Here is a 57671-nt window from a genome sequence, read left to right as displayed (position 1 = left end):
TGAGGACGGGTGTTCTAAAATTCTACTGCTAGGAGATTCTTTTGGAAATGATGCGTATATGTCGATGTCAACCATCGCTAGTCACTGGCAAGTTCGCTACATCTATTTAGACGACGAGTGTATGGCTGACTTCATTGCGGCAGATATGGAAGGTGAACTTGGCATAAAATGTAAGAATAAGGACGTAATTGCAGGTGAACTGTTAAAACAAGCTACAAATGTAGTTATCACAGCTAAGTGGCAGGAAAGTACATACCAAGCAGGGTTTGATTTGGCGCGATATATTGAGAGTTCTTATCAAAAGGAAGTTACTTTGGTGGGTTCAATTCTTTTTACTGACTTAGCATCTTTATCTATAAAAGCTTGGCGCTCTGATATGGATCTTCAGAAACTGCCAGAAATCACATATAAGTATCAACGATGGGATCGTGTGCGTATTAGTGACAAGCTTAAAAGTGCAGTGAAGCAGCAAGGAACTATCAAGTGGATAGATAAGAAGCACTTCTTCTGTGATTATCAGAAGGAAACTTGTCACTTGTTTGATGAAAAGCGAGAGCCTCTTATTTGGGATAATGCCCATCTTACATCTAGAGCGTATGCAGCCTACGGAAAATTCCTAGCTGATGGCGTACTTTAGAGGGCTTTTCGATCAAAAACGCTAGGTTTTTGTCTGGGGTTTTACTGATATTTATATGCATTGAGAAATGAATCGCTTTCCAAGCCATCCACCTTTATTGGGTGGCTTTTTTTTGAGCGTGAGGTAAGGATACCGAGCCGGGGGATGGGCTTGGATGCCAGACTAAGAAAATAATAAAACAAGAAGGAAATGGTGGAGCTAAGCAGGGTGAAAAACGCTCGAAAAAAGCACTGCTTTTTTAGTTTTGAACGCGAGGTAAGGATACCGAGCCGGGGGATGGGCTTGGATGCCAGACTATAAAAGTAATAAAAAAGAAAGGAAATGGTGGAGCTAAGCAGGGTGAAAAACGCTCGAAAAAAGCACCGCTTTTTTAGTTTTGAACGCGAGGTAGGGATACCGAGCCGGGGGATGGGCTTGGATGCCAGACTAAGAAAATAATAAAACAAGAAGGAAATGGTGGAGCTAAGCAGGGTGAAAAACGCTCGAAAAAAGTACTGCTTTTTTAGTTTTGAACGCGAGGTAAGGATACCGAGCCGGGGGATGGGCTTGGATGCCAGACTAAGAAAGTAATAAAACAAGAAGGAAATGGTGGAGCTAAGCAGGATCGAACTGCTGACCTCCTGCGTGCAAGGCAGGCGCTCTCCCAGCTGAGCTATAGCCCCACTAAAAAGTGGCTTGTCCGTTAAGGCGTTTGGTATTTTATTAATTTTACTTTCAAGGTCAAGTACCGCATCAAAAAAAATCACGCAAACCTAAACATTATCTTTATCTGATGCACGCACTAAGGTGTGGGCTGTCGCTTCGTGACAATACGCTCCCCAAAGCGCGGGGGCTTTGATACAGTAGGGAAAGTTAATAATAAGAATGTCTTTATCATGTATAAATTAATCACGGTGGCCTTGTTTTATTGCGCTTTAACGGCCTGCTCATCATCTTATGATGAACCCGAATATGAGGTGCAGTCACAGCAGTTTTACGGCAAAACCACAGAGCAAGGGCAGAAAATATTCGCCTATGTTATTACTGTCAAAGCCAGCCGCAGAGAAATGCTCGACCCGGATGAGCCCATCACTCGCCGTGAGTTTGAACGTTATGCTGAAAAAGAGTACTTCGAAGAATCGCGGGTGCTGAAGCTGCAACTTGAAGATCAAGGTGCCGCAGCCCTAAAAAAAGAGCTCGATGAGCGCCAGTATTGCCCCGGTGACTATGAAATAACACAAGTGCTATGGCGTGATTTAAGTGTGCAGTTGCGTGGTGAGTGCCTGTAATGAGTCGAGCTATTGCAGCGCTGGAGACGCTTTTTACGGCTTTGGATATCACTTGTGAGAAGCTCTCTCACCCGCCCTTAGCCACGGCACAAACGGCCGACAACATTGCCCTAGAGCGCCCCGGAGTGAGGCTAAAAAATCTATTTTTACGAGACAACTATGGCCGCCGGCATTTTTTACTGATCACCGCCCATGACGCGCAGGTGGATCTCAAAGCGCTTTCTAAAGCGCAGCAAGTATCGCGTCTTGGCTTTGCATCGAATGAACGGTTACAGCGTTATTTAGGCGTACACCCCGGGTGTGTATCAATGTTGGCATTGATGAATGACCCTGAAAATCAGGTCGAATTATGGCTAGATGAGGCCATTTGGCAGAACACTCCACCTGGTACGCTTTATCACTGCCATCCTTTTGACAATCGTTATACTTGGCTGGTGGCCAAGCAGGACTTACTGCGTCTGTTCAGGCATTGGCAGCATCAAGTGCAGGTTTTGTCGGTTCCCAAACGTTGTGGCACGGCGATGAGTAAGTAGCCACATAGACACACAAGTAGTAAACACCCTAAAAAAGCACGCTCACCGTAGGCTTGATACAACAACCCAGGAACAAACGAGCCCAGTGCGCCGCCGCTGTAGTAAAAAGACACATACACTCCATTGGTGAGGCTGGCGCTGGCGCTGCTGAGGCGGTTTACTAGCGGAGCCGCGGTGGCATGAATAATAAACATCGATGCACAAAAACAGGTAAAGGCAACGAGGAAAACCGGCAAACTATGCCAAAACATCAGCGCAATGGTGGCGCTGTAGCCTAAAAATACCGTGGCCAATAAACTGAAAATATTCGCACAGCGTTTTTGCAAATAGGGAGTAACAAAGGTCGTTAACGCTCCTAATAGGTAACCGCTATAAACTAAACCAATATTTTTGGTATTGGTCATGGCGTAGGTACTGCGCAAAATAAAGGGCAAATAATTCAACAGCGCTGCAAAACAGAAAAACATACAAAAAACACTGGCGTAAAGCGTAAGTATGCGCGTATTTAACAGTGCGCTAAGGTTACCCCGCAGTGGTGTATGGGCTTGGCGTATGGGCGCCCGATGGGCGCGAATGCATGCAGCGAGTGCCAACAATAACAGTGAATTAAGCCAAAAAAAGCTTTGCCAGCTGAGATACTCAGCGAATCCAGCTGCTAAGGCGCGACCTAAAAAGCCACCAGCAATGGTACTGCCAATATAACCACTCATTTTTTTGCTCACATCTGCGCCTTGGTAGCGTATCGCAATACTGGCCGTCATCGCGGTGAGTGCGGCGGGCAGTGCCAAACCTTGAATTAATCGCAGCGCTTGCAACTGCCAAAATTGCTCGGTGAGTGGTACCAAGGCGTTGGTTAAGGCGAGCGTGACCATCACTATTTGGAGCACCCGGTATAGGTTGCGACGGTTGAGAATGACACCATAAAGTAAAGGAGCAATGGCCAAAGGAGCCATGGTCAGGGTCATGAGCGAGCCAGCAATGGCCGGGGATACTTGATAATGCTGTGCGAACAGCGCCAAAAGGGGTTGTACGGCGTAAAGAATAAAAAAAGTAAAGACCGAGCAGGTCAGTAACAACCAATAAGACATAAACCCAAGTACATAAAATGAGTAGCTGCAGCATCAGTGTATCATAAGTTCAGGGGCAAACCTTGGCTTGCGCTTAGTCAAAGTTTCTCGCAATCACTTCTGTTACTGTCATTTCCGAAAATGATGAGTAAAATAACCTTATTCAGTTCGTATTTTACAAGTGATAGTTATGGGGTCATTACAAGATCAGCTTCTTAAAGCCGGGCTAACCAACGAGCACAAAGCTAAACTGGCCAAGTCGGAAAAGCGTAAAGCACAAAAGAAAAAGAAGAAAAAAGGCGCCACTAGCGACCAAAGTGATTTGCAAAAGCACATTGAGCAAACCAAACAAGCGCAGCAAGAAAAAGCTAATCAGCTAAATGAGCAGCGTAAACAGGAGCTTAAAGAGCGAGAGCAGGTTGCACGGGTAAAACAAATTCTTGAACATCACAATCAAGATGAGATTCGCGGTGAGCTTACTTTCAACTTCACCTACGACAATAAAATTAAAGAAATCGATGTTAATGCACAAACCCAGCAGGCGCTGGCAAAAGGGCGCTTAGCCATTTGCGTATTAGAAGGCCAGTTTTATGTGCTGCAAGATGAGCCTGCTCGTAAAATAGCCGAGGTCGATGAAAAATATATTGTTTTCCATGTGGAAAATGAGGACGACCAAAAAGACGAGGACGATCCGTACGCAGACTACGAAGTACCTGATGATCTAATCTGGTAGTCAAAGGCGACGGCACGAGTACAGTAGTCGGTGGCACTCAGTGTAGGTTAATTCTTAGTTGCTAGGTTTAAGAACATGGGTCTACACTCATTGTTAACATTTTATCTACCGTCAACATAAGAGTAACTACTATGAAAAAACTAACAAAAGTCCTTGTGGGAACTGGTGCCTTAGCATTATCGGCATTAACTATGAATGTTCATGCTGCCGATGGCAAAGCGCTCTACACCGAGAAAAACTGCCACACTTGCCACGGCGCCGATGGTAAAGCACCGATCATGCCTTTGTATCCTAAACTAGCAGGGCAGAACAAAGAGTATATGGTAGCGCAAATGAAAGATATTAAGTCTGGCAAGCGCAACAATGGCATGTCGGCGGCGATGAAAGCCATGGTAATGAACATCAGTGATGCGGAGTTTGAAGCCATTGCCGAATACCTTGCCAACGTAAAATAAGGTCATTATTTTAAAAAAGCCATCGTAGGTTTGCCTGCGGTGGCTTTTTTTATTGAATGACACCCTAGAAGTGTTTAGACTTCTATACATCTATTTTAAGTGGAGTAACTCATGAGTGTGATCCCGACATTACCCCCGTTAAGCGTACGCGATAAGGTCAGTGATCAGGAGTGGCGTTTACGCGTTGATTTGGCGGCGTGTTATCGCTTGGTTGAGCATATGCGTTGGGGCGATTTAATTTACACCCATATGTCGGCGCGTATTCCCGGCACTGATGAGTACTTGGTGAATGCATTTGGCTTGAGCTTCGATGAGGTGACTGCCTCTAATTTAGTGAAGGTGAATCTGCAAGGCGATATTCTTGACGACACGCCCCATCAAATAAACCCAGCGGGTTTTACTATTCATAGCGCCATTCACGAAGTGCGCGATGATGCCCACTGTGTAATCCACTTGCATACCAAAGAAACCATCGCTGTAGCCAGTGTTAAGGGTGGCCTGCAGCCTTACAGCCAGCACTCTATGTTCTCATTGCCATCATTGTCGTACCACGAATACGAGGGGTTGGCAGTGAATGACGAGGAAAAGCGGCGCTTACAACAAGACTTAGGCACTACTAACCATATGTTGTTAGTGAATCATGGCGGGTTAACCGTCGGGCCAACGGTGGGCGATGCCTTTATGCGTTTCTATGACTTGCAGCGGGCGTGTGAAATTCAAGTGGCCATTCAAAGTATGAATCAGCCACCTACGCCTGTGCCTCAGGCTATTATCGATAATATTTATAATCAAGCGAATGTGGTCCACAGCGGCAGCACTGGCGGGCAAAAAGCGTGGCCAGCTATGCTTCGTAAAGCATATCGTCTTGACCCTAGCTTTGCTGAATAACAAGGATAAGCCATGAAAGTAAATCGTGTAGAAATATTTGATATTCACTGCCCAGAGCGCCCAGCTTGGACACCCGTATTTGTGCGTATTCACACCGATGAGGGGATCAGTGGTGTAGGTGAAGCAGGCTTGGCTTATGACTTGGGGCACAGTGCTGCAGCAGCGATGATTAAAGAAATGGCGGATGCATTTTTAATCGGTCATGACCCATTCCAAACGGAACTGTTATGGTCGCGGATGCTGCGTGAGAGTTTTTGGGGGCTCGGTGGTGGGCCGGTGGTCTACGCCGCCATGAGTGCGATAGATACCGCGCTTTGGGATATCAAGGGTAAAGCTTTGGGCTTACCTGTATACCAATTATTGGGCGGCAAGGTGAATGATGAACTGCGTACTTATGCGTCGCAGTTACAGTTTGACTGGGACAGCGAATTTAAGGCCTTAGTACAGCCGCAAGAGTATGCTGAAGCCGCACTTAAGGCGGTGGCGCAAGGCTACGATGCTGTGAAAGTGGACCCAATTCAATACGATAAACAAGGGAACACTTACTACGATCGCACTAAGATCATCGACCGTGGCGAGATGAAACTGTACCGCGCGCGGATGCAAGCCATTCGTGAAGCGGTGGGGGACGAGGTGGATATTATTTTTGAATGTCATAGCCTGCCCGGAGCAACATCGGCAATTCAGATTGGTGAAATCGCTGAAGAATTCGATTGTATGTACTACGAAGAGCCGGTGAATTATCTCAACCATTCTTTGCATGCAAAGGTGGCAGACAAAGTCGCCGTGCCCATCGCCGGTGGTGAGCGTTTATATAACCGCTGGGGTGTACGCCCTTATCTTGAAGATCAAAGTATTGACGTACTGCAACCGGATATTGGTTTGTGCGGTGGCTTTACCGAGACTAAAAAAGTCTGTGACTATGCCGATATCTTCGATGTGCGTATTCAAGCGCATGTGTGTGGCGGGCCAGTAGCTACGGCGGCGTCCTTGCATCTAGAAAGTGCGATTCCGAACTTTTTAATTCACGAGCATCACACCTATGCCATTAAAAAGTGGAACCGCGAGCTGTGTATTCAAGACCCGCAGCCAGTGAATGGCAAGTTTAAGGTCAGTGAAGCGCCAGGCATTGGCATTGAGCTTAATGATGAAGTCGTGATGCGCTCATCAAGAGTTGAAGTGAAGTAGCTTAACTGGATACAAAAAAGGCCAGCCTATGCGCTGGCCTTTTTTGTTGTTACTGGCATTGCAGCTGTGGCGCCGCGACTAGGGTGTCGCTATTAAGGTGATGGATATAACACTGGTCTTCATCGCGCATAAGCATAAAGCGATCGGGCATGGTGATTTGTTTGCCCATGATAGGGTTGCCTTGGCTATCGACCACATTGGGATGGCTTAGTACCAATGAGCTTTGCTGAGTGAACACGCCGCCACTGAGGCGCACCTTATCAGCGTCAAGGATGCGACTGATAATCTCAGCGACTTGCTCGTCTGCGGCATTGACCAGTAGGGTTTGCTTGAGCTGCGAGTCGCTGGTGCTATTGCAACCGGTACTGGTGATAAACAGCATTGACGCCAACAGGGTTGTGATTTTTTTAAGAGTCATAGCCGTTAGTCCTTTATCACTGGCGTCATTATCCGGTTGTTTTGCAACTTGCTGTGCGTGCGGTTATCGCCGATGGCAGCTGCTCCTGAATTAGCCGCAGCATTGCTAACAGCATAACCTTTTAAGCCAGCTAAAGTGCTTGCTGCAGGGCAGTTACCGGTCGCGCGGTAGCCAAGAGCTGCACTGAGCAAGGCCTCATTACGATCGCCGAGTAAATGATTAAAGTCATCGGCTACAGCGCAGCCTTGCACAAGCACTGGCGCGCGCTCGGTATTAGTAATATTCTGCGGCGCAAAGCCATCGGCATATTCACCAAACCCTTTGTCATTGACGCCAGTAAATTGAATGGTGAAAAAGGTGGTATCGCAATTATCGGTAGGGTAAAAGCCATAAGGCTTGCCACAGGTGCCATCGCCAATGAGCACCACCTCAAAGTTACGGCTATCGGGGATACCCCGTAAGCCGTTAATTAACGCTTCGCTGGCGGAGCACGTATTGCTGGTGGTGAGCACGAATACACGGTTCAAATTAAGACTTGGCAAGGCTGTGCCCGCGCTGATCCCGGAGTCGGGATCGAAGCCAATGTATTCGTCAATAAAAGGAAAGGGGGTTAAGGGATCGCCAGTTACCGGGTTTGTGTCTGGGTTTTTATCATTAAAAATAGTTTGCTCGAATATCACCCCATTGGTGTTATTGCTACCTGCAATCATATACCCAAGTTGAGCCGCCATGGCGAGAAAGCCACCACCGTTGTAGCGCATATCAACCACCAAGTCAGAAATATTGGCGCTGGCGAGTTGATTAACCGCATCAACCAGCTGACGCTCGGCAGGTGCATTGTGATCATTAAACTGCATATAACCAACATTGCCAGTGCCGGTACTGAGTGTGCCCACCTTCATTACTGGGTCTTGGATGAATTGCGCCGAATCTAAGGTAATACGCTGTTGCTGGTTGGAGCCGCGCAGGGTGAAGGTAAACTGTGTTTCAACTCCTGTTTGCGTGGGGAATAAGGCGGCGTTAATGGCGTCGACATTGTCGCTATTGACAACATCCACGCCATTTACAGCGGCGATTTGCCAACCTCGCTCAATGCCTTGGGTGCTCGCATCAGTATTCGGCTCGCTGTAGGTCACCACGACCTCGCGCGGAGGAGTCGCCTTGACAACGCGAAAGTTAAAACCATAGCCTAACACACTGCCACTTTGCTGTTGTTGCTCCCATTCATCGGTGGGCAGGCTAAAGTGAAAGTTATCTTTGGGCGCACCGGACGCGGTGACGTCATTCGTTTTCAGTACATTGAAGTAGTCAATGACATCGGTGATGGACGCGGGATCGCGGTCTTCAATTTCATCGTACCAAAGGTAAGTTTCATTACTCCATGAGCGCAGCCAGTACTTTTGGTCTAGCGCAGCGCATTGGCCTTTAAATTGTTCGGAGTCAGCAAAAACACCGGCTACCCAACCTGTATCGGGGCTAGGGCCTGGGGATGTAGTATCGTCACTGCCACCCCCACAGCCACTTAAGGTAGCTATGATAGCGGCACATAAAGCCGTTCGAAAAGAATGTTTAATGATCATGGAGTTTCGCCTTAGTGTTAGCCTGTAAGTAACTTTATATCAAAGCGTGTAAGACTGTAAAAAGAAAGTTAACTCTTATGATTTATATCGCTTTCTTTTAGTTAAAGCAGTGCATTATACGTTGCTTTGCATTAGCATTAGCGCGATAGTTAATACCCACTACGGACGTGGCTAAGAATAAGCGTAAGGTGTAATAGGTGAGAGCAAAACAAGTCTTTGCGATGGCTATGGTTTTAGCGTTGAGCGGTTGTGCATCAACTGACGAGCAGCTAGCGGATGCAGCGAAGTACCATGACTGGCAGCTTATGTCCGTTGACGGTCAAGATGTGCGCCATCATCAAGCCTCACTCAGCTTTATTGATGCTTTGCAGCTAAATGGCTTTTCCGGTTGCAATGACTTCTTTGCCGCCAGCAATATTCGCGAGCAACGCTTAGAAGTCACTAATCTGGGAATGACCTATAAACAATGTAACACCGCATTGACAGGCACAGAGCAAGCACTATTGGCGACGTTGAAGTCAGCGCCGATTGTGCGCCTTGGCGAGCGTCAAATGACGCTGAGCGGCGAGCATGTGCTCACCTTTAAGCGCACCACACCTTAAGCGATTAGCGTTTCCAGTTCTTTGGCAACAAAAGGGCGACCTTTGGCATTCACCGCCGTCCCTATCACTTTGGCCTGTAGGGCCACTTTGTCGTCAGCACTACGATAAACATTTTGCACAAACGCAAATTTTAAGCGGCTTTCGCGCACAACCTCTACGGTAACGTAGAAATGATCCCCCGGCGTAAGCGATGCTTTGTAATCCAGCTCGCTACGCAGCACCACCAAGTTGATTTTATCTCTCGCAAGCGCAGCAAAATCAACCCCTTGAGCGAGTAAAAACTCGTGACGAGCATGCTCTAAGTAGTTGAAATAAACACTGTTGTTAACAATTCCTTGAATATCACATTCGTAATCGCGTACTTTCATATCAATACGAAAGGTCATAATCTCAATTCCTATATTTTTATTTGGCGCTGATGCTAGTATGGGGATTACAGTACATCAAGGCGTAAATGAATATGAGTGAAATCGCTATTGTAACCGGTGGTAGTAAAGGAATTGGTCTGGCCATTGTCGAAAAGTTATTAGCGCAAGGGTATCGCGTCTATAACTTGGATATTGTCACGTCGGAGCAAGGCGAGTATCGCCATTGTGATATGCGCGATGTGCCTAGCGTAAAAGCGATCATTGCAGAGATATGCGAGCGTGAGCAAGGGGTTGATGTGTTGGTATGCAATGCGGGAATTCATCGCAGCGCCACCATAGAGCAGACCGATGAAGCGCTGCTGGATGAAGTTATCGCGCTCAACATAAAAGGTGCTTATGCGGCGACCCAAGCCGTGCTGCCCAGTATGCGCAGCGCTAATAAAGGGGCGATTGTTTATATCTCTTCTGACCAAGCACTGGTGGGTAAGCGCAACTCCTTCGCCTACAGCCTATCGAAATCTGCATTGGCTTCGATGGCGAAAACCACAGCACTGGATTACGCCGAGTTTGGCATTCGGGCCAATGCGGTGTGTCCAGGTACCATAGAAACGCCGTTATTCCACAATGCCATCGACAACTACTGCCAGCGCAGTGGCGCTAACAAAGAAGAAGTGGTGGCGCAGGAGTCAGCGATGCAGCCGTTGGGGCGACTCGGGCAAGCCCATGAAGTGGCGAGCCTAGTGGCATTTTTAGCCAGCGATGAAGCTGGGTTTATCACCGGATCACTGCAGGTGATCGACGGTGGTTACACGGCCCAGTAAATGTCGCAACGCCTGTTTGACCCTCATGTGCACTTGTTTGACCTTAGCCGGGGTGACTATCACTGGTTAAGGCGCAAAGGACCGCCATTTTGGCCGCAAAAACAGGCTATTACGCGCAATTTTAAGCAACAGGATTTGCACCTTAAGGAGCCGTTGCAACACTGCGGCGCGGTGCATATTGAAGCCGGTTTTGACAATGCTGAACCCGCTCGAGAGCTACAGTGGTTGGCTGCCACGGGATTTACTGGGGCCGCCATTAGTCATGCCGGGATTGACCTGGCCCCTGCTGATTTTGCTGAGGCATTAGCTAAGTTACAACACCCCCTATTGCGTGGTATTCGTGATATCACCGAAGGCGCAGATGGAGCGCGATTACTTAACCCCCATTGCATCGACAACGCCGCGCTGTTAGCAGAGCAAGGGCTTCTTTTTGAGGCGCAATTTACACTTGCTGATAACCAATTATGTAAACGTCTTATTGAGTTGGCTACTGCTGTGCCGACTATCAACATAGTCATTAATCATTGTGGCTTAGTGAGTGTGGATGGGTGGTCATTATGGCAAGACAACCTAGCGTTATTGCGTAGCTGTGACAACATCTTGATCAAATGCAGTGGCTGGGAAATGTTGTATCCACATAAGTCAGTGCAGTGGCAGCAGCAGGTTATTAAATGTTGTATTAACGCGCTGGGCGCTGAACGGGTGATGCTCGCCAGTAACTTTCCCCTGTGTTTAATGCAGCAAAGTTACCATCAGGTGTGGCAGGGGTACGCCGATATGGTGTTGCCGCAAAAGCACAAACTTATGCACGATAATGCTTGGCAGCTTTATCGCCAGTCATAAAAAAGCCTCTCATTGAGAGGCTTTAGTCAACAAGGTAGGGGATGAGCCTACTCGTTTAGAAGCTGTATTGGGCTCCAAGATAGACAAACCGGCCGACACCACCGCCATATTCACTATCAAAGTTGCCGACGCCATGCTCGACATTATCGCCTGTGTAAGGAATAAACGGGCCTTGGTCGTCAAAAATATTATTTACCCCAGCAAATAGGCGCACGTCCTGCTCCCCTTGCAATGCGAGGTTATAAGAAAGCGAGATATCATGGGTGATATAAGAGGGGTAATATAAATATTTTGGCTGCTCTGGGTTTTCGACACAACTATCATCGCCGGCGGCACAACTTGCGGCATTCTCGGCAAAGAGTTCGCGCATGTCTTCAACGCGGTCATGGCTATCAACGATGTCGCTTTTGTACTTGGTGGTCCAACGTACTCGTAAGTCTTCATAAGACCAAGTGAGTGAAGCGCGAGCTTTGTCGGTAAAAATGCCAGAATCTAGCTCGCCATCGTAGCGATTGACCACCGTGCCGTCGTTACCTTCATAGGTAATGCTGTACTCGGTGACGTGGTTCCAATCGAGCTTTAAGCGCAGACTACCGTACTCGGGCAAGTCGTAACGGTAGTTGATGGCAATGTCATAGCCCCGAGTACGGGTTTCGCTAAGGTTAAATACACGCTGCAAAATTTGTGTGATTTGACCATCACTGTCACGGGTAATGTCACCACAGAAACTATTATTTTCACCAAAGGGCACCGAGGCTGAGGCATAACACTCTTGGAGAATATCCTCATTACCAATTTGTTCGATGGAGTCACTGATTTGGATATCATAATAATCGAACGACATGCCTAAATTAGGAGCGAAATCCGGCTGTACGGTTAACCCTAACGTGTAGGTGTCGGCGGTTTCTTCTTTGAGCAGCTCGTTACCGGTGTTAGGTGAGTAGCCGCTGTTTTCATCTTCAAACACGCCTTCGTTTGCAATCGCTTGGGCAATTCCCGCTTCTTGGCGACAGGCATCATGACCAAGCTCTGTGGAGGTTGCTGTTACGCCGTCACAGATATCGCTGAAGCTATCAAAGTCACCGCGTGGTGGCGACATTAGCTCAGTAATGTTCGGGGCTCGCTGTGCTCGAGAGTAGTTGGCACGAACCATATAACCTGAGGCTGGCACCCAGCTAAACCCTGCGCGGTAACTCGCCATGGTATCTATGCCTTCTGGGCTATAGTTGGCAATGCGTAGCGAGGTTTCTAAATCCAGAGATTTTGCTAAAGTTGCGTCTTTAAGTAAGGGGATGGAGGCCTCGGCAAAGGCTTCATAAATATCCATATCACCTGAGAAGGTCGGCACTACGTTAAAGGTTACGCCGCCATATCGCTGCTCTTTATTGGTGATCACATCTTGGGTATCGCGGCGGTACTCAAAGCCAAAAGCAGTCGCCACTGGGCCAGCTGGCATCTCGAATAGATCGCCCGTCATATAGCCTTGCACGTTTAGCTGAGTAATATCTGTGGTGATCACGGGAGTGGCCCGGATCCAATCCGCCATCTCTGGTGTAATCGAGCCAATACCGAAAATATTCAGCGGTACACAGCCCTCGGCTCGTGCATCGGCATCTTTACATTGCACCGTGCCATCAGCCAGACGCTCAGAGGCGAGGGCTTGGCGTACACGCACGGTATTTAGCTCATTAAGGCGCTTTTGTTTTTGCTCAAAGGTGCCATAGCCTATTGAGACATCCCAGTCCCACTCATCATTAAAGGCCGTGCCTTTTAAGCCTGCCCAGCTACGAATCGTTTCTCGGCTGTTATCTGTGGTCACTGGGCCGACTTCGGCAAAGCGGCGGTCCCAGTTGACACGGCCTTTCGCATTATCGCGAATTTCATCGGGCAAGAAGGGGTTATCAAGCTCAATATACCCTGGGCTAATTTCACCCGCAGCGCCCGTTAATGGGTCGAGAATGAGTGCATCTGCGCCTTCATATTCGTCCTCTGGCGATTTCACATTGCGGGAACCAGTTTTGCTGTATTGCACTTGTGCATAGCCGCGAACACTGTCATTCAAATCGTAATCAAGTTTAAAGGCGGTTGCGAAGCGATCATTGGGGACCTTAATCTTATCGAACATCTCATAGTTGATACCATCGCGCTCTTCATTCCAGCCACTTTGTAAGCCATCAGCGGTGTAATAGTAGCCTCCGTCAGCGGCATCTAACCCTTCTTCGAATACCCCGCCATAGGTACCATCGCTGCGCTCTCGCCAATCGGCTTGAGTGATGTCACGCATACATTGGTCACCATCGATGGTGTTCATGGCATTACACATTTTACTGGCGAGGTAATCATAACTGGCCTCAATCGCTGCTCGGTCACGGTCCTCCCAATTAATGCCAAATTGACGATCCCATGTGGCGCTAAAAAAGCCGTAGCCTTGGCCATCAGCAAAGGTAAAGCCATGCTCGGCATCTAGGGTAAATTCGTCGCCACCGCCTTCAGGCGTGGTGCCGCCGCGCACTTTAATTTCGCTGCCGACTTTATCTGTTTGGGTGATGATGTTAACCACCCCGGCTATGGCATCAGAGCCGTAGACGGCTGAAGCACCACCGGAAATGACTTCAACACGTTGCACCATGCCAGAAGGTATGGTGCCCAGACTGATATAGTTGCCGCTGTAGCTGTTGGAGACAACGCGACGGCCATCGATCAGGGTTAAGGTGCGGTCAGTGCCTAAGTCTCGTAGGTTTATGGTGGATAACCCGGTATTTTGTACACTAGATTGGCTGTTGGTGTTACTGAATGATTCACTGATCGCGGGTATTTGATCGACTAATATCTCAGATAATGAGCCAAGCCCAGTGTCGTTTAGTTCGTCTTTACCGACGCTGACAATGGGTGAAGGCGTGTCAAAATTGGTACGACGTAGTCGTGACCCAGTGACGATGATTTTCTCAACTTCTTCTGGCTGTTCAACGGTGGCGGGCGCGGCGTTATTTTGTCGCGCTATTTGTTGCTCGTTAGCCACTGCATAGCTGCTAAAACAGGCGCTAATTGCTGCTGCGACTAGACACTTTTTAAGTGGGGTTTTGGAGTAAGACACGATTGTTCCCTTTATTATTATATTCGAGGTGCTGCCGCAGCGTTTTAAACCAATAACTGGGGGAAATCAGTTTGCCTGCGCGGCAGCGATGGGTCTTTAATTATGTGTAATATTACAGTGGTTAATTACATGTAACCGTTGTAATTTGATTGCTGACAACTAGCAAACAAGGGAGCCTCTTTTATCAACCTTTTTTATATCTATTATATATCTATTCCTTAAAAATCATGTGCTTAATTTAATTTCTCGACCCTTTATCGCAAACGGCTTGGTTAACTAAAGTGAATCACTGTAGACTGCAAAAGTGGATATGTTGGCTTTTTGGGTTGTATAGAATTAGTGCAGTTTGGCAAGGAATTTTTAATAGGTGCGTGTCATATAGATGTAAGCCGTTGCATTATTACATGTGGGCAGAATAGTCATGCGTTGCAGCCCAAATTCATGGAATTATTATGCTATCTAGCCGAGCGCTATCCTGAGCCTGTCAGTCGCGACGAGTTAATTGCGCATATTTGGCAAGGCAACGCCTATGTAGGCAAAAAAGCACTCACTAATGCTATCTGGCACCTGCGTAGTGCCTTTAAACAATGCGATGCGCAGCATGAATACATTGAAACATTGCGCAAAACGGGTTATCGCTTGTGTATTTCTCCGCAGGCACAAGAGCCTAAGCAAGCACAGACAAAACCGCTTAAACGCTCGTTCGCTTTGATTTTCTTGGGGATTATGGCTCTGTCTGCGATCATTTTTTTCTGGTGGCCGCAACCGGCAGCTAAAATAGCGCAGCCGAGTAGCACTAAAATCACCGATGAGTTAGGGCGTGAACTCTTCCCCAGTGTATCGCCCGATGGTCAATGGCTGTTGTACTCGTGGCGCCGCCTTGGCCAACCTACCAACCTTTACAAACAAAGCTTATTAGCACCGGAGCAAAGTGCACAGGCAATTACACAAAGCCCGTATCGTGAAAGTCGTGGGGTATTTAGCGCTGATATGCATTCATTATTTTACTACCGTAAGGGTAAGGATATCGGCTGCCAAGTGGTGCAACATTCTTTGCTTAATAACAAGGTGCAGATACTGGATCAGTGTTTAAGTAAAGGCAGTGCTGATGTTGCTATCTCGAAAGATGGTCACACATTAGCGTATATCGGCTTGAGTGCCGACGGTACTACTAACATTGCTTATTTGCGTGATTTGCGCACCGGTAGCAAGCGGCCTTTGAGCTGCATCCATGAGCCTTGCCAGTTTCGTGATGAAGCATTAGCTTTATCGCCGGATGCCTCGCAGGTGGTGGTTAGCCGCAACTATGACTCAGGCCATGAAGAGTTAGTCTTGATCAATGCCACCAGCGGCGAGCAACAGCAACTTACATCAGGCTTTCTCGATGTGCGTGGTGTGGCATGGCATCCTTTATTATCTCGGCTTACATTTTCTGTTATTGAACAAGGGCGTCGTCAAGGTTATCACTTGCATTTGCCCAGTGGACAGTTACAAGCCCTCGATTTGCCTGGCTTTAGCTATCCGCATTATGGGCCAGATGGTGCCTTGTATTACCACCGTTGGCGCATTCCTAAATCGATAGTGAGATTAAGCCTAGACGCCGATGTGGCCTCAACTCCTTTCCCCTTGCTGCTAGGTGAGCACAGTGTGCGCTACCCCGCATACAGCGAACAAGCCAAAAAAATAGTGTTTGTCTCCAATGAGTCAGGCTTTGATGAGCTATGGAGTGCCGATGTCGACGGCAGCAATCGCCGCCAACTCACGCATTTGCAGATGACCGCAGAGGACCCGAGCTGGTCTCATGATGGCCGCTATATTGCCTTCAATGCTTTCAGTGAACACAGTAATCATTTGTATATCTATGATATGCACAGTGGCCGCGCTCAGCAGCTAGAAGTGTCGCTTAATTATTTTGGGCGTCCTACGTGGTCTTTAGACAACCATCACCTTTATGTTTCTGACCAGAAGCAACTTTATAGTATTGATTTGAACACCCTGAGCGTGCAGGCGCTGACTCAAGATGGCGGCGCTTATGCAATGGCGATGGATGAGCAGACCTTGATATACGCCAAACCTCAAGGTAAGCGATTGTACTTACTTAACTTAAGCGATGGCACTTCGGCACCGCTGACCGAGGAGGTGCTCTTGTCGGGCGCCTACGGATGGCATTATCACAATGAAAAGGTGTACTTCTTTAAAGTTAATCGCGCCGATTATCGTATTAGTCGCTATGATATGGCCACGAATAAGGTGACCGATGTGATCAGGGTGCAAGAGCGCGGCTTCTCTCGTAATTTGGGAATGAGCTTTGTGCCGCACAAGAACTGGCTGCTGTACAGTGCCTATAAAGACCCGCAAATTGACATTATGGTATATCGCTAACGGCCAAAGGTAAGGCGAGAATCGAATACTCGCCTCACCTGTCTTGGTCCGTATTACCCTTTACAGTATATATCTGGCTCAAGATCACGCACATCGACGCTGAGACAATCTGATTCGCGACAATAAGTGCGCAGACACTCTAATAAGTGATTGCTGAGTTGCTGTTTCTGCATGGGCGAGCGTCCCGCCATAATGTAAGCACAGATGTGAATGAAGCCTTCTTTGTTTTCGCCAAGTTGATAATGGCGATAGGCGATGGCCCGCGTCTTAATCGCATCTAATTCAAAAAGGCCACTGGAAAAGGTGGCTTGGTGTACTTTTTCTACCAGTACCTGGGGGAGTACAGGCAAATCTTCTGAGTGTTCTACAACAATGTGTGGCATGGCTGAACTCGTTAAAATCGCATACTAAATGCCAAGCTGGTATTGAATTGGTTTAGCACATCTCCATCAAAATGCCAGAGGCATTGATCATTTGGATCGTTGCTAATGGTGCAATTAAAGTCGCTGTCATTATTAATAATGGTCGCTAACCAGCGTACCTCGAACATAAGCTGAGCGTTGTCGGTGACATGATAGCCAGCGCCAGTGAATAACCCGGTGGCAAAGTAGGTATCGCTGCTTAACCATTCGGGGTCGACATTCGCGGCGCCAATTTGGGCCCCAAAGTAACCCGTTGTCGAGCTCGCTAGGGGATACTCTACGGCACTTTGAAACATATAGTGTTGAATATTTACTTGGCGCTCATTATTCCCTTGAATATCGCTCTTGTTGGCTGAGTAATAAAAGCCATAGCGAGCATCGGTAATGGTCCTATCGATACTAAAAGCAAAGTGGTTGGCATCTTCAAGGTCAATATCGGCGCCTTCTTTGGTTTCTAGGCTTTGACTAAATGATTGACCGCCATAAAGGGTCACGGCTACATCGGCGGCAGCAACGCTGCTAAATAGGGTCGTGGCTAACAACAACGAGCGTGTGATCATAAGGGCTCTCCTTGAGCGTTAGTGTGACATCGATAGCTGAGCCATATCGCTGATGGCTATCATTTTTTACCCAAGTTGATATGCTTGCAGTTAACGACATAAGTTGCAATAAAAAATTACATGTTAAGTTGGTTAAAACCCTCGCCGTTACTGACCGAGAGCGAACAGCAGTGGCTGCTTGATGCCTTTTTATGGGCCTTCGAACATTTTGATGCGGATTACTTTCGCAATCACAGTCGCTTGGTGCAGCCCAGTAATGAATTTTTCCAGGGGCAAAGTAGCAGTACAGAGCAAATGGCGGCGCAAGTGTTTGCCCAAGTCAAAGCGCACAGTGGCTTGCAAAATTGGCCTATTCAATTACTCGGTCCAGGGCAGATGCCAGAGCAGCAATTTCCGTTGATGCGTTTCAGTGGTGCTTTACGAGGCGAGCAAGCGCACTGTGTTGAGCACAGTCATGCGATCTTTGTGTCTTATAACCCGCAGCAAATTAATCAACCTCAAGACTTAATCGCCAGTTATGCACAAGCATTTGCACGCATTATGATTTATCAGCGTGGGGTATTGCCACCAGGTGGCGAAGCCATGATAGGTGCCGCTACTGAGGTAGTGGCCAGCTTCTTTGGTTTTGGCGTGATGCTTAGCAACACCGTCTATCAGTTCCGTGGCGGCTGTGGCAAGTGTTACAACCCCTACGCTAATCGCGCCAGTGAGCTTTCTGAGCAGCAACATGTGTTTTTACTGGCGTTATTTTGTTTTATCAAAGGGGAAAAGCAAGGCACCGCACACTTGAAAGGACACTTGCGCAGTTATTATAAAAAAGCGCATAAGATTATCAGCACACTGGCCAATCATAGTCCGAACCCGATGTTGCTATCCTTGCTGAGCAAGGAGCAAGTATGAGCTATTGGCCGGAATTTTTAGCGATTGCCAGTGCCCACTTCTTTGCCGTTGCCAGTCCCGGTCCTGACTTTGCCGTAGTACTGCGTCAAAGTGTGCGTTTTGGTCGCGATAATGCACTTATTACCAGCGCTGGGGTGGGCGCGGGTATTCTCGTACACATTATTTACTGCCTCGTAGGTGTGGCATTACTTATCTCGCAGGCACCTGATTTATTTAATTTGCTTAAATTCATGGCAGCCGCTTATTTGGCATACATGGGTATTCAGGCTTTACGTCATGCGAAACCGGGGCAAGTTGAGCAAGTCCACCCTACTACCACGCAGCCTGCAGAGTCATTTATAGTGGCCTTTCGCCGTGGTTTTTTAACCAATGCGTTAAACCCCAAGGCAACGCTGTTTTTTTTATCGTTATTTACCCTAGTGATCTCAATCGACACGCCCAAATGGGTGCAACTTGGCTACGGGCTCTATATGGCACTGGCGACTTGGGCGTGGTTTTCTTTTTTATCCATTATGCTGACACGAGCACGAGTGCGCACATTCTTCCTTGCTAAGGGGTTTTGGTTTGACCGTGCCATCGGCGTAGTACTTCTACTATTAGCGACACAAGTGGTGCTTTTATGACACAGTTTTATTTTGCCTTTGGCTCAAATATGTCACTTCACCGTATTCGCGCTCGCCTGCCAGCGGCTGAGCGCATTGGCGTAGCAGAACTCAAAGGCCACCGTCTTGACTTTGATATGCTCAGTCTGGATGGTTCTGGAAAATGTACGATTCATCCCAGTGACGATGAATCCGTGTATGGGGTTGTGTGGCAATTAAGTGATCACGAACAAGGTATTTTGCACGATATCGAAGGGCCGCGTTATGACATTGAAACTCGCACGGTCACTCTTATCGACAGCAATGAACACGTGCAGGTGTTTTGTTACATTGCCAATACCTTAGATAAAGTTGCGCTGCCGTTTGATTGGTATGTTCAGCATGTGTATTACGGCGCCCGTGAAGCTCAGCTACCGGAGCATTATGTGAACGCTATTAAAACTAGGGCCAGCGTAGAGGATTTAAATCGCGAACGGCATTTACGGGAAACACAGATGTATAACAAGGAACAAAAATGAAACTGAAAACATTGTTAGCTTCGAGTGCGCTATTCGCCGCTCTGCACTTACCTAATTCGGCCTCGGCAGCACTTGATAAAGATAAAATAACCGCCGCTATTGAGCACTCTATGGCCCGATTTGATGTGCCGGGTATGGCTGTGGCCGTCGTCGAAGATGGCGAAGTGGTGTATGCCCAGGGTTTTGGTGTGCGTCATATTCAAAGCCAAGAGCCAGTGACTAGTGAGACCTTGTTTGGCATTGCCTCCAATACCAAAGCTTTTACCAGTGCGGCGCTCGCAATGCTGGTAGATGAAGGCAAGTTGGACTGGGATGATAAGGTGCAGACACATCTGCCGGAGTTTCGTTTGCACGATCCGTATGCATCGGCGCATATGACTATTCGCGACCTGTTGAGTCACCGTAGCGGGTTGGGGCTTGGGCAAGGCGACTTAATGATTTGGCCAGACACCAATAAATCGGTGGCGGATATTCTCGCCGGGCTAAAGCATTTAAAACCAAAGTCGAGCTTTCGTAGTCAATATGCCTACAACAACTTAATGTTCGTGACCGCCGGTGAAGTGGTGGCGCGAGTCAGTGGTATGAGTTGGCAAGATTATATTGAACAGAAGATTCTCACACCGCTTGAGATGACCCGCTCACGCGCCGGGTTCTCGCGTATTGCACCAGATAATACTAACTATGCTACCGGGCATATTCCTTTAGATGGCAAGCTGCACCCATTTTTCGTCAACTACCTTGAAGACTTCCGTGGTGCTGGCGCAATAGCTTCCAATGTTGAAGAGATGAGCTCGTGGTTAAATACTCAGCTCAATGGCGGCACAATGGCTAATGGCGAGCAACTTTTCAGTGAAAAGCAGCAACGTGAGATGTGGTTACCGCATATTAACCGCGCCGTGTCGAAAAAAGCCTTTGCCGACTCGCGTCGTCAATTCAGTGGGTATGGTTTAGGGTGGTCGATTGTTGACTATCACGGTTACAAGCGTGTTGGCCATGGTGGCGGTATTCTTGGCATGGTCTCTCAGGTTTCTTTGATCCCTGAAGAAAAGCTCGGTGTTGTGGTGTTATCAAACCAGCAGGCGTTTTCGGCTTTATCAGCGGTGACCGAGGAAATTTTTGAGCAAGCGCTGGAGCTAGAAGATAAAGACTGGGTCGAAATTTACGCTGAACAGCACTTTAGCCGCAAGGAAAAAGCCTATGCTTCAGCTAAACCAGCCATGGTGGAAGATTACCAACAGGCATTGCCTAATCATTATTATACCGGCACTTTGCACGATGCTTGGTACGGCGATGTGATTATCGAAGAAGTGAGCGGCACGTTGCGTATCGATTTTACCCATACTAAACGCTTAAAAGGGCAGCTCAAGCATCACAGTGGCAACACCTTTATCGTTAAGTGGGACGAGCCATTGCTTGAAGCCGATGCTTTTATCGAATTTACCATGGGTAGCGATAATACGCTAAAGTCAGCCTCTATGCGTGCGGTGGCACCACAGGTGACAGACTTTAGCTTCGACTTCCGTAATTTAGATTTACGAGCCACAGAGCAGTAAAACCGTGATAATAAGGCACCTAAGGGTGCCTTGTTCATTATAAGACTAAAGGAGAAAAGCGCATTGATGCGAGCTTGTTTACTATATAGGCTCCATGTAATTGCCTAAACCGCTTATGTCTCGAATCGCTGTTATTACTCACCCCGCATGTCGCCGTCACGAAATGGGCAGTGAACATCCTGAGTCACCGGAGCGCCTTGATGTTATCTCTGATCGTTTACTTGCTAGCAGCCTGGACTTAGAAGTGCGGCAGCTGCAAGCACGTGGGGCGCAACGTCAAGATTATCTGCGGGTTCACAGTGAGCGCTTAGTGCATGAGGTAGAGCAGCGCATACCTGATATTGGCTACGCCGATTTAGATGGTGATACGCGTCTGTGTCCACAAACCCTTCATGCTATTGAGCGAGCCGTCGGCGCTGGGCTCACGGCGGTAGACGAAATTCTCGCCGGGCATATCGATGCTGGTTTTTGTGCGGTGCGTCCACCAGGGCATCATGCCAGCGAAGATCGCAGCGCCGGGTTTTGTATTTTCAATAACCTGGCAATCGCTGTACGCTATGCGCAGTCACTGGGTATTGAACGTATAGCGGTATTGGATATTGATGTTCACCATGGTGATGGTACCCAGAGTATTTTTAGCGACGACGATTCGGTGTTGTTGTGCTCGCTGTTCCAACGCCCTTTATACCCAGACCCCGAACTCATCGCGCGCGATAACCTAGTGCAATCACCACTGCCGCCTGCCAGTGATGGCCAAGCATTGCGCGAAGTGGTTGCGCAGCAGTGGCTGCCAAGGCTGCAAGAATTTAAACCCCAGCTTATCTTCGTCTCTGCGGGCTTTGACGCGCATTTAGAAGATGATATGTCGGCGCTGAAATTTGTCGAGCAAGATTACGGCTGGTTTAGTCAATGCATTAGTGAGTTTGCACAAAGTCATGATGTGAAAGGGGTGGTGTCTTTTTTAGAAGGGGGTTATCACCTCTCTGCTTTATCTCGCAGCGTTGAGCATTATCTACGAGGCCAGCTGGGTTAATCGACGAACTTCCACACTTGGCTTTCATCACCAAGCCTTAGCTTGCTAACACAACATTCGCCTTCGCCAATCAGGTAAGCTTTTAACGCCTGCTGTAACATCGGCCACTGGCGCTCAATGCGCTGCCCGGACACATCAAAATACTGCTGGTGAGTATCAACAATAAACAGCACCTGAGCACTGTTGCAAAGGTGTGCCAGTTCGCTGGCGCTATCACAACGGGTTAGATGAGCGGCTTCAACGGCCAGTACGGGAAAGTGAAAGTTGGTCATTTTTTGTTTTATGTCAAATTGTGCAATGCAGTGATTGTCTAGTATAGCCATGTTACAACCTCCAGGAATGGCTATGCAACTGAGCACTCGTGACTACAAAGTAAAAGACGCCAAGCTATCGGCGTTGCACTTTTGTATGCCTCACCAGCCAGCCATTGCTGTTATCAAGCTCATGCGCACCCACAATGTCAGTGCGATTGCCATTCGCGATAAAAATAAGGTGATCGGGATTTGGACCGAGTCAGATTGTGTTCGTGCGCAAGCGCACAATGGTGATGTTTTGCGCCAACCCATTCGTACCTTAATGTCGACCCCAGTGCATACGATTAGTGATGATAGTGCGCTTAATGACGCCGCCAATAAATGTGCAACCTTGGCGATTCGTCACTTAATTGTGGTTGCTGACGACGATACCCCCTTAGGGCTGTTGTCATTGGCTGATATTGTCGGCAATCAGGGGTTGGATCATTACCTTAATCTAAAATTGATTGGCGATCATTTTGATCACCGTGTGCCCAAAGTGCAAGGCAGCGACAATGCTCGGGTCGTAGCCCAACACATGGCGAAGTCGAATACCCATGCGGTGCTGGTGGAGCAGCAACAACACGTGGGTATTATTACCGCCACGGATGTGCTGGAAATGATGCTCGCGGCACAGGGGCAATGCTGTTGGCCCTTTGCCAGTAAAGAGCTGGTCACTGTAAGTTGTGAAGATACCTTGCTGCATGCTTATCGGTTATTGCACCAACATGGTATTCGTCATTTGCTTGTCACAGCGAGCAAAGAGTCGCAGCGAGTAAAGGGGGTGCTCACCCTCAAGCATATCAATACCGAAATTGAGTCTGCTTATTTAAGTGAATTGGAAGCGGTATTAGCTGAGCGCGATTGTGCGTTGCAGGCCTCGCAAAAAGATTTGTATTTAGCGAATAAAATTATTGCCGCTTCCCTAGATGGCATCATGATCACCGATGCTCAGGGAACGATTCTACAAGTTAACCCTGCTTTTACTCGACTAACTGGTTACAGTGCTGAAGAAGTACTAGGCAAGACCCCGCGAATATTGAGCTCTGGCACTCATGAGCGCAGTTTTTACCAGGCGATGTGGCAGAATTTATCGCAGCAGGGGGTATGGCAAGGCGAGATTTGTAATCGCCGTAAAGACGGCGACACCTATGTCGAATGGCTCACCATCATTGAGATTAAAGATAAGCAAGACAGCGATTTAGTCTATGCGGGGATCTTTACCGATATAACTGAGCGCAAAGCGTCGGAGCGCAAAATCACAAAGCTTGCTTATTTTGATGACCTGACCGGGCTGCCGAATCGACGCTTGTTTAAAGACCGGCTCAGTGTCGCCCTCGCGCACGGTCAGCGGCAACATCAGCGCTTAGCCATTATGTTTATCGACTTAGACCACTTTAAAGGCGTTAATGACAGCCTTGGTCACAGTGTTGGCGATGAGCTGCTAAAGCAAGTGGCGAAGCGATTACAACGCTGTGTGCGCAGTGGCGATACCCTAGCACGTTTGGGGGGCGATGAGTTTACCTTACTGCTTAACGAGGTAGCGGATATCGATGAGGTGATCGCCTGTGCAGAGAAAGTGTTGGCTCAATTTAAGCCCTCCTTTTCGTTGGCAGGCCAAGCCATCACCATTACTACATCAATAGGTATTGCTATTTACCCTGATGATGGTGAGAGCATGGAAACCTTGCTAAAGCATGCTGATGTTGCGATGTACCGCTCTAAAGACTTAGGTAGAAACTCTTATCAGCTGTTTAAAGCGACTATGAATGCCCGCTCTTTGGAGCGCTTAACCATGAGCAGTCGAATTAAACAGGCGCTGGTCAATGATGAGTTTGAATTGTTTTTACAGCCTATTGTCGATTGCCAAACAACGCAGTTGTGTGGTGCTGAGGCTTTACTGCGATGGCAAGACCCGCAACTGGGCATGGTAGCACCAGGACAGTTCATTCCACTGGCCGAGGAGCTTGGATTGATCATTGATATTGATAAATGGGTGATCACTCGAAGTTGCGCGCTGCTTGCCCAGTGGCAACAGCACACACACTTTAGTGGCACTTTATCAATTAACTTGTCAGCGGCGCACTTATGTCACCATGATTTAGTCGATACCGTGACAGCGGCTATCAATGAGCATGGAGTGAGTGCCGAGCAACTGGAAATTGAAATTACCGAAAGTAGCTTCATTAGCTCATTTAGCCAAGCACGGGAAGTATTGTTAGCGCTCAAATTACTAGGAGTAAAAGTGGCTTTGGATGACTTTGGCACCGGCTATTCGGCGCTTAGTTATTTGACCAAGTTACCGATTGATAAGCTCAAGGTTGATTCTAGCTTTATTGCTAAAGTGCCGGATGAATACGGCAATAGCGAAATTGTCAGTGCCATTATTGCCATGGCCTCTAGTCTGAACTTGTTGGTGGTTGCCGAAGGGGTGGAGAAGCCTTGCCAACACCAGTTTTTACAAGGCTTAGCCTGTGATTACGTGCAAGGTTTTTTACTTGGCGAACCTTGCAGTATCACAGACTTTAATAATCGCTATGTTTATCCGTGCGCTACTTCTACTTCGTAAGCGCCAAATTTGCGAATATTAATTACACCCGTATCTAAAATTAAGTACTGGCCTTTAATTCCTTGTAGTACACCACTGACCTGCGGGTTCTTATCAAAATTAAAGGAACTGACTTTGCTCGGATAATCTTGTACTGGGTAGTTAATTTCTACCACTTCTTCGTCGAGCAGTTCCACTGCGGTGGCTCCAAAGAGCTCAGCCAGCTCATCTAACTTGTGCTGAATTTGCGGCACTAACTCATCGCGCGCCGCTTTCAAGTCAACATCGACGCTCGTGCCCTTTAGCATATTGCGCCAATTAGTTTTATCGGCAATAAAATCAGCGAGAGCAACCTCGACTAAGCCAGACTGTAGACGGGTTTGCACCTTAAAAATAGGCAGCGCAGCGGTCGCACCTTGATCTATCCAGCGAGTGGGGATTTGTGTATGGCGAGTAATACCCACTTTAAGGCCTGAGGTGTTAGCCAAGTAGACATAGTGCGGGATCATACAGTTTTCCTCACCCCACTGTGGCTCGCGGCAGGTGCCTTGGTCATAGTGGCAGGTTTCCGGCTTCATAATACACATATCGCAGCTAGCGAGCTTGCGCATACATACGAAGCAGTGACCTTGTGAGTAGCTCTTCTTGGTTTTTTTGCCGCAGTTTTTACAAAAGATATTGCCGGTGTGAGTTAAGGTAATGGGCTGACCCATTAACTCATTCAATGACAGCAGTTCGTCACCGACGGGTAGCTGGTAATGTACGCCGTCGCTATCACTTAGCGCGGCTTTCATTTTATTTAGTGTGCCTAGCATTTAACGCCCCAATGTTAAAAGTCAGCGCGTATGGTAGCAAACCTAGGCTAGACTGTCGTTGCTCCATTGCTTGTGCTGCTGCAGCCATGCATTGTAATCGGCAATATTCATGGGTTTAGCATACAAATAGCCTTGTGCCGTATCCGCACCATAATGGCGTAGCAAGTGAGCGATTTCTTGCGTTTCAACGCCCTCAGCAGTGACCTTTAAGCCAAGGTTATGGGCCATCATAATAGTCGTGTTTACAATCGCTTGGTGGTGTTGAGAATGCGCCAATGACATAACAAAGTATTTATCAATTTTAAGCTCCGCGAAGGCGTATTTAACGAGATACTCGAGCGATGAGTAGCCAGTACCATAGTCGTCTAACACGACGTGGACCCCCAACTCAGCAAGCCTAGCAATAAGGGCTTTAAGCGCTTCTGGGTCATCAACAAGGGCTGACTCTGTCAGTTCCAGTTTCAGCTGTGTAGGAGCCACCCCATGCTTATTAAGGATGTCAGCAAGCTTGTGGGTAAAATCTGCAATATGTATGTCTCGGGCACTGAGGTTGACAGATATACGCTGCCCTTGCCACAGCACTCCTTGCGCAGCGATATCTCTGCAAGCGCAATTAAGAATCCACAGGGTCAGCTGATTGATCAACCCCGTTTGCTCTGCCAAATGAATAATATCTTCAACGGTAAAATCACGGCTTTGTTGTTGGGGCCAGCGCAGCAGCGCTTCAGCGCCGCATACTTGCAGAGTTTGCAGATTAAGCTGCGGCTGGTAATAAAGGCACAATTCATTGTTGTGCATGGCTTGCTGCAGTGCAGTGGCCCGTTGTAACTGGCTGACATCGTTGTTGTCATCCACTGAGAATATACGATGCCGGCCAGCAGGGGCTTTTTGTACGCACTGGCAAGCTTGCTCTATTAGCTGTTTAAAAGGCTGCGAGCTTTGCTCAGCAGCGACAGTAGCAAGAATGTAACTAGGCTTAAGGCGTAAATCGGCCACACTCAACTCGGCCTGTAACTGGCTAAGCAAGTGCGGCAGTCGCTGACGCTCGAGTGTTGCCGCAGGCTCTGCGCTGAGCACTGCTAAGCAGCCGTTGTTAAGCTCAGCCACGGTTTCTTTGCTGCTTGAGTGAATGCGATAACAGCGAAGCGCCTTAGCGTGTTCACTGAGCGTTGCTGCAATACTTTTGAGCAGTTGCGAGCTACTTTCGATGCCAATGGTCTTCTGTAGGTTTTGAAAGTTCGCCATATGCACGATGCACAGTGTGAAACTGCGACGTTGATTTTGTAGTTGCGCAATCCGGCGCATCAAGGTGGTGTAGGTTAGTAAGCCACTGTGGCTATTATGAATGGCGTAATACAGTGATTTCTTACGTTGATAGCGTACTCTATCGGCCAGTGCTAGGGCCATCAGGGTAATTTCAATTAAGCTGCCAAATAAAAAAGCATGACGGGTTAGATAGCTGTATTCAATAACACCGGTCAATTCTAACGGCTGGATGGCGGCGGCACATAACAACGGAAACCACGAAAGTACGTAATATTTAGCCCACCGAAAACCACTGATAAGCTTTTTGAAAATTAGCCAGAAGCAAATGATGTACAGCCCCGGCATGGTCATAAAAAATATCGGTGCGCTATAAAATTCCGGTAAAAACAGGCTGAGCACGCACAACAACAGCAAAAGCTGCAAATAACCTAGCGCCACGCGATACGGCTTGCCTCGGTCTTTGTGATAACGCAAAAACATAACGCAAAACCCCAGCGTGGTAATGGCGATGGCGTAGTTAAATAAAATGACTTGGTGGTGAAACCATTGCTGCCATGACGTGGGCCATAAATAAAAGCCATAGCCGAGCACGATGCCGAGCAAGGTCATCACCGCAAGAATATAGCCCACATAGAGCAAATACACGCGATCGCGAATGCTGAAGTATAAAATCAAGTTATACAGCGCGGTCATTAATAACACGCCAACATATACGCTCCACAACGAGAAAGTACTGCGGCTAAGCTCAAAAAAGGTCTGTTCGGAGTAAAGGTTGACTGGGGTTTTGCTTATGCCTGTGGTGTGTATACCAATAACCAGAGTATGTTGTTGTTGCGCCTGCAGAGTAAATGCATAGTGGGGCAGGGCATATTCAAGCTGGCTTAAATCGCGGTGGTGGTCGCCCAATTGCACGCTATGTTGCACTTGGCCTGCTTCATCAAGGTGATACACTAGCAAATTATCGACCATGGGGTTATCAAAGCGGGCAATAAGCGATCTTGGCTCAGTTTGGTTATTGGTAATAGTTAAACGTAGCCAATATTGCTGTGTACCAAATTGCCAAGGAACCTGTTGCCATGACCCTGCAGTGAAGTCATCAAAATGCTTTTCATGAAGCGCTGAAAATGTGACCGCTTGCGGGAGCACCATAAAACTTGGCTCCACTGTTAACCCTGGTTCATTGCCCAGACTGTGGGGTGAAGACTGAGTAATATTGGCGGCTAACACACCGGCGATAAGCACTAGAGTGGCGAGCAAACAAGCAGCAAGTACGTTAAATAAATCCAGCCGTGGCAACAAAATGCAATACTTTCTTCTAGTTTAGATGGTCAAAGTGTAGCAAAGCACAGAAAAATGGACGGATTAACGCCCAGTTACTTTGCGGTACCAGGAGTTTAGCTAGATGCAAAGGTAGAGGTGTTTACACTGGGCTACGATAACGCTTGATACTAGTTACAGTGAAGTAAGTGAATAGGGAAGCGCCTAGTGAGGAGACAATCAAACTGGCGAAGAACGAGCGCAAGTCGAGCATTTTGTGTCCATTTCTTAGGACTTCATAAAAAAGCGAGGCATTTAGCCTCGCTTGATATGTACGGTTATTAGCTCTTAACCCTGTTTTGAACGAAGGTTCTCGGAACGAAGGTTCTCGTGGGGGTTAAGTACGCTCGCGACGAATGGCGTGGTGAGCGATATCGGTGCGGTATTCAACACCGTCCCAGTTAATCTCTTTCACCAACTCATACGCACGTTGTTGCGCCGCTGTTACGGTATCGCCTAGCGCTGTCGCACACAGCACCCGGCCCCCGGCAGTGACGATGTCTTCACCTTGCTGCTTGGTGCCTGCATGGAAGACTTTTTCGCCCTGTGGGTAATTTACCTTTAGACCGGAGATAGCATCACCTTTAGGGTAAGAACCTGGATACCCTTTCGCTGCCAGCACCACGCCAACGGCGGCGCGTGGGTCGAAGTTAATTTCTGTGCGATCCAGTTCTTGACGATTCGCAGCTTCAATCAACGACACTAGGTCTGATTGCAGACGCAGCATAATGGGTTGCGTTTCTGGGTCGCCAAAGCGGCAGTTGTATTCAATGACCTTAGGCGTGCCATCGGCGGCAATCATCAGCCCTGCATACAAAAAGCCGGTATACGGATGACCCTCTGCTGCCATACCTGCTACGGTTGGGTTGATCACTTCATCCATAATGCGGTTGTGAATTTCTTCACTGACCACGGGGGCTGGAGAGTAGGCTCCCATGCCACCGGTGTTCGGGCCTTTATCACCATCATAGGCACGCTTATGGTCTTGGCTGGTGGCAAAAGGTAGTACGTTCTTACCGTCAACCATAACGATAAACGAGGCTTCCTCGCCTTCTAAGAACTCCTCGATAACCACGCGGCTACCCGCCTCACCAAAGGCATTGCCTGCGAGCATATCGCGCACAGCAGCCTCGGCTTCGGCTTCGGTCATCGCCACAATAACGCCTTTACCTGCGGCCAAGCCATCGGCTTTGACCACGATAGGAGCGCCTTGCTCTTTAATGTAAGCAAGCGCGGGCTCGATTTGCTCAAAAGTCTTGTAGAACGCCGTTGGGATATTGTGGCGTGCTAAAAAGTCTTTAGTGAATGACTTAGAGCCTTCCAGTTGGGCAGCGCCTTGTGTCGGCCCGAAAATAGCCAAGCCTTGTTCGCGAAAGGCATCGACCACACCAATCACTAGCGGTGCTTCAGGGCCGACAATGGTCAGTTCAACCTGGTTTTCTTTGACGAAAGCGATAAGCGCATCGATGTCTTCGACACCAATGGCGACGTTTTCTAGTTTTGGCTCCAGGGCGGTGCCAGCATTACCTGGCGCGACAAATACTTTTTCTACTTTGCTTGATTGAGCGGCCTTAAACGCAAGTGCGTGTTCGCGGCCGCCACTGCCAATGACAAGTACATTCATGGCGTAAAAATCCTATTGCGGTTTGATGAATTTCAGCGTCATCCGATCGCTTTCACCAATCGCCTCATATTTAGCGCGGTCTTCATCGCCTAGCGCTAAACGCGGTGGCAATGTCCACACGCCACGAGGATGGTCGGCAAAATCATTCGGGTTTGCATTGATTTCACTTTTCGCAGCGAGTTCAAATCCGGCCTGTTTAGCCAGCTCAATCACCCAACTTTCTTTAACATAGCCTGAGCGTTTCGCTTTACCTGCATCGCGGCTTTCGGGTAAGCGGTGATCAACTACACCAAGTACGCCACCGGGCTTTAAGGCTGCATAAAAGGCTTTAAAGGCATCTTTAACGCCTTGTTCGTCTTTTTGCATATACCAGTTGTGCAGGTTTCTGAATGTCAGCACCATGTCGGCGCTTCCTTCAGGAGCGATGCTATGATGTGTGCCAGGCGCAAACTCACTGAGTTTAACGTCGCTGTAGGCACTGTCGCTGGCAAGTTTATCTTGGAAACGGGTCAGTGAGCGTTGGTAATACTCAACATCGCTATCAGCAGGGAAGTGGGCGGCGTAAAAGGTGCCTTCACCTTTCATCGCAGGGGCGATAATATCGCTGTACCAGCCGCCACCAGGCCAGATCTCAACTACGGTCATCGACGGTTCGAAGCCAAAAAACGCCAAGGTTTCCACCGGGTGGCGATATTGGTCGCGACTTTTTGCTTGCTCGCTACGCAAATCGTTTTGCGCGGCATCGGTGAGTGCTTCGGTGCCACTGGTTGCAGCACAAGCACTTAAAGAGACAGCTAAAGCAGCGCTGAGCGCGGTTTTCAAGCCTAGTTTCATAATCTAATCCTTGCTGTTGTTTTTGGTATTTAGTGCCAACATAACAGATTGATTTGAATAGTCTACGAAAACACGCCAGTACAAATTATGCACTGGCGTGGTTAGCGGTTTTAGTGGCGGAAGTGGCGCATGCCGGTGAATACCATGGCCATGCCTGCTTCGTCTGCAGCGGCGATAACTTCTTCATCGCGCATTGAGCCACCAGGCTGAATCACGGCAGTGATACCAGCCGCTGCTGCGGCGTCGATGCCATCACGGAACGGGAAGAAGGCATCCGAGGCCATGACCGAGCCTTCAACCACAAGGTTTTCGTCAGCAGCCTTAATACCGGCGATTTTCGCCGAGTAAACGCGGCTCATTTGTCCGGCACCCACACCAATGGTCATGCCGTCTTTGGCGTATACGATGGCGTTCGATTTAACAAACTTAGCGACCTTCCAGCAGAACATTAAATCGTTTAGCTCTTGCTCGGTAGGTTGGCGCTTAGACACAACTTTTAGCTCTTCTTTGGCCACCATGCCTTGGTCGCGGTCTTGCACTAAAACACCGCCATTAACGCGCTTAATATCCACAGCGGTGGTTTTATCTTGCCACTGGCCACACTCTAGTAGGCGTACATTTTGTTTTGCCGAAACGATTTGCGCTGCTTCTTCGCTGATGCTAGGCGCAATAATCACTTCCACAAACTGGCGCGCAACGATGGCTTCTGCGGTATCACCATCAAGTTCACGGTTAAAGGCAATAATGCCGCCGAAAGCGGAAGTTGGGTCGGTTTTAAAGGCGCGGTCATAGGCGCTAAGGATGTTTTCACCGACCGATACGCCACATGGGTTGGCATGTTTGACGATCACACACGCTGGCGCATCGAATTCTTTTACGCACTCAAGGGCTGCGTCGGTATCAGCAATGTTGTTGTATGATAGCGCCTTGCCTTGTAGCTGCTTAGCGGTGGCCACAGAGGCTTCGCTAAGGTCATTTTCAACGTAAAACGCCGCATCTTGGTGCGAGTTTTCACCGTAGCGCATGTCCTGCTTCTTGGTGAATTGCATGTTGAAAGTGCGTGGAAATTTAGTCTCAGCCGCCGCTTCCTCGGTGTAATCTGGCACCATCTTACCGAAGTAGTTGGCGATCATGCCATCGTACTGAGCGGTGTGCTCAAAAGCCGCGATAGCTAAATCAAAGCGCGTGGCGTGGGTGGTTGAGCCTTGGTTGGCTTTCATTTCGTCGATCACGCGTGTGTAATCACCCGCATTCACTACGATGGTCACGTCTTTGTGATTTTTCGCTGCTGCGCGCACCATGGTTGGGCCGCCGATATCGATATTCTCAACGGCGTCTTCAAGGCTGCAATCCGCTTTAGCAACGGTTTGTGCAAAAGGATATAGGTTCACTACAACCATATCGATGGCATCGATGTTGTTGTCGCTCATCACCCCTTCATCTTGGCCGCGACGCGCTAATATGCCACCGTGGATTTTCGGGTGTAGGGTTTTTACGCGACCGTCCATAATTTCTGGATGACCGGTGTGGTCAGATACTTCAGTGACCTTAATGCCGTTGTCAGCAAGCAGCTTGCAGGTGCCACCGGTAGAAAGAATGTCAACGCCTTGAGCGGCTAATTCGCGAGCGAATTCAACGATACCCGTTTTGTCAGACACACTGATAAGTGCGCGACGAATTGGACGATGTGTATCCATGGTTGTTTTGATTACCTCAATGAGTGAAAGCTTGCCTAGGCTTACGCCTTGGGGTTAGGCAAGGGGACTTGCTTAGAATCCCTTATTTTAAACAATGATGGTGCTTTTGTATAACACCAGACCAGGTGTAGCGCTGGTCATTTTCGCGTATGGACGAAAATAAAAAAGCACCCGAAGGTGCTTTTAGGTGCAGCTTAGCGCTGCGTATTCATTAGTTCATGCCGTACTTTTTCAGCTTCTTGCGTAAAGTACCACGGTTGATACCTAGCAAGATGGCCGCACGCGTTTGGTTGCCACGTGTGTAAGTCATTACTTCTTCTAGAAGCGGTGCTTCTAGTTCAGAAAGAACAAGCTCGTATACATCTTGTACGTCCTGACCGTTAAGCTGCTTTAAGTAGTGGTGAACAGCTTTTTTAACAGCGTCGCGAAGAGGCTGTGGTTTCTCTTGTGACTGAACGTGAGCGTTAGTAATAAAAGGAGAAGTCACATTTTGTTCAAACATCGTTGTATTGTCTCTTTCTTTCTGGATTAGCAATAAGTTTCAAAGTACTCATTAAGCGCTTCCACCTGCTGTTGAGGTGTTTCTAGCGCATTGAATACTCGCCTAAACTGACCGTTTTCGTCATGAGCGTGCAAATACCATCCAACATGCTTGCGAGCAATCCGCGCCCCCATGGGCTCACCGTAAAATTGATGCAGATTAGTTAAATGCTCCATCAATATGCTGCGTACTTCGCCTAATTCAGGCGGCGCTAGCAGCGTTCCGGTTTTTAAATAATGATCGATTTCCCGGAAAATCCAGGGGCGACCTTGGGCGGCTCGGCCAACCATGATGGCATCTGCGCCCGTATACTCTAAAACCTGTTGTGCCTTATGTGGCGATGTAATATCACCATTAGCCACCACAGGAATTGACACTGAGCGTTTCACGGCTCTAATCGTGTCGTATTCAGCATTGCCTTTATACATGCACGCACGAGTGCGTCCATGGACGGCAAGTGATTGAATACCATTGTGCTCAGCAATAGCTGCAATCTCGACGCCGTTGCGATTATCCACATCCCAGCCAGTACGGATTTTCAATGTGACGGGCACATCCACCGCATTAACCACCGCTTTAACGATGGCTTCGACCAACTCTGGATATTGCAGCAACGCAGAGCCTGCAAGCTTTTTATTCACTTTTTTTGCCGGGCAGCCCATATTGATATCTATGATCTGCGCGCCATTGGAAACGTTAAATTGTGCGGCTTGCGCCATAAGTTCAGGGTCGGCACCGGCAATTTGCACGGAACGAATACCTGACTCACCACTGTGATCCATACGGCCCATGGATTTAGCTGTACGCCAAACCTTTGGGTTGGAAGACAACATCTCGGAGACCGCGAGGCCTGCACCTAATCGACGACAGAGTTGTCGAAAAGGGCGGTCGGTTATCCCAGCCATGGGAGCGACCATTAAGTTGTTTTCTAACTGGTACGGACCAATTTGCACAGCGACTCAATTCACCTCGTTTCAAGGGGCGCTAAGTTTACGGTTTTTTGCGCCAAAATCAAAGGCTATAAATTGAACAAAAGTGCTTTTTTTTTAAACTTTTCGTATTGACATTTGGTAACGAGCTGAGGGAGTGATTTTTTTGTTCGTTTTGTGAACACAGGCCCGTGAAAGCTTACTCTGCGGGGTGTTGATGATGCGTAAAAAGTGTAAAAAAGTCGCGCAGGGACAATTGTCCGCTGCGCAAATAGTGTCAGCTGTGGTTACTTTTTAACCCCGCTGATGCGCACCCAATCCCCTTCTTGTTCGATAGGGGAGAGGCTTACTTGCTGGTCATAATGACTGGCTACCGATTGCGCTTGCTCAGCCAGCACTCCGGATAGCGCGATGTCACCGCCGGATTTTAGCAAGCTGAGAATCACTTCATTAAGTTCACGCAAGGGCTGGGCAAGAATATTAGCAACCACCACATCAGCTTCAAGATGAGGTTGGTTTTGTGGCAAATACACCTCTAGCTGTTCAGCAACACCATTACGTGCGGCGTTGTCTTGACTGGCATCGAGGGCTTGCTGGTCGATATCTATACCGATAACGCGGGCAGCACCTAACTTGATGGCCGCAATACCCAAAATACCGGAACCACAGCCAAAATCGACCACAGTTTTGCCGCTTAAATCGAGGCCTTCTAACCACTTTAAGCATAGCGCGGTAGTAGCATGGGTGCCGGTGCCAAAGGCCAGACCTGGGTCGAGCATAACATTAACCGCACTGGGGTCTGGCACATCGAGCCAGCTTGGGCAAATCCATAAACGCTCGCCAAAGCGGATAGGGTGGAAGTTTTTCATCCACTCTCGTTCCCAATCTTTGTCTTCAAGTTGCTCAATTTTATAATGAAACTGCTCTTTCAGCTCAGGCTGTACTTTTAGGTAGTCAACCACGGCTTGCATATCGTGGTTGGCCTCAAACAGGCCAATCACTGTGGTTTCTGCCCAGTATTTTACTTCCCCGGGCTGGGGTTCAAAAATAGGCGTGTCTTTAGTGTCCATGAAGGTCACCGATGGACAACCGATGTCCATAAGGTGATCACTAATGGCATCAGCCGTTGACTCGGTGGCACGAATGCGGATTTGGATCCAAGCCATTGTAAATCCTCGTTAAAAAAGGCCGCTAAAAAGCGGCCTTGATGTAGTGTGTAAGACGCGGCTTATTTGCTGGCGTCTAAGAAACTCTTCAGCAGGTCAGAGCGCGATGGATGGCGTAACTTACGCAGTGCCTTCGCTTCGATTTGACGGATACGCTCGCGAGTAACGTCAAACTGCTTACCCACTTCCTCTAGGGTGTGGTCGGTATTCATGTCGATACCAAAACGCATACGTAGTACTTTTGCTTCGCGGGCTGTCAGGCCTGCCAGTACTTCGTGAGTCGCGCCTTTAAGGCTTTCCATAGTCGCTGAATCGATTGGCGAGTCAATGGTGGTATCCTCAATGAAATCACCTAAGTGCGAATCTTCATCGTCACCGATAGGCGTCTCCATTGAAATCGGCTCTTTAGCGATTTTTAATACCTTACGAATCTTATCTTCAGGCATTAGCATGCGCTCAGCCAGTTCTTCAGGGTTTGGCTCGCGGCCCATTTCCTGAAGCATCTGACGCGAGATACGATTGAGCTTATTAATGGTCTCAATCATATGTACCGGAATACGAATAGTACGCGCTTGGTCAGCAATCGAACGAGTGATTGCCTGACGGATCCACCAAGTTGCATAAGTTGAGAACTTATAACCACGGCGATATTCAAATTTATCTACTGCTTTCATCAAGCCGATGTTACCTTCTTGGATCAGATCCAAGAACTGCAGACCTCGGTTGGTGTATTTCTTGGCAATTGAAATAACCAGACGTAAGTTTGCTTCAACCATCTCTTTTTTCGCACGGCGGGCTTTCGCCTCACCAATACTCATACGACGGTTGATGTCTTTAATACGCTCAATGGATAAACCGGTGCTTTGCTCAATCTGTTTTAGCTTATTGATGCAACGTTCAATTTCCGGTTTAAGCTCGCTTAATTTCGCTGAGTAGCTCTCGCCTTTGGCGATTTCGGCATCAAGCCAAGAGGCATCGGTTTCGTTATTAGCAAAATGCTTAACGAACGTTTTCTTTGGCATTTTAGCAACTTGTACCGCTTGCTTCATGATGATGCGTTCTTGCACACGCACTTTATCCATCATTGCACGCATGTTGTTAACCATGCGATCAAATTGCTTCGGTACTAGTTTGAAGGTACGAAATAGCTCGCCGATCTCGATAATCGCGGCTTTAGCATCGGGATGCGAACGGCCTTTTTGCTCGAAAATCTCGCGTGCGCCAGTGTACAAGGCACGAAGCTTTTCAAAGTGCTCGCGCGCTTCTTCCGGATCTGGGCCGTTATCGGTTTCTTCTTCATCATCGTCATCGCTGTCAGCATCATCGTCTTCGTCATCGAGCTCTTCTTCGCTCAATTCAGAACCAATGTGTGTGGCAGAGATTTGTGTTTCGTCCTCGTTGGGATCGAAAAAGCCAGTGATGATGTCGCTCAAGCGAATTTCTTCGGCTTCGAACATGTCCCACTGTTCAAGTAGGTGCGAGATAGCCTCTGGATATTCAGCAACAGAAATCTGTACTTGGTTGATGCCTTCCTCAATACGCTTGGCGATATCAATTTCGCCCTCACGAGTAAGTAGCTCAACCGTCCCCATTTCACGCATATACATGCGCACAGGGTCCGTAGTACGACCGATCTCTTTTTCTACCGTTGCCAGGGCTGCAGCCGCAGCCTCTGCTGCGTCCTCATCCGTGGTCGTTTCAGCCATCATTAATTCATCGGCATCAGGGGCAGACTCGCTGACCTTAATACCCATGTCATTAATCATGCTGATAATGTCTTCGACCTGATCCGAGTCAATGATGTCTTGTGGAAGGTGATCGTTCACTTCCGCGAATGTAAGATAACCTTGCTCTTTACCTTTCTGAATCAGAAGTTTTAGTTGTGACTGAGGAGTTGGATCCATAGAGATTTGCTCTTCCACCCTGATAAGTTGATACAACAGGCGTCAGCTTAAGAACCTAAGCTGGGAGCCCCAAGCCGGTTTGACGCAGTGAATTGCGTATTATAACAGACCGAGTTTTTTCTGGCTAGCTTTCGAGCACTTCACTGCCTTTTAGTGCTTGCGTTAGTAGCGCGTATTCACGTCGTTCTTCAAAGCTTAAACCTTGCGTCTTGTCCTTTATTAATAAGGTCTCGAGGCGATGATTTAAACACTGATCTTCAATGAATTTGACCGTTTGTTGGAAATGAGGTTCCAAAACCTCGTCGTTTATTTGGTGTGGCCACGCCGCAAGCTTAGTAAGCGCGCCGTATTCAGGGCGTTCACGGTAACTTTCTAACAACTGTGCGGTAGTAATTTGTGGATTGTCTAAACATTGTTTTTGAATGGCTAAAAACAATTCCAAACCCGGTAAACCTAAACTGGCAAGCTCTGGCATGTACTCAACCGTAGGTGCCAATTGCGGGTGTTGCACCATAAGCGCGATGGCGGTGCGCATGGGCGTCATTTTAAATTGGCTCTCAACCCGTTTTTGTTGTTTTGGGGTTTTGAGCTTGGCATTGAGTTGTTCCCGAGTGCGGCCAATAAACCGTGCTAAACGTTCTAATAGGCTTTCTTGGTAAAACTCACTGGGAATTTTTTCAATCAGTGGTAAGGCTTCACTTAGTAACTTGGCTTTGCCTGCATCCTGAGTAAGATCTATATGTTCGCTCAAACGAGCAAAAAACACCTCGATAAAATCTTTGGCGTCACCCAAGCGTTGTTCAAAGGCTGCTTTGCCCTCTTGCTGTACCAATGAATCGGGGTCTTCGCCGTCCGGCAAAAACACGAACTTCAGAGCTTTGCCGTCCTTTAAATAGGGCAGGGCGTTTTCAAGCGCGCGCCAAGCCGCGTCGCGACCCGCGCGGTCGCCATCATAACAACAAATAACTTTGTCGGTGGCCCGCAGCAGTAATTGCATGTGTTCGGCGGTGGTCGCAGTGCCCAAGGCGGCAACGGCATATTTAATTTCATGCTCAGCCAAGGCCACCACATCCATATAGCCTTCAACAATGAGTAACTGCTCAAGCTTTTTGTGCGCTTGCTTAGCCTCATAAAAACCGTACAGCTCAAAACCTTTATGGAATACCCGGGTCTCAGGTGAGTTTAGGTATTTAGGGCCGTTATCATCGCTGCCCATGATACGTCCGCCAAAAGCAATGACCCGACCGCGACGGTCGCGGATAGGGAACATCAGTCGGTCACGGAAGAAATCAAAGGTGCGGCCATTGTCTTTTTGGGTGGCCAGTTTAAGCTCGATCAACTGCTGCTTTTGCTTGGGGTTTTTCCCTAGAGTCTGGCACAAGGCTTCCCACTCACTCGGGGCATAGCCAATTTGATAGTCTTTAACCGTTTGGCCGCTGAGGCCTCGCCCTTTAAGGTAATCAATCACCAACTGTGAGTTAGCATGATGGCGCAACTGCTGCTGATAATAGCGTGCTGCTTGTTCCATCAATTCATAGTCTGAGCGCTTTTGTTCTTGACTGACAGGGGGGCGCTCGGAATTATTATGGCCTTGCTCTCTTGGCACTTCGAGGTGCAATAAACTGGCGAGCTCCTCGATAGCATCAACAAAGTCGAGTTTATCGTATTCCATGACAAAGCTGATGGCGTTGCCATTGGCGCCACAACCAAAGCAGTGATAAAACTGTTTGTCTTGAGAGACGGTAAACGAGGGTGTTTTTTCGTTATGGAAAGGGCAACAGGCCTGATAATCTTTGCCTGCTTTTTTTAGATTAACGCGCGCGTCTATTAACTCTACAATATCGGTGCGAGCTAAAAGATCATCAATAAATTGCCGTGGGATCTTGCCTGCCATTGCTAACACCTAATTGGGAATAGAGAATCTCAGTAGTATATCAATCGCCACGAAGAAATGGAGCTGCCACAGTGACTTTATTTTTCAATCGTGCACAAACGAAGAAACCGAGCACGAGGCTCGGTTTGCTTGAATTTGCTTTCGCAATCTAGGCGCTGAGTCGCTGTTTAATAAGACCTGATAATTTGCCCATATCGGCACGGCCTTCAGCTTGACTCTTAATTACGCCCATCACTTTACCCATGTCTTGCATGCCTTGGGCACCGGTGTCGGCGATGGCGTTATCAATCAGTTGATTGATCTCATCCTCGTTCAGTGGCTTTGGAAGAAACTCCTCTAAAACCGCAATTTCAGCAGCTTCCACATCAGCGAGATCGTCACGACCGGCGTCTTTATACTGAGTATAAGAATCACGGCGTTGCTTAACGAGCTTAACGATAACCGAGGTAATCGCGGCTTCGTCTAAGGTAATGCGCTCGTCGATCTCACGCTGTTTAATGGCTGCTAATACTGAACGCACAGCACCAAGGCGCATTTTGTCCTTGGCACGCATCGCGTCTTTTTGTGCATCTTTTAAGGTATCTAAAAGACTCATGACATCAAGACCGGAAAGCGATTAGTATAAACGAACGCGACGTGCGTTTTCGCGAGAAAGCTTTTTCATGTGACGCTTAACAGCAGCCGCTTTTTTACGCTTACGCGCAGCGGTTGGCTTTTCATAGTGCTCGCGACGACGAACTTCTGAAAGGATACCTGCTTTTTCACATGAACGCTTGAAGCGGCGTAGAGCTACGTCAAACGGCTCGTTTTCTCTTACTTTAACTACTGGCATTAAAAATTCACCTACCTAACTAAATGAGCTTCACTCATCTGATCAAATTATGATCAAGTGGTTCAAAAATGGTGCGGCATTGTAATCCGACTTACCCCCGTGTGTAAAGAATAAATATCACAATACTGGTAAAATTGCAGCAACCAAGTAGAATATGCGGCCTTATCCATGCCACCTAAGCCCATGTAGGAGACTCACATTGCGCATTTTGGGAATAGAATCTTCCTGTGACGAGACCGGGATTGCTATTTATGACGATGAACAAGGTTTGCTTGCGCATCAATTATATAGCCAAGTGAAAATGCATGCCGATTATGGCGGCGTGGTGCCTGAATTAGCATCGCGCGATCATGTGCGTAAAACGTTGCCTTTAATTGAAGCTGCGTTTGCCGAAGCAAAGTGTGGCCCTGAGGATTTAGATGGTGTGGCCTATACCGCAGGCCCAGGCCTTGTCGGGGCCTTATTAGTAGGCTCATCCATTGCACGCTCCTTAGCCTATGGGTGGCAGCTCCCTACTGTGGCGGTTCACCATATGGAAGGGCATTTGCTGGCACCAATGTTGGAAGAGCGAGTACCAGAGTTTCCTTTTGTGGCTCTGTTGGTATCCGGAGGGCACACGCTGTTGGTAAAGGTTAGCAATATCGGTGAATACCAAGTGCTCGGTGAGTCGGTGGATGATGCTGCCGGTGAAGCCTTCGATAAAACCGCAAAGTTACTTGGGTTGGATTATCCTGGCGGACCCTTATTGGCGAAGTTGGCAGAGCAAGGCACGCCGGGGCGCTTTAAGTTCCCCCGACCAATGACCGACAGACCTGGCTTGGATTTTAGCTTTAGCGGGTTGAAGACCTCTGCGGCGAATACCATTCGTAATGAAGGGGACGACTCACAAACGAAGGCTGATATTGCCCATGCTTTTCAAACAGCCGTAATCGATACCTTGGCGATTAAGTGTAAGCGAGCACTTAAGCAAACCGGTATAAAACGTTTAGTGATTGCCGGTGGAGTCAGTGCCAATACTTATTTACGTGAACAGTTGGCGAAGGTAATGCAAGGCATGCAAGGTGAGGTGTACTATCCGCGCCCAGCTTTTTGTACAGATAATGGTGCGATGATCGCCTACGCCGGCATGCAGCGCCTAAAAGCAGGACAAACTGGTGATGTGAGCACGCAAGTTATGCCGCGCTGGCCAATAGATAGTTTACCGAGCATTGCTTAAAGGTCGTGTGCGCATGTTCAATCCATGCGCGCAGCCTTAGATGAGGCATTGTTAATTCATTCTTTTGTACCAGTATAAGTGCCGCTTATGCTGGTAATGTCGTAAAAAATTCACCTAACTTTCTTAAATTTGACCAAAGCTGCAAGACTTTCTAAGGTGATTGCTATAAAGTGAGCGCAATTAAATTGAACTGCTTTAAGCAACCCGTCACCGCCTTAAAGCCAATGCATTTAGGTATGTCATGAGTGATAAGCGTTTTGCCGTCGCATCAGAGCAGAGCTTGATGCGCGTCTTTACGGTGCCAGAGGCACCGGACTCAACGCTCAGTAAAATAGAAGCCGAGATTTCTAGTAATCTAGCTGGCTTTTTAAATGAGAACATTGCTGCGGTTGAAAAACCGCTGCATGAAATCGAGCGCGACTTTGAATCAGCTCAGGTTCCCGAAGAGCCGATGTTTGTCAGTGCCCATGCTCAGGACATCATGGAAAAGCTGGTAGCGCATTCCGTGCATACCGCTGCCCCGAGCTTTATTGGTCATATGACCTCGGCGTTGCCTCATTTTGTGCTGCCACTGTCCAAACTCATGGTGGGTCTTAACCAAAACCTGGTAAAGATCGAAACCTCCAAAGCTTTTACTCCGTTAGAGCGCCAAGTGGTCGGCATGCTGCATCATATGGCGTATGGTCGCGAGCAAAAGTTTTACGACAAGTGGATGCATAGCGCCAAAACCTCGCTCGGTGCGTTTTGCTCCGGGGGCACGGTGGCGAACATTACCGCCTTGTGGATAGCGCGCAACTGCTTGCTTAAGGCCGAAGGTGATTTTAAAGGCATTGGCGCCCAAGGATTGGTGTCGGCGATGTTCCACTACGGCTACAAAGGTTTGGCGGTATTGGTTTCCGAGCGAGGCCATTATTCCCTTGGTAAGGCCGCCGATGTGCTCGGTATTGGCCGCGATAACTTTATCGCGATTCCTACCGATGAAGATAATAAAGTCGATGTTGCGGCGATGCGCAAAGAGGCACGTGCCCTCGAAGCCCAAGGCATCAAAGTGATGGCCTTGGTGGGAGTCGCTGGGACCACCGAAACCGGCAATATCGACCCGTTGAATGACATGGCTGATCTGGCCGAGGAGCTAGGCTGTCACTTCCATGTCGATGCGGCTTGGGGTGGAGCCACCTTGTTATCGAATAATCACCGTCATCTGCTCAGTGGCATTGAGCGTGCAGACTCCATCACCATTGATGCGCACAAACAAATGTATGTGCCTATGGGCGCGGGAATCGTGTTATTTAAAGACCCCAGCGCGACCGACGCCATAGAGCACCACGCTGAATATATACTGCGTAAAGGTTCAAAAGATTTAGGCAGTCATACTTTAGAGGGTAGCCGCCCGGGAATGGCGATGTTGGTGCATGCCTGCTTACGTATTATCGGTCGTAAAGGCTATGAGATGCTGATCGATAAAAGCTTAGAGAAAGCGCGCTTTTTCGCTGATTTAATTAAATCGGAAGCGGATTTTGAACTGATCTCCGAGCCTGAACTGTGCTTATTAACCTACCGTTATGTTCCAGAGAAAATAAAGGCACGGTTGCAGCAGGCGGATGAGCAAACCAAGCTGGATATTTACGCCGCATTGAATCGTTTCACCGCTAGCATGCAAAAGCGCCAGCGTGAGGCGGGGCGTTCATTTGTATCGCGTACCCGGTTGACTCCGGCTGCCTACGGCTATCAGCCTACGGTGGTATTTCGTGTGGTATTGGCGAACCCACTCACATCGAAAGCGATACTTAAGGACATTCTTGCAGAGCAGCGCGAATTAGCCGCCTCAGATCCGATGTACAAAAAGTACTTGTCTAAGTACCTTTAACCCAGTCTTAAACTACAAGCCCTGACAGAAGGTGAGTAAGTCGCGAATGAGTGGCTTACGCACCGTATCATGCTCACACAAAAGCTCATGCTTAGCCCCTTGGTAGGTTTTTAATACAGCTTGGCGTTGACCATGAATAAAGTCGTTATAAGGACTTGGGTCAACCACGGTATCGCATTGTGCTGCAGCGACAAATAACGGCACAGGACATTGGCAGGTCCGTAGCTTCTTGATAGCGGCAAAAGCGGCGTTAAGCCAGGCGTAAGTCACCCCCCCTAATTGCATATCGCTGTGCTGCTCATATAATTGGCGAAAGCGCGTATACCGGGCTTCACTGTGGGTGAGTTCATTTTCTGCAAAGGGGATATTACGATAAGGGCCGTGTCCAGGGACATAACGCCCGCCTTGACCGACTAAGGTCATTAGCCATGCCCATAAGCGTGCTTGCCAAGCTTTGATATTACCGGTATCCAGTTGCAGCATCGGGGCGCTTAAAAAAGCGCCGCTGAACGAATGGCGGTGGTGACAAAGATAGTCTAAAGCGATAGCTCCCCCCATGGAGTGGCCAAGGAGTATTTTTTTCCCTTGCCAGTGACGTTCAACCACCTCGTTTACGAATTGCGCAAGGTCTTGGCTGTAATCATCAAAGTGCCCTACATACCCTTTGTGGCTATCTTCAAGATGGCGATAAGAGCGCCCTTGACCTTGATGGTCAACAATAAACACGGCAATGTTATTACGCGCAAATTCCCACAGCAGCTCTTGGTATTTCTGTGCCGCTTCAATGCGCCCTGAGCTGATCACTAACGCAAAGTCAGCTTGGTAGGGTAAATGGTAGGCGTAAAATAACTTACCTTGGCGTGTGTCCACAAAGCCCTTATGCATATCTTGCTGCCAAAATTGCGCGATGGCGTCATCATTTTTATGCAGTAGTGCTTCGCTGGAGTAGAACATTCAGTATCAGGTCGTAGGGAGTTTTATGGTCGCTACTAAACCACCTTGAGGGTTATTTTGCAATACAAGTTCCCCATTGTGGGCCGCTATAGCCTTGTTGGCAATCGCTAAGCCTAAACCGGTGCCGCCACTATCGCGGCTGCGCGCAGAGCCAACGCGGTAAAAGGGTTCCTTGAGATGAGCAAGCTCATGCTCAGCAACGCCAGGACCATCGTCGCTAATAGACAGTAGCATTATCGTGTCTATCCACTGCAAGCTCACTTCAATATGCTGATTGGCATATTTGATTGCGTTACGCAGTAAGTTATCGCAGGCACTGGCTACCACTTGGGGGTCAATGTTGAGGAAATGGCTATCACTGAGCTCAGCAAGAGAGAGCTGCTTATGCTCAGAGTCGGCCTCGAACTTGGCGTCGGCAAACACTGGAGCCAGTAACTCACGCACACTGATGCGCTGGCGCACAATACTTTGTTGACGATTTTCTAGCCGTGAGAGCATCAAAATACGGGCAATAAGAGTATCAAGCTGCTTGGCTTCTTTTTCTATGCGCTGCAGTTGTAATAAGGTTGCGCTATCGGCACTGTCTTGGGCTAATGCACAGGCGAGCGAGAGTCGCGTTAATGGCGAACGTAGCTCATGAGAAATATCACCCAACAACGAACGTTGACTATTCACAAGGGTTTCTAGACGCGCCGCCATGGCATTGAACTCGTCGGTGAGAACGCCAAGCTCATCATGGCGCACGTTACTCGGCGCACGACTTTGTAAATTACCTGCGGCGATGTCTTTCGCGGCGCTTCGCAGTGCATTGACCGGTGTGATCAAGGTACGGGTAAACAGCAAACTCAACAATAAAGAGGCACCCAAAGCCACAACTACTTTAAGCCAAGTAGGCATGAGTTTGAGCCGCAATAACCAAGGTAGCTTGCGACCGGGGCGCAGCTCATACAGCTGATATTGCCCGTCCGGTAGGGTGATCAGCAAAGGGCCTAATGCTTGAAAGTGCTCGTGGAAAATCATTTGTGGTGCCATGCTCTGGCGAAAATTAAGCTCATTGAGGCCAATGTCGTGGGGCGGGGTGAAGTTCTGTAGCGCTTTATCTTGGTCAACAGAATACAGATAAAGCTGTTTTCTTTTGGCAAAGCGGCCATGGTTGATGAGCTGCTCAGCGCTGATATCGTGTTTATTAGCACTGCGCTCAATGGCATGCCCTAAGCGCTTTAAGTAGTGCGCATCGCCACCGCGTAAAGGCTCATAAGACAGTTCACTGAAGCTCATCGAGCTTAGCCCGGCAAGCAACGCGAAGGTCGCGGCTAGGGTGAGCCAAAACCACAAGAATATTTTCACATAGAGTTTGCTAAACAATGGCCGCATTTACGCATCTCCCACCAAGACGTAACCGGCACCGCGTAGCGTGCGAATACGCTCGGCCTCAATGTGTTCGGCTATTTTCTTGCGCAAGTTACTGACATGCATGTCAATAGAGCGGTCATATGGTGCTAAGCGGCGGCCCAACACTTGTTCACTTATTTGCTCTTTACTGATCACGGTGCCCGGTTGTTGTAGTAATAAGTGCAAAATAGCAAACTCAGTGCCGGTGAGTGCCAAAGGCTGTGTATTGGCGCTGACGCTGCGGCTATGCATACACATATCCAGACCGGCAAACTGTAAGTCCTGACGAGGCTTAGTGGCATTGATATGCTCGATGCGTCGAGTAATAGCCTTGACGCGGGCGAGCAGCTCTCGGTGGTTGAAAGGCTTGGGGATATAGTCATCGGCACCGAGCTCTAGGCCAAAAATACGATCAAAATCATCGCCTTTAGCGGTCAGCATGATGACTGGCATCAGCGATTGAGCTCTGAGCCTTTTTAAGACCTCGAAGCCATCTAACTCTGGCAGCATGACATCCAGTAATAACAGGTCAAAATTGCCAGTTTCGGCAAGCTCCAAGCCTGTTTTTCCATCATGCGCACAGGTCACTTGGAAATGCTGGCTCTGTAGGTATTCGCTGAGCATTTGCGCCAGTTCAGTATCATCGTCGGTTAGTAAAATATGCATGTCATTCCCAATACGTATACAGCGACAACGCTATACTACCTTATCCCTTGCCAGCAGTGTGAATCCTTTACATAACCTTTACACCGCCCTGACAGTGCTTTGCGTTGACGGCGCTATGCTAGGCACTGTGAATTGTTTTCAATCAGGACAAACAAGGAGTCCACAATGAAACTAGGTAAGAGTATTAGCGCGACGTTGTTTTCTTTAGCCTTGGCATCCAGCGCCGTGTTTGCTGGTCAAGGCGGTCACCACAACCATGGTGAGCGTGGTATGTTTAACAAACGTATGGCCAATTATTTACAGCTTAGCGAGCAGCAACAGAGCCAAATCGACGCTATTTTAGATGCGCAAAAGCAACTGCAGCCGCAGCGAGGCCAGCGTGGTGACATGAAGCAGCAGCTAAATGCCTTAACGAACACCAATGCGAGCTTCGATGAGCAGGCTGCGCGAGCGTTGATCCAAGATCAGCAAGCTAAACAGCTTGAACGTAAGATTGCACGGTTACACACCCAGCATCAAATATGGAACTTACTCACCGAGCAGCAGCAACAAAAGTTGCAGGAACTCAAGGAAAAGCGTCAGTCGCGCGGCCATCATAAGCGTGGTCATTAAAATTTTATGTTAGTGCACGTAAACGGCCCATTGGGTCGTTTTTTTGTGCGGACATTTTCAGTGACTTGCGCTTAAGTGCTAGTAAGCAATAGCAAATTTTGCTATCAATAATAACGTTGAGCTATGACTCGATAGCTTACTAAAATGTAAATGCTTAAAGTTGATCAGGTATCTCGTGGTTTTCTCTCTCCCCTGAGTCACGGAAATAACCATTATCGATGCTGTATTGGGGTAGGGCTCAAGTTTACGGAGCGAACACAATACAGCGGCTTCGCGTATTAAAGGACTAAGTTGTTGGAAAAACAGAAGTGGTATAAAAATCCAGAAATGCTCATTGCGCTGACCGCGCTTTTTATTGGCTTAATTACGGCCTTTATCTCTATTTATTCTGCGTACATAGATCGCGCCTACGCGAAAGCCTCTGTGTGGCCAAAAGTTGAGGTTGTCAGAAGCAAAGGAAAGGATCGCTTTAGTTATCGTGTAGCTAACAGGGGTACAGGTCCGGCCATTATTAAGTATGTAAAAGTCAGTATCGGTAAGCGGTATTTGCAGCGGTGGTCGGATTTACCTGAGTTCGACTCCATTAACCAATCCCATATCAGTTCAATCACGCTTCCTGCAGGCGAAATATTAAAGCCCTTGGTATACAAAGGGGAGGATGTAGAAAATATCTTAAAGATAGATAAACGCCTCGAAATCGAGCTGTGTTACTGCTCAATTTATGACGACTGTTGGGTGGTGAGTCGCTCGCTTCAAACCCGCCCTGTAGAGCAGTGCGAGGTAAATTCTAAGCAGGCTTTTTTACAATAACGACTGATGTGTGAAAGTAGTGGAATACGGTGCTTCAGTGCACGGCACAGTTACAGTTGTCTATCTGAGTATTGCGGTGTGTTTCGTGGTAGCTGAGTATCACCACTAGGCGTGTGCGATAGGCAAAAAAATACGCGGCCGTTGAGGGCCGCGCTGACGGAATAATTTCCAGCTTCCTGCCGGGATTGGAGCAAGTCCAATGTTCCTTTACTCACCGTAGTGAGCGCTACAAATCGCTTTGTAGGTTCATCCTTGTCCACTTCCTGTATAAACCTGTGATACACATCCAAGTCAGTCGCATGTGGTTCGCATTATGACTGCTATGATTGTTTAGCTCATTCTGTACTTCCTGTGATATGTACATCCTGCACATAATCCTTAGTGGAGCTATCACTGACAAATCCTTCGCTGTCCTTATTCACATTTCCTTTGTGAGCTGCGTTCACTCGCCTGTCCTATACTCACCTTGAGTATCACGTCCGGTGTGCTCGGCATCCTGCCTATTTTTCCTTTGCTGTCCTTAAAGTAGCAACTCCTTTGCGTTATGCATCCTGCATCTGTCCATATTGGCATCTTGCCGTTTTCCCTTGACTATCCTTAGAATAACAATTCCCTTGTGTTATGCGTCCTGCACCTGTCCTTCTATGGCATCTTGCCAAATCCTACCGTCCTGTCTGCGTGTCCGTTGCGTTACGCGTCCTGCGCCTGTCCTTGAACTTCCGGTCCGTCCTTTGAGGTTGGCTTTCCTTAACTTTATCGCCCATATGCCCTTACAAGCGATGGAGACAGTATAAGGATGAATTAGGTACAGGTCAGGTAGTAGTAACAAAAACTGATTTAGTAAAATAAACGAAACAATTAAAAAAACATTATTTATCAGTGTGTTGTGTATTTTTGCGTGCTGTTCTTTATCGCAAATGACGCAATAACCTGATGCTATGTGAGATATATCTCACAATAATTCGGGCAAAGATGGAAGTTGTTCAGCTGGTGTTTATGTTGTGATGATGGTGCTGTACTTTTGCGGTGCAAAAGATATGATGCGCTTGAGAATTATTTTTATCTATTGGAGGCTTTATGAAAAAAGCATTGGCTTTGGGCTTGGCATCGTTACTCACTACGTTAACAGCCGCTCCCACCTTGGCGCAAGACAGCGTCAATATTTACTCGTTTCGTCAGCCTTTTCTTATTGAGCCCATACTAGAGAAGTTTACAGCACAAACGGGAATAGAGACCAACGTGGTGTTTGCGAAAAAAGGGCTTATTGAGCGCTTAAAGCGTGAAGGCAAGCATACTCGCGCTGATTTAGTGCTTACCTCTAATTTTAGTGCCTTAATGCAACTAGACGATATGGAGCTAACACAAAGCATTAATAGCGACGCGGTGGCCGACAATATTCCTGCTAGCTTCCGCGACCCCAATGGGCAATGGGTGGCATTAACCAAACGGGTGCGCAATGTCTACTCGTCAAAAGAACGTGTGGGCCAGTTAAGCAGCGTGCGCTATGAAGACCTGGGGAGCGAGCAATTTGCAGGTAAGGTGTGCATGCGCTCAGGCAAGCACCCTTATAACTTGGCGTTGGTCGCATCTATGATTGCCCATCATGGCGAAGCGCAAACCAAGCAGTGGTTAACAGCGTTAAAGCAAAACCTTGCCCGTAAACCGCAGGGCAACGATCGAGCGCAGGTTAAGGCCGTAAAAGAAGGGCTGTGCGATGTGGCCATCGGTAACAGCTATTACTTTGGAAAAATGATGCAAGACGAGCAACAACGTACTTGGGCTGATGCCGTTTATATTAACTTTCCTAACCAACAAGACCGAGGAGCGCACGTTAATGTCTCCGGCGTTGCCTTAACAAAGTATGCTAAAAACAAGGATAACGCCTTGAAACTGATCGAGTTTATGACCGACAATACAGCGCAAAATATGTATGCCTCTGTGAATATGGAATACCCAGTGAAAAAGGGTGTGCCATTGTCTGAGTTAGTTGCCTCTTGGGGTGACTTTAAAGAGGACTCTCTGCCTTTATCGGAAATCAGTAAACATCGTCAAACGGCGTTGAAGCTGCTCGATGAGGTAAAATTCGACCTTTAATTACTGGGTATTGATGCGCTTTAAATTCTCGCTGTCATCGTGGCAGCTTATTGCGTGGACGACAGGCTTAGGCCTGTCGTTGCCGTTAGCTTTCCTTATTTTTGAGTCCTTGCAAAGTGATCCCAACGTGTTTAACCACCTCTGGGATACGGTGCTGTGGGATTATACCCGCAATACCTTAGTGTTGATCCTCGGTGTAGCGCTACTGAGTTGCTTGATTGCGTTGCCTTTAGGGTGGCTGGTCGCCTGTTGCGACTTTCCGGGGCGAAAACACTTTGAATGGGCTTTGATGCTGCCCTTAGCCATGCCTACCTATCTTATTGCCTATGTTTATACCGACTTACTGGATTATGCTGGTCCGGTGCAAATTCAGTTACGGCACTGGTTTGGCTGGCAATCGCCGGATGATTACTGGTTTTTTGATATTCGCACGCTCGGTGGCGCAATTGTGATGATTGCGTTAGTGCTGTACCCCTACTTATTCTTAATTTTTAAAACCGCGCTGAAGGAGCAGTCTCATAAGCTGGTTCAAGCCGCACATATTATGGGACACGGCCCAGTTGCAGGCTTTTTTAAAGTCAGTCTTCCTTTAGCTCGAGGGGCGATTGTCGCCGCTATAACCTTAATTAGCATGGAGGCGATGGCGGATTTTGCCACCGTCAATTACTTTGCCGTAAGCACCCTAACGACAGCGGTGTACGATACTTGGTTTGGGTATTATTCATTAACCGCCGCTGCGAAAATCTCAGGGATCATGCTGCTCATTTTGTTTTTGGCTATCATTATTGAGCGTTATTCGCGCCGCAACCGCGCCGTATTTGAGCGCCAAACCCAGCTAAGCGGTGAGCCTCTTTATACTCTCAAAGGAGCTAAAGCGTTGGTAGCTACAGGCTTTGCCTTAGTTATTTTGGCGCTTGCTTTCGCTATTCCGACGGCGGTGCTGGTTAGCTACGCGTTTAATTATTTTGACCAAGCGTGGAATGATGAGTTTTTCCTCTATGCTTGGCAAAGCCTAAAAATTGCCACTATGGTCAGCATCCTCGCCATTACCCTAAGTATTCTTGTGGTGTACTACCAACGCTTGAGTACAGCACGATATACACTGTGGCCTGGGCGCTTAGCCAGCACTGGATACGCCTTACCTGGCACCGTTTTAGCCATTGCGGTGCTGTTACCACTGACTAGTTTAGAAGTCGGCATTAATGATTGGCTCGCCCAGTATGACTATCAACCAGGGTTATTCTTAAGCGGTACTATATTTGCCATCGTGTTTGGTTACTTGGTGCGATTTTACGCCATTGCCCATGGCGCCATAGAATCAAGCTTTAGCCGCATTAGCCCGAGCTTGGATATGGCCAGCCACTCAATGGGCCGCAATGAGCGACAAACCTTACTTGGCGTGCATATTCCCATTCTTAAACGCGGTATCTTAACCGCTGCCTTATTAGTGTTTATCGAGTGTATGAAAGAGTTGCCAGCAGCATTACTGTTGCGGCCATTTAACTTTGAAACATTGGCGACCCATGTGTTTCAGTATGTGAGCGATGAGCAATTAGAGCTGGCTTCAGTGTCGGCACTATTTATTGTATTAGTGGGGCTACTGCCCTTGTATTTTATTAACCGCTCAATGGAGCATTCTCGGTCATGACAGCGCAACTAGAATTAGACAACATTAGTTTCGAATACGCTGAGCGGGCGGTGGTCAACAATTTAAGCCTGACCTTAGCAGACGATGAGATTTTGTGTTTGCTAGGCGCCAGCGGTTGCGGCAAAACAACCACACTAAAAGCCATTGCTGGGCTTATACGTCCGCATCGAGGGGTGATCCGCTTAGGGAAAGAGGTACTGTGTAGTGACCAGCATTGCGTGCCCCCACAGCACCGCAACATGGGCATGATGTTTCAGGATTACGCGCTGTTTCCACACTTAACCGTGGCGCAAAACATAGCCTTTGGTTTAAAGGGCATGAGCAAAGCAAACAAACAGCAGCGGGTCGCCGAAATGCTCGCACTGGTGCATCTAGATGAGTGTGGAGGGCGTTATCCACACCAGCTTTCAGGCGGCCAACAGCAACGTGTTGCCATAGCTAGAGCGCTGGCATACAAACCTAGCCTATTACTGCTTGATGAGCCGTTTTCGAATATTGACCATCAGGTGCGTTTTCAATTAATTGCTGACATTCGCCGCATTATTAAAGACCAGCGCGTCTCTGCTATTTTTGTTACTCACTCCAAAGAAGAAGCATTTGCCTTTGCCGACACATTAGCGGTCATGCACAACGGACAAATTGCGCAGCAAGGCACGGCGAAACAATTATTCCAGCACCCTAACTCTAAAGTCGTGGCAGAGTTCTTAGGCACGGGTGTGTATATTGATGCCACTATCGTTGATGCCGAGCATGTACAAACGCCCTTTGGTATTGTGCGCTCTTTACAGCCTTTGCCATCATCGGGGAAGGGGCAAGTGTATGTTCGTCCCCACGATATGCAATTGATTGGTGATGAACACGGTGAAGTGACGTTACTATCACAGCGTTTTGTCGGCACAGAATACGTTTATCGCGTCAGCGTGTTTGCTCAAGAAGTTGAAATTCCTGCTAAAGCTGAACAAGAGTTTTTGCCGAGTCAGAAGCTATCGCTTACAATTACCCCACACTCTGTGAATTTCTTCGCTGATTAAGCGCGAATTCATAGCCTGTATGTAGCCGCGCGGGCGGCTTAGCGCTCGTAATAGGCGCTGCTAACAATAACAACGAAAGGAATGGTAACTTAATGCCCAGAGCGCAATCCGGTGTGTGCGCGCAGGCCAATTTGCACGGCTTGCACTTGTTTCTCAATGTCCTTGATGGCCATGATCACGCAGTTAAAAGTAAGCTCGCACAGTTAGTGGACCTGCAAAGCGAATACGATGATCGCTTCTCTGAGGCCATGGTTTCCAGCTTTGTCGCCATAGGTGCGCAGTACTGGCCGCATTTTCACCCCGATGCCATGCCTGCAGAATTAGCGAGCTTTCCGAGTATCCCCAACCGAGACCACCACGTGCTAGCACAGCCGTTCGATTTGTTTATACAAATTCGCTCGGACCGAGAAGATGTCAATCATCTATTTGGCCAGCGAGTATTGAAGCTGTTAGGCAGTGATGTGGAGCTTGTCGAGGAGATCACCTGTTATCGCTTTTTAGACGGGCGTGATTTTAATGGCTTTCTTTACGCTCCAGATACGCCTCATGGGCGGCAAAAGAATCTCACGGCCCTCATTAATGACCCCGGCAATGATTTTGTAAAAGGCAGTTATGTGCACGTCCAGCGCTTTACCCACAACCTCAATGCCTGGCAAGCGCTCAGTATTGAAGAACAAGAGTTGGTGATTGGCCGTACTCGTCTGGATGCCGAGCTGCTAATGCCGATTAATGCCAACAGTCACGCGGCGCGCTCAGAGTTGAAAGATGAAAAAGGCGAACCGCTGTTACTGCACCAGGGCATGCCTTTTGGCACCATGACCAAGCAAGGCTTGCTGTCGGTGACCTGCGCCGCCAGTGGCGACGCGTTTACGCAAATGCTGAAAAGTCAGCTAGGGGATCATCATCATTATGATGCTTGGCTGGACTTTACCCAGGCCGACATGGGCTCAGCGTTTTTTGCCCCTTCGGTGGATTTTCTAAAGTCGTTGGCTACACGTTCTCAAACAGCTTACGCACCCGCTCCAGAGTAATATCAATTTCTGAGACTTTGGCGGGGGCAATAAAGATGGTGTCATCCCCGGCTATGGTTCCTAGCACGCCATCGGCCTTACCGAGAGAATCGAGCAAGCGCGCGATTAATTGTGCTGCACCCGGGCTGGTGGTGATGATGATCATCATCTCATTGTGAACAATATCCAGCACTAATTGGCGCAGTGGCGACTTCGCAGTGGGAACGGCTAATTCTGCGGGTAAGCAATAGACCATTTCTTGTTTGGCGTTGCGTGTACGCACCGCACCAAACTTGCTGAGCATGCGCGAAACTTTGCTTTGGCTGATGTTATCGAAGCCTTGTTCTTTTAAGGCATCAACAATCTCTCCTTGTGAGCCGAAATTTTCTTCTTTTAGGAGGGCTTTAAAGGCTTTTACCAAGGCTTCTTGTTTTTCTTGCGCGTGCATAATAATGGTCTTTGTAGCTTAAAGTCTTATCATTCTACCCAAGAACCGGGGTTATTTCATCCAAGGCACTGAGGTTTACAGTGAAGTTTACGACTATGGTCGAGATTATCGTCAAAATAACGCGGATAAATTTGTCTTTATCGGCGCTTTTCATTATCTTTAAGGCCACCAAAAGGTCAGATGACCCAAATCTTGATAACCCAATCTCGTTATTTTACGGAGAATTAAAATGAAAGTTGCCGTTTTAGGTGCTGCCGGTGGTATCGGTCAAGCGCTCTCTTTGCTACTAAAAAATAGCCTTCCTGCTGGTTCTGAGCTTGCTCTATACGACGTAGCCCCTGTGGTTCCTGGTGTTGCAGTTGACCTATCACACATCCCAACTGCGGTTGATGTAAAGGGCTTCGGTAAAGAAGACTTAGACGCAGCACTAAACGGTTGTGACATTGTTTTAATCCCAGCGGGTATGCCGCGTAAGCCGGGCATGGACCGCGCTGATTTGTTCAATGTAAACGCCAGCATTGTCCAGACGCTAGCCGAAGGCATTGTTAAAAACTGCCCGAAAGCCATGGTCGGTGTTATCACTAACCCAGTCAATGGCACAGTGCCAATCGTGGCTGAAGTATTCAAAAAAGCGGGCACTTATGACCCTGCACGCGTATTTGGTGTAACCACACTTGACGTGATCCGTGCAGAAACTTTCATTGCTGAGCTAAAAGGCTTGAACGTGAACGACGTGAAAGTGCCAGTAATTGGTGGTCACTCAGGAACGACTATTCTTCCTCTACTGTCTCAAGTAGAAGGTGCGAGCTTCTCTGATGAGGAAGTTGCGGCGCTAACTAAGCGTATCCAAAACGCCGGTACCGAAGTTGTTGAAGCAAAAGCCGGTGGCGGTAGCGCTACACTTTCCATGGGCGCAGCTGCAGCGCGCTTCTGCTTGTCACTAGTCAAAGGCATGCAAGGTGAAGATGTTATTGAATACGCCTATGTTGAAGGCAATGGTGAAGACGCGCAGTTCTTCGCTCAGCCAGTACGTCTTGGTAAAAATGGTGTCGAAGAGTTGCTTTCTTACGGTGAGCTAAGCGCCTTTGAACAACAAGCCAAAGAAGACATGCTAGGCACCTTGAATAAAGATATTCAAGAAGGCATCGACTTCATGAATAAGTAATAGCCACCATGGCCGTTACTTCATGATATTGGCTAATAGCGATATCATGCTAAAAGCCCCTATAGTTCTGCTGTAGGGGCTTTTTTGTGCATTTATTTCCTTTCTCCTTACTGGTCTGACCATTTGTCGCTAAGCGTAAATTACTTTAATTTGCGCGCATATCCACCATAATTGGCTGAATAAAAATTGATGTGAACTGGGTCAATTTTGACAGCTTGCGGTGAATTTGATACCTTAACCACACTTTTTGGTATGACCAATTTACCCAAAGCATAAATCAACGATGTCATTGAAAGTAAAAGCAGCGAAATTATCGGACGTGATCTTGGCCCAGCTTGAGAATATGATTCTTGAGGGATCGCTGGCACCAGGGGAAAAGCTTCCGCCTGAGCGTGAGCTGGCTAAGCAGTTTGAAGTATCACGCCCATCGCTGCGTGAGGCAATTCAAAAACTCGAAGCCAAGGGGTTGGTTACGCGCCGCCAAGGTGGTGGCACCTTTGTAAAGAATCAATTGGAAGAGGGCTTAAGTGATCCACTGTTTGAGTTGATCAGTAAGCACCCAGAGTCGCAGTTTGATTTGCTTGAGTTTCGCCACGCCCTCGAAGGTATCGCCGCCTATTATGCGGCATTGCGCGGGACTCAAAATGACTTTGTAAAGGTAAAGCATAGCTTTGAAAAAATAGCGCAAGTAAGTGATGACCTGAGTGCCAAAGCGAAAGCTATTAATGCTTTTCACTTTTGTATCGCTGAAGCGTCTCATAACGTGGTGTTACTGCACTTGGTGCGTGGCATGCAAGCTTTACTAGAGCAAAACGTACTGCAAAACTTGCAGGTATTGATGAAGAAAACCGCCGTGTCGCAGCAATTAGCGCAGCACCGCAAAGTGTTGATGGACGCCGTCATTGAAGGCCGCCCAGAAGAGGCACGCCTGGCCAGTAATGCGCACTTAGCCTTTATCGAAGAAGCCTTACTGGAAGCAACGAAAGAGCATTCGCGTATTGAGCGCTCTTTGCGACGTACCAGAGCACAATAAATTCGCTGTGAGCCTCAGTTGAGCATCGCGCTTAAGCTGGGGCTTTTTGGCATTTTAAATTCGTATTTTAAACATAAGGAAAACTCCATATGTCTGAAGTCAATAATGTTGACGTAGACGCACTCGAAACCCAGGAATGGCTACAAGCCCTTGAGTCGGTTGTGCGTGAAGAGGGCGTTGAGCGAGCTCAATACATCCTTGAACAAGTGCTAGAGCAAGCACGTCTTGATGGCGTAGATATGCCAACTGGCACTACCACAAACTACGTCAATACCATCCCCGCTGACCAAGAGCCAGCGTACCCAGGTGATGTGAACGTTGAGCGTCGTATCCGCTCTATCATTCGCTGGAATGCGATTATGATTGTTCTGCGTGCCTCGAAAAAGGATCTTGACTTGGGTGGACACATGGCGTCTTTCCAATCATCAGCGGCATTTTATGAAGTTTGCTTCAACCACTTCTTCCGCGCGCCAAATGAGCAAGACGGTGGTGATTTGGTGTATTACCAAGGTCACATTTCACCGGGTATTTATGCACGTGCCTTCGTCGAAGGGCGCCTGAGCGCAGAGCAGCTTGATAACTTCCGCCAAGAAGTAGATGGAAAAGGGTTACCTTCATACCCACACCCTAAGTTGATGCCTGAGTTTTGGCAGTTCCCAACCGTGTCTATGGGTCTAGGTCCTATCGCTTCAATCTATCAAGCTCGCTTCCTCAAGTATCTTGAAGGTCGTGGCCTGAAAGACACCAGCAACCAACGCGTTTATGCCTTCCTAGGTGATGGTGAAATGGATGAGCCAGAATCACGGGGCGCAATCTCCTTTGCCGCTCGTGAAGGCTTGGACAACTTATGCTACCTAATTAACTGTAACCTGCAGCGTCTAGATGGCCCAGTTATGGGTAATGGCAAGATTATCCAAGAGCTTGAAGGCCTGTTCAAAGGGGCTGGTTGGAACGTCATCAAAGTCGTGTGGGGCAGTGGCTGGGATAAATTACTGGCTAAAGACACCACAGGTAAATTGCTACAGCTGATGAACGAAACGGTTGACGGCGATTACCAAACCTATAAGTCAAAAGACGGTGCTTATGTGCGCGAGCACTTCTTCGGTCGTTACCCAGAAACAGCAGCTCTTGTTGCCGATATGACCGACGACGAAATCTTTGCCTTAAAGCGCGGTGGTCACGAGCCATCGAAGCTATTCGCAGCCTTTAAATCGGCGCAAGATACTAAGGGCCGTCCTACGGTAATCTTAGCGAAAACCGTTAAAGGTTATGGTATGGGCGATGCCGCCGAAGGTAAAAACATTGCTCACCAAGTGAAGAAAATGGACATGACCCACGTGGCTCACTTACGTAAGCGCCTAGGGTTAGAAGATCTTGTTTCCGAAGATGAGCTTAAAGACTTACCGTACCTGACCTTAGAAGAAGGCTCAAAAGAGTACGAGTATATGCACGCCCGTCGTAAAGAGTTGCATGGTTACACGCCAACGCGTTTGCCTAATTTCAGCGAACAGTTGCAGTTGCCGCAGATGGATGCGTTCAAGCAATTACTTGAAGAGCAAAAGCGTGATATTTCCACCACCATGGCATTTGTGCGTACTCT

General features: G+C 48.1%; 52 protein-coding genes and 1 tRNA gene (2 of these 53 cut by a window edge). 28 read left to right on the top strand and 25 right to left on the bottom strand.

Annotated elements, in window-relative coordinates; all coding sequences use genetic code 11:
- Positions 1-637 carry the 3' portion of an acyltransferase family protein gene (locus tag MHM94_RS08935; RefSeq protein ID WP_235419244.1) on the top strand. The gene continues 1274 nt to the left of window position 1, outside the view, so only the last 637 of its 1911 coding nucleotides appear in the window; its start codon lies beyond the left edge, outside the window; the stop codon is at positions 635-637.
- Positions 638-1223: 586 nt separating this feature from the next.
- On the opposite strand, the gene MHM94_RS08930 is transcribed toward MHM94_RS08935, so the two are convergent.
- Positions 1224-1299 (bottom strand) — tRNA-Ala (locus MHM94_RS08930).
- Between the two features lie 213 nt (positions 1300-1512).
- Between MHM94_RS08930 and MHM94_RS08925 the strand changes: the two genes are divergently transcribed.
- Together MHM94_RS08925 and MHM94_RS08920 are read left to right on the top strand one after the other, a co-directional pair.
- A complete protein-coding gene (locus MHM94_RS08925; protein WP_053910070.1) occupies positions 1513-1905 on the top strand; it encodes a hypothetical protein in 393 nt (130 codons plus the stop codon).
- Positions 1905-2438, top strand: coding sequence for a prolyl-tRNA synthetase associated domain-containing protein (locus MHM94_RS08920; protein WP_235419245.1), 534 nt, complete (start codon positions 1905-1907; stop codon positions 2436-2438). Before MHM94_RS08925 ends, MHM94_RS08920 begins: the two co-directional genes overlap by 1 nt.
- On the opposite strand, the gene MHM94_RS08915 is transcribed toward MHM94_RS08920, so the two are convergent.
- Positions 2384-3526 (bottom strand): MFS transporter, encoded by a 1143-nt coding sequence (locus MHM94_RS08915; protein WP_235419246.1) that lies wholly within the window; start codon positions 3524-3526, stop codon positions 2384-2386. The genes MHM94_RS08920 and MHM94_RS08915 overlap by 55 nt on opposite strands.
- A 169-nt stretch (positions 3527-3695) precedes the next feature.
- Here MHM94_RS08915 and MHM94_RS08910 point away from each other — a divergent pair, with 169 nt between their 5' ends.
- The 4 genes from MHM94_RS08910 (at position 3696) to MHM94_RS08895 (ending at position 6769) form a co-directional block, all read left to right on the top strand.
- Positions 3696-4238, top strand: a complete 543-nt coding sequence (locus MHM94_RS08910; protein WP_045980549.1) for a DUF2058 domain-containing protein — start codon at positions 3696-3698, stop codon at positions 4236-4238.
- A 131-nt stretch (positions 4239-4369) separates the two neighbouring features.
- Positions 4370-4693, top strand: a complete 324-nt coding sequence (locus tag MHM94_RS08905; protein ID WP_045980550.1) for a cytochrome c — start codon at positions 4370-4372, stop codon at positions 4691-4693.
- 120 nt (positions 4694-4813) lie between these two features.
- Positions 4814-5581 carry a class II aldolase/adducin family protein gene (locus MHM94_RS08900; protein WP_235419433.1) on the top strand — a complete coding sequence of 256 codons (768 nt, stop codon included), beginning with the start codon at positions 4814-4816 and terminating at the stop codon, positions 5579-5581.
- Between the two features lie 12 nt (positions 5582-5593).
- Complete coding sequence (locus MHM94_RS08895) at positions 5594-6769, top strand: mandelate racemase/muconate lactonizing enzyme family protein (RefSeq protein WP_022945905.1); 1176 nt, start codon at positions 5594-5596, stop codon at positions 6767-6769.
- A 49-nt stretch (positions 6770-6818) separates the two neighbouring features.
- Here MHM94_RS08895 and MHM94_RS08890 read toward each other — a convergent pair whose 3' ends face one another.
- Entirely contained in the window at positions 6819-7187 is a 369-nt protein-coding gene (locus MHM94_RS08890; protein WP_045980552.1) for a hypothetical protein, read from the bottom strand.
- A 5-nt stretch (positions 7188-7192) separates the two neighbouring features.
- Complete coding sequence (locus MHM94_RS08885; RefSeq protein ID WP_235419247.1) at positions 7193-8767, bottom strand: S41 family peptidase; 1575 nt, start codon at positions 8765-8767, stop codon at positions 7193-7195.
- A 197-nt stretch (positions 8768-8964) separates the two neighbouring features.
- Between MHM94_RS08885 and MHM94_RS08880 the strand changes: the two genes are divergently transcribed.
- Complete coding sequence (locus MHM94_RS08880) at positions 8965-9369, top strand: META domain-containing protein (protein ID WP_053910063.1); 405 nt, start codon at positions 8965-8967, stop codon at positions 9367-9369.
- Here MHM94_RS08880 and MHM94_RS08875 read toward each other — a convergent pair.
- Entirely contained in the window at positions 9366-9755 is a 390-nt protein-coding gene (locus tag MHM94_RS08875; protein WP_235419248.1) for an acyl-CoA thioesterase, read from the bottom strand. The two genes, MHM94_RS08880 and MHM94_RS08875, sit on opposite strands and share 4 nt — an antisense overlap.
- A 74-nt stretch (positions 9756-9829) precedes the next feature.
- On the opposite strand from MHM94_RS08875, the gene MHM94_RS08870 reads away from it, so the two are divergent.
- Together MHM94_RS08870 and MHM94_RS08865 are read left to right on the top strand one after the other, a co-directional pair.
- On the top strand, positions 9830-10558 hold the full coding sequence (locus tag MHM94_RS08870; RefSeq protein WP_045980555.1) for an SDR family NAD(P)-dependent oxidoreductase: 729 nt from the start codon (positions 9830-9832) through the stop codon (positions 10556-10558).
- Positions 10559-11401: an amidohydrolase family protein gene (locus tag MHM94_RS08865; RefSeq protein WP_235419249.1), complete on the top strand. Its 843-nt coding sequence runs from the start codon at positions 10559-10561 to the stop codon at positions 11399-11401.
- 55 nt (positions 11402-11456) lie between these two features.
- Here MHM94_RS08865 and MHM94_RS08860 read toward each other — a convergent pair whose 3' ends face one another.
- On the bottom strand, positions 11457-14495 hold the full coding sequence (locus MHM94_RS08860) for a TonB-dependent receptor (protein ID WP_235419250.1): 3039 nt from the start codon (positions 14493-14495) through the stop codon (positions 11457-11459).
- 339 nt (positions 14496-14834) lie between these two features.
- Here MHM94_RS08860 and MHM94_RS08855 point away from each other — a divergent pair, with 339 nt between their 5' ends.
- Entirely contained in the window at positions 14835-16877 is a 2043-nt protein-coding gene (locus MHM94_RS08855) for a winged helix-turn-helix domain-containing protein (protein ID WP_328283187.1), read from the top strand.
- A gap of 53 nt (positions 16878-16930) precedes the next feature.
- Here the strand turns inward: MHM94_RS08855 and MHM94_RS08850 are convergent, their stop codons facing one another.
- Positions 16931-17260, bottom strand: coding sequence for a 5-carboxymethyl-2-hydroxymuconate Delta-isomerase (locus MHM94_RS08850; protein WP_022945896.1), 330 nt, complete (start codon positions 17258-17260; stop codon positions 16931-16933).
- A gap of 11 nt (positions 17261-17271) precedes the next feature.
- Positions 17272-17859, bottom strand: coding sequence for an outer membrane beta-barrel protein (locus MHM94_RS08845; protein WP_022945895.1), 588 nt, complete (start codon positions 17857-17859; stop codon positions 17272-17274).
- Between the two features lie 120 nt (positions 17860-17979).
- Here MHM94_RS08845 and MHM94_RS08840 point away from each other — a divergent pair, with 120 nt between their 5' ends.
- The 5 genes from MHM94_RS08840 (at position 17980) to MHM94_RS08820 (ending at position 22465) form a co-directional block, all read left to right on the top strand.
- Complete coding sequence (locus MHM94_RS08840; protein WP_022945894.1) at positions 17980-18759, top strand: hypothetical protein; 780 nt, start codon at positions 17980-17982, stop codon at positions 18757-18759.
- Complete coding sequence (locus MHM94_RS08835; protein WP_235419252.1) at positions 18756-19382, top strand: LysE family transporter; 627 nt, start codon at positions 18756-18758, stop codon at positions 19380-19382. The genes MHM94_RS08840 and MHM94_RS08835 overlap by 4 nt, the downstream gene beginning before the upstream one ends.
- Entirely contained in the window at positions 19379-19879 is a 501-nt protein-coding gene (locus MHM94_RS08830; RefSeq protein ID WP_235419253.1) for a gamma-glutamylcyclotransferase family protein, read from the top strand. The genes MHM94_RS08835 and MHM94_RS08830 overlap by 4 nt, the downstream gene beginning before the upstream one ends.
- Entirely contained in the window at positions 19876-21432 is a 1557-nt protein-coding gene (locus tag MHM94_RS08825; protein WP_235419254.1) for a serine hydrolase, read from the top strand. Before MHM94_RS08830 ends, MHM94_RS08825 begins: the two co-directional genes overlap by 4 nt.
- A gap of 115 nt (positions 21433-21547) precedes the next feature.
- Positions 21548-22465, top strand: a complete 918-nt coding sequence (locus tag MHM94_RS08820) for a histone deacetylase family protein (RefSeq protein WP_138587313.1) — start codon at positions 21548-21550, stop codon at positions 22463-22465.
- Here MHM94_RS08820 and MHM94_RS08815 read toward each other — a convergent pair.
- A complete protein-coding gene (locus MHM94_RS08815; RefSeq protein ID WP_235419255.1) occupies positions 22462-22788 on the bottom strand; it encodes a hypothetical protein in 327 nt (108 codons plus the stop codon). The two genes, MHM94_RS08820 and MHM94_RS08815, sit on opposite strands and share 4 nt — an antisense overlap.
- Before the next feature lie 22 nt (positions 22789-22810).
- Here MHM94_RS08815 and MHM94_RS08810 point away from each other — a divergent pair, with 22 nt between their 5' ends.
- Complete coding sequence (locus MHM94_RS08810; protein WP_235419256.1) at positions 22811-25327, top strand: EAL domain-containing protein; 2517 nt, start codon at positions 22811-22813, stop codon at positions 25325-25327.
- Here the strand turns inward: MHM94_RS08810 and MHM94_RS08805 are convergent.
- From MHM94_RS08805 to rpsU, 12 genes are all read right to left on the bottom strand, one after another.
- Positions 25300-26121, bottom strand: a complete 822-nt coding sequence (locus MHM94_RS08805) for a DUF2797 domain-containing protein (RefSeq protein ID WP_022946777.1) — start codon at positions 26119-26121, stop codon at positions 25300-25302. The two genes, MHM94_RS08810 and MHM94_RS08805, sit on opposite strands and share 28 nt — an antisense overlap.
- Positions 26122-26163: 42 nt before the next feature.
- Positions 26164-28686 (bottom strand): EAL domain-containing protein, encoded by a 2523-nt coding sequence (locus tag MHM94_RS08800; RefSeq protein ID WP_235419257.1) that lies wholly within the window; start codon positions 28684-28686, stop codon positions 26164-26166.
- Between the two features lie 355 nt (positions 28687-29041).
- Positions 29042-30328, bottom strand: a complete 1287-nt coding sequence (gene purD, locus MHM94_RS08795) for a phosphoribosylamine--glycine ligase (RefSeq protein ID WP_045980565.1) — start codon at positions 30326-30328, stop codon at positions 29042-29044.
- Positions 30329-30340: 12 nt separating this feature from the next.
- Positions 30341-31162: a class I SAM-dependent methyltransferase gene (locus MHM94_RS08790; RefSeq protein WP_045980566.1), complete on the bottom strand. Its 822-nt coding sequence runs from the start codon at positions 31160-31162 to the stop codon at positions 30341-30343.
- 110 nt (positions 31163-31272) lie between these two features.
- Positions 31273-32859, bottom strand: coding sequence for a bifunctional phosphoribosylaminoimidazolecarboxamide formyltransferase/IMP cyclohydrolase (gene purH, locus MHM94_RS08785; protein ID WP_022945340.1), 1587 nt, complete (start codon positions 32857-32859; stop codon positions 31273-31275).
- A 211-nt stretch (positions 32860-33070) separates the two neighbouring features.
- Positions 33071-33361 (bottom strand): DNA-binding transcriptional regulator Fis, encoded by a 291-nt coding sequence (gene fis, locus MHM94_RS08780; RefSeq protein ID WP_010374122.1) that lies wholly within the window; start codon positions 33359-33361, stop codon positions 33071-33073.
- 26 nt (positions 33362-33387) lie between these two features.
- Positions 33388-34353 carry a tRNA dihydrouridine synthase DusB gene (gene dusB, locus MHM94_RS08775; RefSeq protein WP_045980568.1) on the bottom strand — a complete coding sequence of 322 codons (966 nt, stop codon included), beginning with the start codon at positions 34351-34353 and terminating at the stop codon, positions 33388-33390.
- A 263-nt stretch (positions 34354-34616) separates the two neighbouring features.
- Entirely contained in the window at positions 34617-35495 is an 879-nt protein-coding gene (gene prmA / locus MHM94_RS08770) for a 50S ribosomal protein L11 methyltransferase (RefSeq protein WP_130148751.1), read from the bottom strand.
- 62 nt (positions 35496-35557) lie between these two features.
- Positions 35558-37399, bottom strand: a complete 1842-nt coding sequence (rpoD, locus tag MHM94_RS08765; protein WP_022945343.1) for an RNA polymerase sigma factor RpoD — start codon at positions 37397-37399, stop codon at positions 35558-35560.
- A 124-nt stretch (positions 37400-37523) separates the two neighbouring features.
- On the bottom strand, positions 37524-39293 hold the full coding sequence (gene dnaG, locus MHM94_RS08760) for a DNA primase (protein ID WP_235419258.1): 1770 nt from the start codon (positions 39291-39293) through the stop codon (positions 37524-37526).
- A gap of 148 nt (positions 39294-39441) precedes the next feature.
- Positions 39442-39888, bottom strand: a complete 447-nt coding sequence (locus MHM94_RS08755) for a GatB/YqeY domain-containing protein (protein ID WP_235419259.1) — start codon at positions 39886-39888, stop codon at positions 39442-39444.
- A 21-nt stretch (positions 39889-39909) separates the two neighbouring features.
- Complete coding sequence (gene rpsU, locus MHM94_RS08750) at positions 39910-40125, bottom strand: 30S ribosomal protein S21 (RefSeq protein WP_022945346.1); 216 nt, start codon at positions 40123-40125, stop codon at positions 39910-39912.
- 199 nt (positions 40126-40324) lie between these two features.
- Here rpsU and tsaD point away from each other — a divergent pair, with 199 nt between their 5' ends.
- Positions 40325-41341: a tRNA (adenosine(37)-N6)-threonylcarbamoyltransferase complex transferase subunit TsaD gene (gene tsaD, locus MHM94_RS08745; protein WP_022945347.1), complete on the top strand. Its 1017-nt coding sequence runs from the start codon at positions 40325-40327 to the stop codon at positions 41339-41341.
- A 241-nt stretch (positions 41342-41582) separates the two neighbouring features.
- The gene (gene panP, locus MHM94_RS08740) at positions 41583-43208 is read left to right on the top strand and encodes a pyridoxal-dependent aspartate 1-decarboxylase PanP (protein ID WP_022945348.1); all 1626 of its coding nucleotides are present in this window, start codon (positions 41583-41585) and stop codon (positions 43206-43208) included.
- 12 nt (positions 43209-43220) lie between these two features.
- Here panP and MHM94_RS08735 read toward each other — a convergent pair whose 3' ends face one another.
- Genes MHM94_RS08735 through MHM94_RS08725 form a run of 3 tightly spaced genes read right to left on the bottom strand, consistent with a single transcriptional unit; the run spans position 43221 to position 46220 of the window.
- Positions 43221-44162 (bottom strand): alpha/beta fold hydrolase, encoded by a 942-nt coding sequence (locus MHM94_RS08735; RefSeq protein ID WP_235419260.1) that lies wholly within the window; start codon positions 44160-44162, stop codon positions 43221-43223.
- Positions 44163-44168: 6 nt separating this feature from the next.
- Positions 44169-45536: an ATP-binding protein gene (locus MHM94_RS08730; RefSeq protein ID WP_022945350.1), complete on the bottom strand. Its 1368-nt coding sequence runs from the start codon at positions 45534-45536 to the stop codon at positions 44169-44171.
- Complete coding sequence (locus tag MHM94_RS08725; protein WP_045980572.1) at positions 45537-46220, bottom strand: response regulator transcription factor; 684 nt, start codon at positions 46218-46220, stop codon at positions 45537-45539.
- A gap of 165 nt (positions 46221-46385) precedes the next feature.
- Here MHM94_RS08725 and MHM94_RS08720 point away from each other — a divergent pair, with 165 nt between their 5' ends.
- The 6 genes from MHM94_RS08720 to MHM94_RS08695 all read left to right on the top strand — a co-directional run bounded on the left by MHM94_RS08720 (position 46386) and on the right by MHM94_RS08695 (position 53446).
- Entirely contained in the window at positions 46386-46832 is a 447-nt protein-coding gene (locus MHM94_RS08720; RefSeq protein WP_235419261.1) for a Spy/CpxP family protein refolding chaperone, read from the top strand.
- Between the two features lie 294 nt (positions 46833-47126).
- Entirely contained in the window at positions 47127-47642 is a 516-nt protein-coding gene (locus tag MHM94_RS08715; RefSeq protein ID WP_235419262.1) for a hypothetical protein, read from the top strand.
- A gap of 1077 nt (positions 47643-48719) precedes the next feature.
- Complete coding sequence (locus MHM94_RS08710) at positions 48720-49736, top strand: Fe(3+) ABC transporter substrate-binding protein (RefSeq protein ID WP_022945354.1); 1017 nt, start codon at positions 48720-48722, stop codon at positions 49734-49736.
- 13 nt (positions 49737-49749) lie between these two features.
- On the top strand, positions 49750-51384 hold the full coding sequence (locus MHM94_RS08705) for an iron ABC transporter permease (protein WP_235419263.1): 1635 nt from the start codon (positions 49750-49752) through the stop codon (positions 51382-51384).
- Positions 51381-52415, top strand: coding sequence for an ABC transporter ATP-binding protein (locus MHM94_RS08700; RefSeq protein ID WP_151173221.1), 1035 nt, complete (start codon positions 51381-51383; stop codon positions 52413-52415). Before MHM94_RS08705 ends, MHM94_RS08700 begins: the two co-directional genes overlap by 4 nt.
- Before the next feature lie 92 nt (positions 52416-52507).
- The gene (locus tag MHM94_RS08695) at positions 52508-53446 is read left to right on the top strand and encodes a Dyp-type peroxidase (protein WP_022945357.1); all 939 of its coding nucleotides are present in this window, start codon (positions 52508-52510) and stop codon (positions 53444-53446) included.
- Here the strand turns inward: MHM94_RS08695 and argR are convergent.
- Entirely contained in the window at positions 53406-53873 is a 468-nt protein-coding gene (gene argR, locus MHM94_RS08690; protein WP_022945358.1) for a transcriptional regulator ArgR, read from the bottom strand. The genes MHM94_RS08695 and argR overlap by 41 nt on opposite strands.
- A gap of 229 nt (positions 53874-54102) precedes the next feature.
- Here argR and mdh point away from each other — a divergent pair, with 229 nt between their 5' ends.
- The 3 genes from mdh to aceE form a co-directional block, all read left to right on the top strand.
- Entirely contained in the window at positions 54103-55038 is a 936-nt protein-coding gene (mdh, locus tag MHM94_RS08685) for a malate dehydrogenase (protein ID WP_053910041.1), read from the top strand.
- A 283-nt stretch (positions 55039-55321) separates the two neighbouring features.
- Positions 55322-56071 (top strand): pyruvate dehydrogenase complex transcriptional repressor PdhR, encoded by a 750-nt coding sequence (gene pdhR / locus MHM94_RS08680; RefSeq protein WP_022945361.1) that lies wholly within the window; start codon positions 55322-55324, stop codon positions 56069-56071.
- An 89-nt stretch (positions 56072-56160) separates the two neighbouring features.
- Positions 56161-57671 carry the 5' portion of a pyruvate dehydrogenase (acetyl-transferring), homodimeric type gene (aceE, locus tag MHM94_RS08675; protein WP_022945362.1) on the top strand. Its footprint extends 1156 nt past the window's final position, so only the first 1511 of its 2667 coding nucleotides appear in the window; it begins with the start codon at positions 56161-56163; the stop codon falls past the right edge of the window.

Origin of the sequence: Pseudoalteromonas sp. CNAT2-18.1 (assembly GCF_022347865.1) — a bacterium.
GTDB classification, from domain to species: domain Bacteria; phylum Pseudomonadota; class Gammaproteobacteria; order Enterobacterales; family Alteromonadaceae; genus Pseudoalteromonas; species Pseudoalteromonas ruthenica.
Note: the sequence above shows the minus strand (reverse complement) of the source record. Positions and strands in the feature narration are given on the sequence as shown.

Coding starts and splice junctions, on each gene's coding strand:
- MHM94_RS08925 (WP_053910070.1), top strand. CDS start 1,513: ATGTATAAATTAATCACGGTGGCCTTGTTTTATTGCGCTTTAACGGCC.
- MHM94_RS08920 (WP_235419245.1), top strand. CDS start 1,905: ATGAGTCGAGCTATTGCAGCGCTGGAGACGCTTTTTACGGCTTTGGAT.
- MHM94_RS08915 (WP_235419246.1), bottom strand. CDS start 3,526: ATGTCTTATTGGTTGTTACTGACCTGCTCGGTCTTTACTTTTTTTATT.
- MHM94_RS08910 (WP_045980549.1), top strand. CDS start 3,696: ATGGGGTCATTACAAGATCAGCTTCTTAAAGCCGGGCTAACCAACGAG.
- MHM94_RS08905 (WP_045980550.1), top strand. CDS start 4,370: ATGAAAAAACTAACAAAAGTCCTTGTGGGAACTGGTGCCTTAGCATTA.
- MHM94_RS08895 (WP_022945905.1), top strand. CDS start 5,594: ATGAAAGTAAATCGTGTAGAAATATTTGATATTCACTGCCCAGAGCGC.
- MHM94_RS08890 (WP_045980552.1), bottom strand. CDS start 7,187: ATGACTCTTAAAAAAATCACAACCCTGTTGGCGTCAATGCTGTTTATC.
- MHM94_RS08885 (WP_235419247.1), bottom strand. CDS start 8,767: ATGATCATTAAACATTCTTTTCGAACGGCTTTATGTGCCGCTATCATA.
- MHM94_RS08875 (WP_235419248.1), bottom strand. CDS start 9,755: ATGACCTTTCGTATTGATATGAAAGTACGCGATTACGAATGTGATATT.
- MHM94_RS08870 (WP_045980555.1), top strand. CDS start 9,830: ATGAGTGAAATCGCTATTGTAACCGGTGGTAGTAAAGGAATTGGTCTG.
- MHM94_RS08865 (WP_235419249.1), top strand. CDS start 10,559: ATGTCGCAACGCCTGTTTGACCCTCATGTGCACTTGTTTGACCTTAGC.
- MHM94_RS08850 (WP_022945896.1), bottom strand. CDS start 17,260: ATGCCACACATTGTTGTAGAACACTCAGAAGATTTGCCTGTACTCCCC.
- MHM94_RS08845 (WP_022945895.1), bottom strand. CDS start 17,859: ATGATCACACGCTCGTTGTTGTTAGCCACGACCCTATTTAGCAGCGTT.
- MHM94_RS08840 (WP_022945894.1), top strand. CDS start 17,980: ATGTTAAGTTGGTTAAAACCCTCGCCGTTACTGACCGAGAGCGAACAG.
- MHM94_RS08835 (WP_235419252.1), top strand. CDS start 18,756: ATGAGCTATTGGCCGGAATTTTTAGCGATTGCCAGTGCCCACTTCTTT.
- MHM94_RS08830 (WP_235419253.1), top strand. CDS start 19,379: ATGACACAGTTTTATTTTGCCTTTGGCTCAAATATGTCACTTCACCGT.
- MHM94_RS08825 (WP_235419254.1), top strand. CDS start 19,876: ATGAAACTGAAAACATTGTTAGCTTCGAGTGCGCTATTCGCCGCTCTG.
- MHM94_RS08820 (WP_138587313.1), top strand. CDS start 21,548: ATGTCTCGAATCGCTGTTATTACTCACCCCGCATGTCGCCGTCACGAA.
- MHM94_RS08815 (WP_235419255.1), bottom strand. CDS start 22,788: ATGGCTATACTAGACAATCACTGCATTGCACAATTTGACATAAAACAA.
- MHM94_RS08810 (WP_235419256.1), top strand. CDS start 22,811: ATGCAACTGAGCACTCGTGACTACAAAGTAAAAGACGCCAAGCTATCG.
- MHM94_RS08805 (WP_022946777.1), bottom strand. CDS start 26,121: ATGCTAGGCACACTAAATAAAATGAAAGCCGCGCTAAGTGATAGCGAC.
- purD (WP_045980565.1), bottom strand. CDS start 30,328: ATGAATGTACTTGTCATTGGCAGTGGCGGCCGCGAACACGCACTTGCG.
- MHM94_RS08790 (WP_045980566.1), bottom strand. CDS start 31,162: ATGAAACTAGGCTTGAAAACCGCGCTCAGCGCTGCTTTAGCTGTCTCT.
- purH (WP_022945340.1), bottom strand. CDS start 32,859: ATGGATACACATCGTCCAATTCGTCGCGCACTTATCAGTGTGTCTGAC.
- fis (WP_010374122.1), bottom strand. CDS start 33,361: ATGTTTGAACAAAATGTGACTTCTCCTTTTATTACTAACGCTCACGTT.
- prmA (WP_130148751.1), bottom strand. CDS start 35,495: ATGGCTTGGATCCAAATCCGCATTCGTGCCACCGAGTCAACGGCTGAT.
- rpoD (WP_022945343.1), bottom strand. CDS start 37,399: ATGGATCCAACTCCTCAGTCACAACTAAAACTTCTGATTCAGAAAGGT.
- dnaG (WP_235419258.1), bottom strand. CDS start 39,293: ATGGCAGGCAAGATCCCACGGCAATTTATTGATGATCTTTTAGCTCGC.
- MHM94_RS08755 (WP_235419259.1), bottom strand. CDS start 39,888: ATGAGTCTTTTAGATACCTTAAAAGATGCACAAAAAGACGCGATGCGT.
- rpsU (WP_022945346.1), bottom strand. CDS start 40,125: ATGCCAGTAGTTAAAGTAAGAGAAAACGAGCCGTTTGACGTAGCTCTA.
- panP (WP_022945348.1), top strand. CDS start 41,583: ATGAGTGATAAGCGTTTTGCCGTCGCATCAGAGCAGAGCTTGATGCGC.
- MHM94_RS08735 (WP_235419260.1), bottom strand. CDS start 44,162: ATGTTCTACTCCAGCGAAGCACTACTGCATAAAAATGATGACGCCATC.
- MHM94_RS08730 (WP_022945350.1), bottom strand. CDS start 45,536: ATGCGGCCATTGTTTAGCAAACTCTATGTGAAAATATTCTTGTGGTTT.
- MHM94_RS08725 (WP_045980572.1), bottom strand. CDS start 46,220: ATGCATATTTTACTAACCGACGATGATACTGAACTGGCGCAAATGCTC.
- MHM94_RS08720 (WP_235419261.1), top strand. CDS start 46,386: ATGAAACTAGGTAAGAGTATTAGCGCGACGTTGTTTTCTTTAGCCTTG.
- MHM94_RS08710 (WP_022945354.1), top strand. CDS start 48,720: ATGAAAAAAGCATTGGCTTTGGGCTTGGCATCGTTACTCACTACGTTA.
- MHM94_RS08705 (WP_235419263.1), top strand. CDS start 49,750: ATGCGCTTTAAATTCTCGCTGTCATCGTGGCAGCTTATTGCGTGGACG.
- MHM94_RS08700 (WP_151173221.1), top strand. CDS start 51,381: ATGACAGCGCAACTAGAATTAGACAACATTAGTTTCGAATACGCTGAG.
- MHM94_RS08695 (WP_022945357.1), top strand. CDS start 52,508: ATGCCCAGAGCGCAATCCGGTGTGTGCGCGCAGGCCAATTTGCACGGC.
- argR (WP_022945358.1), bottom strand. CDS start 53,873: ATGCACGCGCAAGAAAAACAAGAAGCCTTGGTAAAAGCCTTTAAAGCC.
- mdh (WP_053910041.1), top strand. CDS start 54,103: ATGAAAGTTGCCGTTTTAGGTGCTGCCGGTGGTATCGGTCAAGCGCTC.
- pdhR (WP_022945361.1), top strand. CDS start 55,322: ATGTCATTGAAAGTAAAAGCAGCGAAATTATCGGACGTGATCTTGGCC.